Source organism: Pseudomonas sp. ANT_H4, assembly GCF_008369295.1.
Classification (GTDB): Bacteria; Pseudomonadota; Gammaproteobacteria; order Pseudomonadales; family Pseudomonadaceae; genus Aquipseudomonas.
In genome coordinates this window covers 55,992-111,883 of sequence record NZ_VOBG01000013.1, presented here as the reverse complement: position 1 = coordinate 111,883, position 55,892 = coordinate 55,992, and the positions used below count along the sequence as shown (strand labels likewise).

Annotated in this window: 55 protein-coding genes and 3 pseudogenes (2 of these 58 cut by a window edge); 35 read left to right on the top strand and 23 right to left on the bottom strand. The window is 57.2% G+C overall.

All coding sequences use genetic code 11. The features are described 5' to 3' along the window. Positions 1-617, bottom strand: partial view of a glycine--tRNA ligase subunit alpha gene (glyQ, locus tag FQ182_RS17905; protein WP_133100625.1) — the 5' portion only. Its footprint begins 337 nt before the window's first position; the window shows 617 of its 954 coding nt (coding positions 1-617); it begins with the start codon at positions 615-617; its stop codon lies beyond the left edge, outside the window. A gap of 81 nt (positions 618-698) precedes the next feature. Here glyQ and FQ182_RS17900 point away from each other — a divergent pair, with 81 nt between their 5' ends. Together FQ182_RS17900 and FQ182_RS17895 are read left to right on the top strand one after the other, a co-directional pair. Further along, entirely contained in the window at positions 699-1,256 is a 558-nt protein-coding gene (locus FQ182_RS17900) for a DNA-3-methyladenine glycosylase I (RefSeq protein WP_149412840.1), read from the top strand. 40 nt (positions 1,257-1,296) lie between these two features. Continuing rightward, entirely contained in the window at positions 1,297-2,184 is an 888-nt protein-coding gene (locus tag FQ182_RS17895; protein ID WP_149412816.1) for a lysophospholipid acyltransferase, read from the top strand. Between the two features lie 73 nt (positions 2,185-2,257). Here the strand turns inward: FQ182_RS17895 and FQ182_RS17890 are convergent, their stop codons facing one another. From FQ182_RS17890 to def, 5 genes are read right to left on the bottom strand one after another with little or no spacing between them, the layout of a single operon-like run. Then, the gene (locus FQ182_RS17890; RefSeq protein ID WP_149412815.1) at positions 2,258-2,569 is read right to left on the bottom strand and encodes a hypothetical protein; all 312 of its coding nucleotides are present in this window, start codon (positions 2,567-2,569) and stop codon (positions 2,258-2,260) included. Between the two features lie 18 nt (positions 2,570-2,587). Then, positions 2,588-3,961 (bottom strand): Trk system potassium transporter TrkA, encoded by a 1,374-nt coding sequence (trkA, locus tag FQ182_RS17885; protein WP_149412814.1) that lies wholly within the window; start codon positions 3,959-3,961, stop codon positions 2,588-2,590. Next, positions 3,958-5,295 (bottom strand): 16S rRNA (cytosine(967)-C(5))-methyltransferase RsmB, encoded by a 1,338-nt coding sequence (gene rsmB / locus FQ182_RS17880; protein WP_149412813.1) that lies wholly within the window; start codon positions 5,293-5,295, stop codon positions 3,958-3,960. The genes trkA and rsmB overlap by 4 nt, the downstream gene beginning before the upstream one ends. Next, the gene (fmt, locus tag FQ182_RS17875; RefSeq protein WP_149412812.1) at positions 5,292-6,251 is read right to left on the bottom strand and encodes a methionyl-tRNA formyltransferase; all 960 of its coding nucleotides are present in this window, start codon (positions 6,249-6,251) and stop codon (positions 5,292-5,294) included. Before fmt ends, rsmB begins: the two co-directional genes overlap by 4 nt. Before the next feature lie 57 nt (positions 6,252-6,308). Beyond that, on the bottom strand, positions 6,309-6,815 hold the full coding sequence (def, locus tag FQ182_RS17870) for a peptide deformylase (protein ID WP_149412811.1): 507 nt from the start codon (positions 6,813-6,815) through the stop codon (positions 6,309-6,311). Positions 6,816-6,949: 134 nt separating this feature from the next. Here def and FQ182_RS17865 point away from each other — a divergent pair, with 134 nt between their 5' ends. The 5 genes and pseudogenes from FQ182_RS17865 (at position 6,950) to FQ182_RS17845 (ending at position 12,819) form a co-directional block, all read left to right on the top strand. After that, positions 6,950-7,750 carry a peptidoglycan-binding protein gene (locus tag FQ182_RS17865; RefSeq protein WP_149412810.1) on the top strand — a complete coding sequence of 267 codons (801 nt, stop codon included), beginning with the start codon at positions 6,950-6,952 and terminating at the stop codon, positions 7,748-7,750. A 64-nt stretch (positions 7,751-7,814) separates the two neighbouring features. Beyond that, positions 7,815-8,501: pseudogene (locus FQ182_RS17860) on the top strand (DNA-processing protein DprA); the annotation flags it as partial. Between the two features lie 44 nt (positions 8,502-8,545). Continuing rightward, a complete protein-coding gene (locus FQ182_RS17855) occupies positions 8,546-10,216 on the top strand; it encodes a recombinase family protein (RefSeq protein WP_149412809.1) in 1,671 nt (556 codons plus the stop codon). A 330-nt stretch (positions 10,217-10,546) separates the two neighbouring features. Next, the gene (locus FQ182_RS17850; protein WP_149412808.1) at positions 10,547-11,293 is read left to right on the top strand and encodes a hypothetical protein; all 747 of its coding nucleotides are present in this window, start codon (positions 10,547-10,549) and stop codon (positions 11,291-11,293) included. Further along, positions 11,293-12,819: a relaxase/mobilization nuclease domain-containing protein gene (locus tag FQ182_RS17845; protein WP_149412807.1), complete on the top strand. Its 1,527-nt coding sequence runs from the start codon at positions 11,293-11,295 to the stop codon at positions 12,817-12,819. Before FQ182_RS17850 ends, FQ182_RS17845 begins: the two co-directional genes overlap by 1 nt. A gap of 3 nt (positions 12,820-12,822) precedes the next feature. On the opposite strand, the gene FQ182_RS17840 is transcribed toward FQ182_RS17845, so the two are convergent. Further along, positions 12,823-14,523 (bottom strand): replication endonuclease, encoded by a 1,701-nt coding sequence (locus FQ182_RS17840; RefSeq protein ID WP_178114478.1) that lies wholly within the window; start codon positions 14,521-14,523, stop codon positions 12,823-12,825. A 746-nt stretch (positions 14,524-15,269) separates the two neighbouring features. Between FQ182_RS17840 and FQ182_RS17835 the strand changes: the two are divergent. Beyond that, positions 15,270-15,683, top strand: a pseudogene (locus tag FQ182_RS17835) (DNA-processing protein DprA); the annotation flags it as partial. A gap of 54 nt (positions 15,684-15,737) precedes the next feature. Beyond that, the gene (locus FQ182_RS17830; RefSeq protein WP_133100615.1) at positions 15,738-16,295 is read left to right on the top strand and encodes an L-threonylcarbamoyladenylate synthase; all 558 of its coding nucleotides are present in this window, start codon (positions 15,738-15,740) and stop codon (positions 16,293-16,295) included. A 113-nt stretch (positions 16,296-16,408) separates the two neighbouring features. Here the strand turns inward: FQ182_RS17830 and FQ182_RS17825 are convergent, their stop codons facing one another. Further along, the gene (locus FQ182_RS17825) at positions 16,409-17,386 is read right to left on the bottom strand and encodes an NADPH:quinone reductase (RefSeq protein ID WP_149412805.1); all 978 of its coding nucleotides are present in this window, start codon (positions 17,384-17,386) and stop codon (positions 16,409-16,411) included. A gap of 157 nt (positions 17,387-17,543) precedes the next feature. Here FQ182_RS17825 and hemF point away from each other — a divergent pair, with 157 nt between their 5' ends. Together hemF and aroE are read left to right on the top strand one after the other, a co-directional pair. Beyond that, positions 17,544-18,476 carry an oxygen-dependent coproporphyrinogen oxidase gene (hemF, locus tag FQ182_RS17820; RefSeq protein WP_149412804.1) on the top strand — a complete coding sequence of 311 codons (933 nt, stop codon included), beginning with the start codon at positions 17,544-17,546 and terminating at the stop codon, positions 18,474-18,476. Next, positions 18,476-19,300 carry a shikimate dehydrogenase gene (gene aroE, locus FQ182_RS17815; RefSeq protein WP_149412803.1) on the top strand — a complete coding sequence of 275 codons (825 nt, stop codon included), beginning with the start codon at positions 18,476-18,478 and terminating at the stop codon, positions 19,298-19,300. Before hemF ends, aroE begins: the two co-directional genes overlap by 1 nt. Positions 19,301-19,337: 37 nt before the next feature. Here aroE and FQ182_RS17810 read toward each other — a convergent pair whose 3' ends face one another. The 3 genes from FQ182_RS17810 to betC all read right to left on the bottom strand — a co-directional run bounded on the left by FQ182_RS17810 (position 19,338) and on the right by betC (position 23,492). Next, complete coding sequence (locus FQ182_RS17810) at positions 19,338-20,906, bottom strand: SulP family inorganic anion transporter (protein WP_149412802.1); 1,569 nt, start codon at positions 20,904-20,906, stop codon at positions 19,338-19,340. Between the two features lie 120 nt (positions 20,907-21,026). After that, on the bottom strand, positions 21,027-21,962 hold the full coding sequence (gene choX, locus FQ182_RS17805; RefSeq protein ID WP_149412801.1) for a choline ABC transporter substrate-binding protein: 936 nt from the start codon (positions 21,960-21,962) through the stop codon (positions 21,027-21,029). Positions 21,963-21,977: 15 nt separating this feature from the next. Then, a complete protein-coding gene (gene betC / locus FQ182_RS17800) occupies positions 21,978-23,492 on the bottom strand; it encodes a choline-sulfatase (RefSeq protein WP_149412800.1) in 1,515 nt (504 codons plus the stop codon). 103 nt (positions 23,493-23,595) lie between these two features. Here betC and FQ182_RS17795 point away from each other — a divergent pair, with 103 nt between their 5' ends. From FQ182_RS17795 to FQ182_RS17770, 6 genes and pseudogenes are all read left to right on the top strand, one after another. Then, a complete protein-coding gene (locus FQ182_RS17795; RefSeq protein ID WP_149412799.1) occupies positions 23,596-24,546 on the top strand; it encodes a LysR family transcriptional regulator in 951 nt (316 codons plus the stop codon). Between the two features lie 31 nt (positions 24,547-24,577). After that, the gene (locus tag FQ182_RS17790; protein WP_149412798.1) at positions 24,578-24,904 is read left to right on the top strand and encodes a DOPA 4,5-dioxygenase family protein; all 327 of its coding nucleotides are present in this window, start codon (positions 24,578-24,580) and stop codon (positions 24,902-24,904) included. A 177-nt stretch (positions 24,905-25,081) separates the two neighbouring features. Next, entirely contained in the window at positions 25,082-26,059 is a 978-nt protein-coding gene (locus tag FQ182_RS17785) for a 2-dehydro-3-deoxygalactonokinase (RefSeq protein ID WP_149412797.1), read from the top strand. A gap of 1 nt (position 26,060) precedes the next feature. After that, positions 26,061-26,681, top strand: coding sequence for a 2-dehydro-3-deoxy-6-phosphogalactonate aldolase (locus tag FQ182_RS17780; RefSeq protein WP_133100605.1), 621 nt, complete (start codon positions 26,061-26,063; stop codon positions 26,679-26,681). 46 nt (positions 26,682-26,727) lie between these two features. Next, on the top strand, positions 26,728-27,876 hold the full coding sequence (gene dgoD, locus FQ182_RS17775) for a galactonate dehydratase (protein WP_149412796.1): 1,149 nt from the start codon (positions 26,728-26,730) through the stop codon (positions 27,874-27,876). Positions 27,877-28,001: 125 nt separating this feature from the next. Then, positions 28,002-29,311 (top strand): annotated as a pseudogene (locus FQ182_RS17770) (MFS transporter). A 60-nt stretch (positions 29,312-29,371) separates the two neighbouring features. On the opposite strand, the gene FQ182_RS17765 reads toward FQ182_RS17770, so the two are convergent. From FQ182_RS17765 to trpB, 3 genes are all read right to left on the bottom strand, one after another. Then, complete coding sequence (locus FQ182_RS17765) at positions 29,372-29,815, bottom strand: anti-virulence regulator CigR family protein (protein ID WP_149412795.1); 444 nt, start codon at positions 29,813-29,815, stop codon at positions 29,372-29,374. A gap of 135 nt (positions 29,816-29,950) precedes the next feature. Further along, positions 29,951-30,760, bottom strand: coding sequence for a tryptophan synthase subunit alpha (trpA, locus tag FQ182_RS17760; RefSeq protein WP_149412794.1), 810 nt, complete (start codon positions 30,758-30,760; stop codon positions 29,951-29,953). Beyond that, positions 30,760-32,001 carry a tryptophan synthase subunit beta gene (gene trpB / locus FQ182_RS17755; RefSeq protein ID WP_133100601.1) on the bottom strand — a complete coding sequence of 414 codons (1,242 nt, stop codon included), beginning with the start codon at positions 31,999-32,001 and terminating at the stop codon, positions 30,760-30,762. The genes trpA and trpB overlap by 1 nt, the downstream gene beginning before the upstream one ends. A 114-nt stretch (positions 32,002-32,115) precedes the next feature. Between trpB and FQ182_RS17750 the strand changes: the two genes are divergently transcribed. Next, positions 32,116-33,012 (top strand): LysR family transcriptional regulator, encoded by an 897-nt coding sequence (locus FQ182_RS17750; protein ID WP_149412793.1) that lies wholly within the window; start codon positions 32,116-32,118, stop codon positions 33,010-33,012. Here the strand turns inward: FQ182_RS17750 and FQ182_RS17745 are convergent. Next, positions 33,009-33,335 (bottom strand): YqjD family protein, encoded by a 327-nt coding sequence (locus FQ182_RS17745; protein WP_149412792.1) that lies wholly within the window; start codon positions 33,333-33,335, stop codon positions 33,009-33,011. The two genes, FQ182_RS17750 and FQ182_RS17745, sit on opposite strands and share 4 nt — an antisense overlap. 156 nt (positions 33,336-33,491) lie before the next feature. Between FQ182_RS17745 and FQ182_RS17740 the strand changes: the two genes are divergently transcribed. Further along, entirely contained in the window at positions 33,492-33,707 is a 216-nt protein-coding gene (locus FQ182_RS17740; RefSeq protein ID WP_149412791.1) for a dodecin, read from the top strand. Positions 33,708-33,825: 118 nt separating this feature from the next. Next, positions 33,826-34,050, top strand: a complete 225-nt coding sequence (locus FQ182_RS17735) for a DUF1161 domain-containing protein (RefSeq protein WP_133100597.1) — start codon at positions 33,826-33,828, stop codon at positions 34,048-34,050. A gap of 62 nt (positions 34,051-34,112) precedes the next feature. Here FQ182_RS17735 and FQ182_RS17730 read toward each other — a convergent pair whose 3' ends face one another. Further along, on the bottom strand, positions 34,113-35,114 hold the full coding sequence (locus tag FQ182_RS17730; RefSeq protein WP_133100596.1) for an LLM class flavin-dependent oxidoreductase: 1,002 nt from the start codon (positions 35,112-35,114) through the stop codon (positions 34,113-34,115). Positions 35,115-35,335: 221 nt separating this feature from the next. Here FQ182_RS17730 and FQ182_RS17725 point away from each other — a divergent pair, with 221 nt between their 5' ends. Continuing rightward, entirely contained in the window at positions 35,336-35,767 is a 432-nt protein-coding gene (locus FQ182_RS17725) for an OsmC family protein (protein WP_149412790.1), read from the top strand. A 141-nt stretch (positions 35,768-35,908) separates the two neighbouring features. Beyond that, a complete protein-coding gene (locus tag FQ182_RS17720; RefSeq protein WP_149412789.1) occupies positions 35,909-36,148 on the top strand; it encodes a DUF1161 domain-containing protein in 240 nt (79 codons plus the stop codon). Here the strand turns inward: FQ182_RS17720 and FQ182_RS17715 are convergent, their stop codons facing one another. Together FQ182_RS17715 and FQ182_RS17710 are read right to left on the bottom strand one after the other, a co-directional pair. After that, positions 36,149-36,577, bottom strand: a complete 429-nt coding sequence (locus FQ182_RS17715) for a hypothetical protein (RefSeq protein WP_149412788.1) — start codon at positions 36,575-36,577, stop codon at positions 36,149-36,151. A 42-nt stretch (positions 36,578-36,619) separates the two neighbouring features. Next, positions 36,620-37,033: a hypothetical protein gene (locus tag FQ182_RS17710; protein ID WP_149412787.1), complete on the bottom strand. Its 414-nt coding sequence runs from the start codon at positions 37,031-37,033 to the stop codon at positions 36,620-36,622. A 59-nt stretch (positions 37,034-37,092) separates the two neighbouring features. On the opposite strand from FQ182_RS17710, the gene FQ182_RS17705 reads away from it, so the two are divergent. Further along, complete coding sequence (locus FQ182_RS17705; RefSeq protein WP_149412786.1) at positions 37,093-38,172, top strand: aminopeptidase; 1,080 nt, start codon at positions 37,093-37,095, stop codon at positions 38,170-38,172. A gap of 118 nt (positions 38,173-38,290) precedes the next feature. Here the strand turns inward: FQ182_RS17705 and FQ182_RS17700 are convergent, their stop codons facing one another. Together FQ182_RS17700 and FQ182_RS17695 are read right to left on the bottom strand one after the other, a co-directional pair. Then, positions 38,291-38,944 carry an HAD family hydrolase gene (locus FQ182_RS17700; RefSeq protein WP_149412785.1) on the bottom strand — a complete coding sequence of 218 codons (654 nt, stop codon included), beginning with the start codon at positions 38,942-38,944 and terminating at the stop codon, positions 38,291-38,293. Between the two features lie 8 nt (positions 38,945-38,952). Beyond that, positions 38,953-39,498 (bottom strand): gamma carbonic anhydrase family protein, encoded by a 546-nt coding sequence (locus tag FQ182_RS17695; protein ID WP_149412784.1) that lies wholly within the window; start codon positions 39,496-39,498, stop codon positions 38,953-38,955. A 102-nt stretch (positions 39,499-39,600) separates the two neighbouring features. Between FQ182_RS17695 and prlC the strand changes: the two genes are divergently transcribed. Beyond that, positions 39,601-41,652 (top strand): oligopeptidase A, encoded by a 2,052-nt coding sequence (prlC, locus tag FQ182_RS17690; RefSeq protein WP_149412783.1) that lies wholly within the window; start codon positions 39,601-39,603, stop codon positions 41,650-41,652. After that, positions 41,649-41,921 carry a YheV family putative zinc ribbon protein gene (locus tag FQ182_RS17685; protein WP_133100587.1) on the top strand — a complete coding sequence of 91 codons (273 nt, stop codon included), beginning with the start codon at positions 41,649-41,651 and terminating at the stop codon, positions 41,919-41,921. Before prlC ends, FQ182_RS17685 begins: the two co-directional genes overlap by 4 nt. A gap of 44 nt (positions 41,922-41,965) precedes the next feature. Here FQ182_RS17685 and FQ182_RS17680 read toward each other — a convergent pair whose 3' ends face one another. Continuing rightward, positions 41,966-42,622, bottom strand: a complete 657-nt coding sequence (locus FQ182_RS17680; protein ID WP_149412782.1) for a dual specificity protein phosphatase family protein — start codon at positions 42,620-42,622, stop codon at positions 41,966-41,968. Positions 42,623-42,896: 274 nt separating this feature from the next. Here FQ182_RS17680 and FQ182_RS17675 point away from each other — a divergent pair, with 274 nt between their 5' ends. The 6 genes from FQ182_RS17675 (at position 42,897) to FQ182_RS17650 (ending at position 50,474) form a co-directional block, all read left to right on the top strand. Continuing rightward, complete coding sequence (locus tag FQ182_RS17675; RefSeq protein ID WP_149412781.1) at positions 42,897-43,649, top strand: gluconate 2-dehydrogenase subunit 3 family protein; 753 nt, start codon at positions 42,897-42,899, stop codon at positions 43,647-43,649. Positions 43,650-43,651: 2 nt separating this feature from the next. After that, positions 43,652-45,436, top strand: a complete 1,785-nt coding sequence (locus tag FQ182_RS17670) for a GMC family oxidoreductase (protein WP_149412780.1) — start codon at positions 43,652-43,654, stop codon at positions 45,434-45,436. Positions 45,437-45,448: 12 nt separating this feature from the next. Continuing rightward, the gene (locus FQ182_RS17665; RefSeq protein ID WP_149412779.1) at positions 45,449-46,747 is read left to right on the top strand and encodes a cytochrome c; all 1,299 of its coding nucleotides are present in this window, start codon (positions 45,449-45,451) and stop codon (positions 46,745-46,747) included. 80 nt (positions 46,748-46,827) lie between these two features. Next, on the top strand, positions 46,828-47,886 hold the full coding sequence (locus tag FQ182_RS17660; protein ID WP_149412778.1) for a PA0069 family radical SAM protein: 1,059 nt from the start codon (positions 46,828-46,830) through the stop codon (positions 47,884-47,886). 228 nt (positions 47,887-48,114) lie between these two features. Then, positions 48,115-48,846, top strand: a complete 732-nt coding sequence (locus FQ182_RS17655) for a carbonic anhydrase (protein WP_149412777.1) — start codon at positions 48,115-48,117, stop codon at positions 48,844-48,846. Between the two features lie 86 nt (positions 48,847-48,932). After that, on the top strand, positions 48,933-50,474 hold the full coding sequence (locus FQ182_RS17650) for a SulP family inorganic anion transporter (protein WP_149412776.1): 1,542 nt from the start codon (positions 48,933-48,935) through the stop codon (positions 50,472-50,474). 54 nt (positions 50,475-50,528) lie between these two features. On the opposite strand, the gene FQ182_RS17645 is transcribed toward FQ182_RS17650, so the two are convergent. Continuing rightward, positions 50,529-51,176 carry a hypothetical protein gene (locus tag FQ182_RS17645; protein ID WP_149412775.1) on the bottom strand — a complete coding sequence of 216 codons (648 nt, stop codon included), beginning with the start codon at positions 51,174-51,176 and terminating at the stop codon, positions 50,529-50,531. A gap of 367 nt (positions 51,177-51,543) precedes the next feature. Here FQ182_RS17645 and coxB point away from each other — a divergent pair, with 367 nt between their 5' ends. The 4 genes from coxB to FQ182_RS17625 all read left to right on the top strand — a co-directional run bounded on the left by coxB (position 51,544) and on the right by FQ182_RS17625 (position 55,832). Further along, positions 51,544-52,671, top strand: a complete 1,128-nt coding sequence (coxB, locus tag FQ182_RS17640) for a cytochrome c oxidase subunit II (protein ID WP_149412774.1) — start codon at positions 51,544-51,546, stop codon at positions 52,669-52,671. 70 nt (positions 52,672-52,741) lie between these two features. Continuing rightward, complete coding sequence (ctaD, locus tag FQ182_RS17635; RefSeq protein ID WP_149412773.1) at positions 52,742-54,331, top strand: cytochrome c oxidase subunit I; 1,590 nt, start codon at positions 52,742-52,744, stop codon at positions 54,329-54,331. Positions 54,332-54,358: 27 nt separating this feature from the next. Beyond that, positions 54,359-54,910 (top strand): cytochrome c oxidase assembly protein, encoded by a 552-nt coding sequence (locus FQ182_RS17630; protein WP_133100579.1) that lies wholly within the window; start codon positions 54,359-54,361, stop codon positions 54,908-54,910. A gap of 34 nt (positions 54,911-54,944) precedes the next feature. Further along, positions 54,945-55,832 carry a cytochrome c oxidase subunit 3 gene (locus tag FQ182_RS17625; protein ID WP_149412772.1) on the top strand — a complete coding sequence of 296 codons (888 nt, stop codon included), beginning with the start codon at positions 54,945-54,947 and terminating at the stop codon, positions 55,830-55,832. Positions 55,833-55,838: 6 nt separating this feature from the next. On the opposite strand, the gene FQ182_RS17620 is transcribed toward FQ182_RS17625, so the two are convergent. Beyond that, on the bottom strand, positions 55,839-55,892 hold the 3' end of the coding sequence (locus FQ182_RS17620) for a twin transmembrane helix small protein (protein WP_149412771.1). It continues 150 nt past the right edge of the window; 54 of the gene's 204 nt are visible here — the last part of the coding sequence; its start codon lies off the right edge, out of view; the stop codon is at positions 55,839-55,841.

Sequence of the window (55,892 nt, the reverse complement as noted above, 5' to 3'; positions counted from 1 at the left end):
ACTTCGTTCTGGTGGAACACATCGCCATAAGTGACCTTGCCGAACGGACCGTCAGCCCAGACCAGGTCGTAGACCGAATCCACGCCCTGCAGGTACATGGCCAGGCGCTCAAGACCGTAAGTGATCTCGCCGGTCACCGGGTAGCACTCGATGCCGCCCGCTTGCTGGAAGTAGGTGAACTGGGTGACTTCCATGCCGTTGAGCCAGACTTCCCAGCCCAAACCCCAGGCGCCCAGGGTCGGCGATTCCCAGTTGTCTTCGACGAAACGAATGTCGTGGACCAGCGGGTCCAGGCCGACATGTTTCAATGAGCCCAGGTACAACTCCTGGAAATTGTCCGGGTTAGGCTTCAAGACCACCTGGAACTGATAGTAGTGCTGCAGGCGGTTTGGGTTTTCGCCGTAGCGGCCGTCAGTCGGGCGACGACTGGGCTGCACATAAGCGGCGTTCCAGGTTTCCGGGCCGATGGCCCGCAGGAAGGTAGCGGTGTGGAAAGTGCCGGCGCCTACTTCCATATCATAGGGCTGAAGTACCACACAGCCTTGCTCGGCCCAGTATTGCTGGAGGGCGAGGATCAAGTCTTGGAAGGTACGCACGGCTGGCGTAGGCTGGCTCACGAAATTCACCTGTTACTTGGGCTGCGATTTAAAGAGCGGGAGTATACCCGATTCGGCCGCGCCACCATCCCCTGGAGCCTTATGCCACGCTGCTTTTGGTGTTCTGAAGATCCGCTGTACATGGCTTATCACGATCAGGAGTGGGGAACGCCGCTACGCGATGCGCAGGGTTTGTTCGAGTTGCTTTTACTCGAAGGGTTCCAGGCGGGCCTGTCCTGGATCACCGTTTTACGCAAACGCGAGCACTATCGAAAGGTGTTGTTCGCTTTTGATGTACAGCGGGTGGCGCAGATAAGCGATGAAGAAATCGAGGCATTGATGCTTGATCCGGGAATTATCCGCAATCGTCTGAAACTCAATGCCGCCCGGCGCAATGCCGTTGCCTGGCTGGCTTTGGAGGACCCGGTAGGGTTTCTCTGGTCGTTTGTCGGCGGCGTGCCGAGCATCAATCATTTCAAGGATCGCTGCGAAGTGCCGGCCGTCACGCCCATCGCAGAAGCCATGAGTAAAAGCTTGAAAAAAGCCGGCTTCACGTTCGTCGGGCCGACCATCTGTTACGCGTTCATGCAGGCCTCGGGTATGGTCATGGACCACACCCTAGACTGTGATCGTTACGCTACCCTCGCCAACGGCGGTTAGAATGGTCGCTTTGCGCACCGCACAACATCAGGAGTGACCTGTGGAAAAGATTAAAGGCGCCTTGCTGGTAGGCGCTCTGAGGCTGTTTGCCCTGCTGCCCTGGCGCGCCGTGCAAGCCGTGGGGACGGCCATTGGCTGGATCATGTGGAAAACCCCCAATCGCTCCCGTGACACGGTGCGGATCAACCTGTCCAAATGCTTCCCGGATATGGACCCGGCCGAGCGCGAGCGTCTGGTGGGGCAAAGCCTGATGGACATCGGCAAGTCCCTGACCGAAAGCGCCTGTGCCTGGATCTGGCCGGCCCAGCGCTCCATCGACCTGGTGCGCGAAGTCGAAGGCCTGGAAGTGCTGCACGAAGCGTTGGCTTCCGGCAAAGGCGTGGTGGGCATCACCAGCCACCTGGGCAACTGGGAAGTGTTGAACCACTTCTATTGCAACCAGTGCAAACCGATCATTTTCTACCGTCCGCCCAAGCTCAAGGCGGTGGATGACTTGCTACGCAAACAGCGGGTGCAGTTGGGCAACCGGGTGGCGGCGTCCACCAAGGAAGGCATCCTCAGTGTCATCAAGGAAGTGCGCAAAGGTGGCCAGGTGGGTATTCCTGCTGATCCGGAGCCGGCAGAGTCTGCCGGGATCTTCGTGCCGTTCTTCGCCACTCAGGCGCTGACCAGCAAGTTTGTGCCGAACATGCTGGCGGGCGGTAAAGCCGTTGGCGTGTTCCTGCATGCGCTACGGCTGCCGGACGGTTCGGGGTACAAAGTGATTCTCGAAGCGGCGCCGGACGACATGTACAGCACCGACACCGCAACTTCCTGCGCAGCGATGAGCAAGGTGGTGGAGCGGTATGTGAGGGCGTATCCGAGCCAGTACATGTGGAGCATGAAACGCTTCAAGAAACGCCCGCCGGGTGAGGCGCGGTGGTACTAAGCCCGGCGCAAGCCTCTAGAGGCTGTGAGGCTCATTGTGGCGGGCGGGCAAGCCCGCTTGCCACATGAGTAATTCAAGTCTGGCGATCGAGTTTCTTCAGAAACACTGTCATCTCTTTCTCTGCCTGCTTGTCGCCATGGGCCTGCGCGGCTGCAATCCCCTGCTCCCAGGCCAGTCGCGCCGCTGCGCGATCATCCAGCCCCAACTGCGCTTTACCCAACAACTTCCACGCCGCCGAATACTTCGGATCAAACGCCACGCACTGCTGTAAATGCTCGGCCGCCTTGGCATTGTCTTTCAGGTCCAGATAACCCTTGCCCAACCCAAAGCGCAGCAGCGAGTTATCCACACCCTTGGCGAGCATTTTTTCCAGGGATTCGAGCATATCGGTCACTCCGGTTGATCAGAAAAAGCTCAGTCCCACGTGGAACAGCTTCTCCACATCGCGGATATGTTTTTTATCCACAAGGAACAGAATCACGTGGTCGCCGGTAGCGATCACCGTGTCGTCGTGAGCGATGATCACCTCTTCATCACGGATGATCGCGCCGATGGTGGTCCCAGGCGGCAAGCCAATGTCGCGGATTGCCTTACCGATCACCTTGCTCGACTTCGAGTCGCCGTGGGCAATCGCCTCGATGGCTTCCGCTGCGCCCCGGCGCAACGAGTGAACGCTGACGATATCGCCGCGCCGCACGTGGGCCAACAAAGTGCCGATGGTCGCCAGTTGCGGGCTGATGGCGATGTCGATATCGCCGCCCTGGATCAGATCGACATAGGCCGGGTTGTTGATGATGGTCATCACCTTCTTCGCCCCCAGCCGTTTAGCCAGCAAGGACGACATGATGTTGGCTTCGTCATCGTTGGTCAGGGCCAGGAAAAGATCGGCGTCGGCGATGTTTTCTTCCAGCAGCAGGTCGCGGTCCGATGCACTGCCTTGCAGTACGACGGTGCTGTCGAGGGTGTCGGACAAGTACCGGCAGCGCGCCGGGTTCATCTCGATGATCTTCACCTGGTAGCGGCTTTCGATGGCCTCGGCCAAACGTTCGCCGATCTGCCCGCCACCGGCGATGACGATGCGTTTGTAGCTCTCATCGAGCCGGCGCATTTCGCTCATTACCGCGCGAATATTTGCCTTGGCGGCGATGAAGAACACTTCGTCGTCGGCCTCGATCACCGTGTCACCCTGGGGCAGGATCGGCCGGTCGCGACGAAAAATCGCCGCCACCCGGGTCTCGACATTTGGCATGTGCTCGCGCAGCTGGCGCAGTTGCTGACCCACCAGGGGCCCGCCGTAGTAGGCCTTGACCGCCACCAACTGCGCCTTGCCTTCGGCAAAGTCGATCACTTGCAGGGCTCCGGGGTGTTCGATCAGGCGCTTGATGTAATGGGTGACCACCTGTTCCGGGCTGATCAGTACGTCTACCGGAATCGCGTCGTTGTCGAACAGGCCGGCGCGGGTCAGGTAGGCCGCTTCCCGCACCCGGGCGATTTTGGTCGGGGTGTGGAACAGGGTGTGGGCGACCTGGCAGGCGACCATATTGGTTTCGTCGCTGTTGGTCACGGCCACCAGCATGTCGGCGTCGTCGGCGCCGGCCTGGCGTAGCACCGTCGGGAACGAGGCGCGGCCCTGCACGGTGCGGATATCGAGGCGGTCGCCCAGATCACGCAGGCGCTCGCCGTCGGTATCGACCACGGTAATGTCGTTGGCTTCACTGGCCAAATGCTCGGCCAGCGTGCCGCCGACCTGCCCTGCGCCGAGGATGATGATTTTCATCCGGTCACTCCTTTAAAACTATTTCGGCCGCGAGCGGCGGCAATCTTGATCAGTTTGGCGTAGTAGAAGCCGTCGTGACCGCCCTCTTGGGCCAGCAGCTGGCGGCCATGAGGCTGCTTGATCCCCGCCTGGATGTCGAGGTCCAACTCCCGCGCGCCGCTGGTGCGAGCGAGGAAGGCTTCGATCACTTCGGTGTTCTCGGTGGGCAGGGTGGAGCAGGTGGCGTAGAGCAAGATGCCGCCAACTTCCAGGGTCGGCCACAGGGCATCGAGCAACTCACCTTGCAATACGGCCAGGGCGGCGATGTCGTCGGGCTGGCGGGTCAGCTTGATATCCGGGTGGCGGCGAATCACCCCGGTGGCCGAACACGGTGCATCCAGCAGGATGCGCTGGAACGGCTTGCCGTCCCACCAAGCGGCTGTGTCGCGGCCGTCGGCGGCGATCAGTTCGGCGCTCAGGCCTAGGCGCGCAAGGTTTTCCCGCACCCGTACCAGGCGCTTGGCTTCCAGGTCCACCGCCACTACGCCGGCCAGGCCAGGCTCGACTTCCATGATGTGGCAAGTCTTGCCGCCCGGTGCGCAGCAGGCGTCCAGAACCCGTTGACCAGGCGCCAGGTCCAGGAGGCCTGCGGCCAGTTGTGCGGCTTCGTCCTGCACGCTGATCCAGCCCTCGGCGAAGCCTGGCAGATTGCGCACATCGCCAGGTTCAGTAAGGACGATACCGTCCTGGCTGTAGACGCAGGCGGTGGCGGCAATGCCTGCCTCGCTCAGTAATACAAGGTAAGCGTCACGGCTTTTATGGCGCCGATTGACCCGCAAAATCATCGGAGGATGAGCATTGTTGGCGGCGCAGATGGCCTCCCATTGCTCAGGCCAGAAGGCTTTCAGGGATTTTTGCAGCCAGCGCGGGTGGGCGGTGCGCACCACCGGGTCATGTTCCAGCTCGGCCAGCAGCGCTTCGCTTTCCCGTTGGGCGCGGCGCAGCACGGCGTTGAGCAGGGCCTTGGCCCAGGTTTTTTTCAGTTTGTCGGCGCAACCGACGGTTTCACCGATGGCCGCGTGGGGTGGCACGCGGGTGTAAAGCAGTTGATAAAGGCCAACCAGCAGCAGCGCCTCGACATCGGCATCCGCAGCCTTGAACGGTTTTTGCAGCAACTTGGCCGCTAACGCCGACAATCGCGGCTGCCAGCGAGCGGTACCGAAGGCCAGGTCCTGGGTGAAGCCGCGATCACGGTCTTCGACTTTATCCAGCTGGATCGGCAACGAACTGTTGAGGGAAGCCTTGCCGTTGAGCACGGCGGCCAGGGCCTTGGCGGCGGCCAGACGCGGGTTCATTGGGCGTCCACCGCAAGGCCCAGGACGATGCCGGCTGCAAATTTCTCACGACGGCTGTTGAACAAATCGCTGAAGTTCAGCGCCTTGCCACCGGGCAATTGCAGGCGGGTCAGACACAGCGCCTGCTCGCCGCAGGCCACCAGCAGGCCGTCCTTGCTGGAGCCAATGATTTCGCCCGGCGTGCCCTTGCCTTCGGCCAGGGTAGAGGCGAGGACTTTCAAGGCTTCGCCATTGAGGGTGCTGTGGCAAACCGGCCATGGGTTGAAGGCGCGAACCAGGCGCTCCAACTCCACTGCCGGGAGGCTCCAGTCGATGCGGGCTTCGTCCTTGTTCAGTTTGTGGGCGTAGGTGGCGAGGCTGTCGTCCTGCACTTGGCCCTCCAACGTGCCCGCTGCCAAACCGGCGATGGCCTGGACGACGGCCGCAGGGCCCATCTCGGCCAGGCGGTCGTGGAGGCTGCCACCGGTGTCTTCATTGCTGATCGGCGTGGTGACTTTCAGCAGCATCGGCCCAGTGTCCAGGCCCGCTTCCATGCGCATCACGGTCACGCCGCTCTCGGCATCACCGGCTTGCACCGCGCGCTGGATGGGCGCTGCTCCACGCCAGCGCGGCAGCAGCGAAGCATGGCTGTTGATGCAACCCAAGCGAGGGATATCCAGCACCACTTGCGGCAGGATCAAACCGTAGGCCACCACCACCAGCAAATCCGGTTTCAGTGCAGCCAGTTCGGCCTGGGCGTCGGCGTTACGCAGGGTTGGCGGTTGCAGCACGACGATGTTGTTCTCAAGTGCCAGTTGCTTGACCGGGCTGGGCATCAGTTTTTGCCCGCGACCGGCCGGGCGATCCGGTTGGGTGTACACCGCCACGATCTCATAGGGGCTGGCGAGCAGGGCCTTAAGGTGTTCGGCGGCGAATTCGGGGGTGCCGGCAAAAACGATGCGCAGTGGCTCGGTCATGGGAAACATCTCACAAAAGAAAAAGGCTTGCCGCAGCAAGCCTTTGAAAGAGGGGAATCAAGCTTGCTGGCGATGCTTCTTTTCCAGCTTCTTCTTGATCCGGTCGCGTTTAAGCGTGGACAGGTAATCGACGAACAGTTTGCCGTTGAGGTGATCGCACTCATGCTGGATACACACCGCCAGCAGGCCTTCGGCAATCAGCTCGAACGGCTTGCCGTTAGGGTCCAGGGCCTTGATCTTGACGCGCTGCGGACGATCGACGTTCTCGTAGAAGTCCGGCACCGACAGGCAGCCTTCCTGGTACTGGCCCATTTCGTCGGTCAAGGTTTCGAACTCTGGGTTGATAAACACCATCGGTTCGCTGCGATCTTCGGACAGGTCCATAACCACGACGCGCAGGTGCACGTTGACCTGGGTCGCGGCGAGGCCGATGCCCGGAGCTTCATACATTGTTTCAAACATGTCATCGACCAACTGACGAACTTCGTCGTCCACTACGGCCACCGGTTTGGCGATAGTGCGCAGGCGCGAGTCCGGGAATTCGAGGATGTTCAAAATAGCCATAAGCGTAATTGCTGCACATGTGAGGTAAAGGCAAGTCGGCACCGGGATGGACCCAGGTTGCCGGTGTAAACGCTGCAAAGCCGCGAAGGCCCTAGCGTTTCACGCGAACGTACATAATAAAGGAGATTCACCCCATGAGGAAATCGCTACTCGTCTTGCTGGTGTGGGCACAGGCCGTCACGGCCAATATACAGGCCCCGTCCATCGGCAATTACCCACAACACCCGCAACCGCTGGGCAGCGAGACGCTGAAAGCTATCCAGCGTTTTTTACTGCATGACCGCATCCTCGATACGTCGCAGGAGCTGGACAGCGCGCCTTACATTGTCGGGGCGCAGGCCGGGCGTGTGCTGGGCGCCAACGGCGAACGCATTTATGCCCGGGGCGCCCTGGACCCTGCGCAGCCCAGCTATGGCATCTTCCGCCAGGGCAAGGTCTTTACCGACCCCGACAGCCAGGAGCTGCTGGGGATCAACGCTGACGATATCGGCACTGCCCGCGTGGTGATGGTGGGTGATGTCACCACCCTGGCTGTGCAACGGGTCACCCAGGAGGTACGACCGGGGGATCGTCTGCTCAGCACTCAACTACCCGAAGGTATGCCTGATTTGCTGGCTTACGCGCCTACTCACGCCATTGCAGGACAAATTATCGATGTTCCCCGTGGCGTCACGCAGATTGGGGTGTTTGATACGGTCATTCTGAACAAGGGGCGTCGCGACGGTCTGGCGCAAGGTCATTTGCTGGCCGTGACGAAAACCGGAGAAACCGTCCGTGACAGGGTTACAGGCACACCGGTGAAGATTCCCGACGAGCGCGTCGGGACTCTTCTGGTGTTTCGCACCTATGAAAAGCTCAGTTACGGCTTGGTCCTCAGCGCGTCGCGCTCACTGGCTGTGATGGACCGATTTCAGAGTCCTGGCGCGGTGCAATAATTAGTCTGCTAAATAAGTTACCAACAGAGTTATCCACAGCTTGTTCATGATCAAGGATGATCAAATGTTACCGACGAATAACCGCGAAATTTCACCGGCAGAACTGGAAGCTCGACTACGCTTGCACAGGCTGCCGGAACTGGGCCCCAGGGGTTTTCGAAAACTCATCGAGGCGTTTGGTTCGGCATCAAAAGCCATCAGTGCACCGGCCAGTGCCTGGCGCTCCCTGGGCCTCAAGGCGGCTAGCGCCGATGCTCGGCGCAGCGAGGAAGTGCGTGACGGCGCCAGCGCGGCATTGACCTGGCTAGAGCGTCCGGCCCAGCATTTGCTGATGTGGGACCACCCCGACTACCCGGCGCTGCTCGCAGAATTGGATGACGCGCCACCGCTATTATTCGTCGCTGGCGACCCGGGCATTCTGGAAAAGCCACAGCTGGCGATGGTCGGCAGCCGCCGTGCCTCCAGGCCAGGAATGGACACCGCCGCCGCGTTTTCCCGCAGCCTAGCGAGTGCCGGTTTTGTCATTACCAGTGGCCTTGCCCTGGGCATCGACGGCGCCGCTCACCAGGCGGCTTTGGATGTTGGGGGGCATACAATCGGCGTGCTGGGCACCGGGCTGGAAAATTTTTATCCACAGCGCCACCGACGCTTGGCCGAGGCGATGATTGCCCAAGGCAGTGCCGTGGTTTCCGAATTCCCGTTGGACGCTCCGCCCCAGGCCGGTAACTTTCCACGGCGCAACCGGATTATCATCTAGTGATATAATTTTCCGAGTGAATCTTGGGTGGTTAAAAAATGACCAAAGCATACGCATATATACGCTTTTCCCGCGCAATTCAGGCAACGGGCGACAGCGAAAATCGCCAGTTGACCGCCTTAGAACTCTTTGAGACGACCACGGGGACGAAGATCGTGGAGGTCGTATACGACAAGGGAAAATCGGCGTTCAGGGGCGACAACGCCCGGTCTGGCAATTTCAAAGAGATGTTAGACAGGATGGGCAGCGGTGCCATTCGTGCGGGTGATTATCTGGTCGTTGAGAGTATTGACCGAATAACACGCCAACGGGTGCTTGATGGTGTAGAGCTTCTTCAAGGGATTTTGAAAAAAGGCATCAACATCTATACGACCGTGGACAAAAAGACATATTCGTATAATGACCCAAGCCGGGATTTTGAAAACCTCCTGATGATTAGCCTCATTGCGAAGAGGGCTAACGAAGAGTCTGAAACAAAATCTGGTCGTTTGTTATCTGCTTGGAAAGCACGTAAAGCAAAAGCAGAGAATGGTGAAGTCATCATCAAAAAGGGCAAATCTATCCCCTACGGCTTGCGAGTCGAAAATAATAAATTCGTGATTCAAAAAGAAGAGCAAGAAGAAATTCAAAGGCTTTTTGAACTACTGCTCCAATTCGGCATTAATACAGCAATCACAAAGATTAACGAAACCTCGCTTAAAAAATGGAATAACGGAACACTTAACAAAATTATCAGAAATAAAACTGTAATTGGTTGTATGGCTACTCATCGCATTGAATACACCGCAGATGGCAAAGCAAAAAAAATATTGACTGGCTTTATCGAGAATTATTACCCGAACTTGATTGAGCCAGGGCTTTTCTATAAAGCCGTGGATGTGATGACAAATCGCAAGCAAAAAAATTGGAGTGGTAGAAGAACAGAACAGGATTTTAACATTTTCAAGCATTGTATTTTTTGCGCCGAATGCGGTGGTAAACTTTACTACGACCACCGTGGAAGCCGTTATAAAGGAAAGATTTATCCTTTCTTTAAATGTGATAATGCCAGAGTTCAAAAGCATATTTGCACCGCTGACAATATCAGGTTTGAATATGTGCTTGGCTCTCTATTAGAAAGCATAAAAATGATTAATCGAGTAGCCACGGAATTTAAGCGAGACTTTAAAGGGATTTCCACCCAAGCGAGATTTATCAATCCAAAAATCAACAGCCTGTTAAAACCTGATACCGAAAACAATAATTTGGTTCTTGAAGAGAAGCAAAAGCAGCTGATTTCAAGGCGGACTAAACTCGACAATATGAATGTCCAAATGGTTGAGGCTGATTACAATGTGCCTACCAAGTTCATTCAGGAAATATCTAACACCGAAAAAGAAATCGAAGCCCTCAATAAAGAAATATTATTAATCCATAATGCAGCCAGTGATAAAGACACTATAAACATAGAAAGTGCTAAAACAGTGATTGATTTGTTTATGACTGATGAAGGTCGAGCAAAGCTAAACTATTTTTTCAAGACAAACGATATTATATTTCTTGTTAGACATTCAAAATCTACAAGGCAAACTGGCTTTTCTATGCGCCGAAAAAACGATGATGTTGATGAAAGGATTTGTAATAACGTGACAAAATTCCCGCTGAAAAATATTCTTGAAGAGTATGAAATTGGCGACTTGCAAACTATGTTTGACCTAACCGTTCACTAAAAACCCAGTCCAATAAAATCCTGAATTATAAATTCTGGATTTTATTGGACTTCCCTTTTAAATAATTTCCACCCGAAAAATTCAATCCTAAAATCAGACAACAGCGAAATCAAAAGAAGCAAGCAGAATAAAAAACCATCACGACTATCGTCGTTCGGTTATTTTATGCTCGCCCACTCCATTACCCACAAGGGGTAATTACGGGGACACGATACTCCCACAAGGGTCGTATCTAAAAGCACAGCAAAGCACACGGCTGATAAATCAGCGCAAAGGGCATCATTAGAAAAACAAAATGCTAAAATATGCTCATAACAAACAAAAACCCTAATGAGCAAATACAAAGCAAGTACCCGTTTAACTGAAATTAACGCCGAACAAATCGAACAGCTTCGAAGAGAATATAACCAATTATCCGTTTCGAAATTTTCACTTTCAGAAGCATTTAAACAATACGCCCTGCAAAATCGTAGCTATGTCGTGATAGCCAAAAATGGAAATTTTGAAGAGTTTTCAAAGTACAATCAGATACTGGCAAATCTCTGCACTAATCTATCTCAATTCAAAAGTGCTGACCCTGAAATCAACAGGCGCATAAACAACACCCTTCGAAATTTAATAAAGATGAAGCTCGATGTTAGTCGTTTGCGATTCAAGACGCTTGAAATAAAAACATCCACAAAACCAGATTTTGCAGCGATTATAAATTCTTCGCTATTTGACGATAGTCATTCAGAAAGAAAGAAGCAATACACGATTAGCTTCACCGAAAAAGAATGTAGCGAGTATAAAGAGAAATTCCCAAAGCAAGACTTTTATAATTTGCTACGCAATTTCTTCGATGAGTTTTCTGTTTACGAGAAAGAGTTTACTAATCCATCTATAAATCTCGCATTAGATAATAATCTTGTTAAATGCGGAGAAGCTGCAAATGCTTATGTGGTAGAGAAAAAGCATAGCGAGGCGATAATAAAAAACATTCTCGATTATCTTCAATGGGCTCTTTCAGAAAAAATTCACCCCAATATAATCAAAGGGAGCGCTGACCTAATAGCATTTATAGATGGGGCTAAATAATGTTAATTAAAGAAGTGCCCCGCATTCAGCCCAACACCAAAAACCTGGCCAATTATGTATTAACGAAAGCCACTCGCATCAGTGGCAATATTCCCGTAAATATGGGTGATATTAATGAATCAGCAAAGTCTATCGAGTTAGATTTTAATAGTAGATTAACGGCAAAACAGAAAAGCAATGAAATGCACTACATCGTTTCGTTTGAAGAACAACATCAAGATATTTCAGATGATAAGTTAATAATGATTGGCAATGAGTTGGTAAAGCGCCACTTTGGTGATAATCGTAATTTTTTGCTTGCCGTTCATAGAGACACTAACAACCCACATCTTCACCTTGTGATGGAAAATAGAGATTTCGACCATAAGGTTTTTTTCAAGAAAGATAATTATCGAGCATTGGAAAATCTTGCCCAAAGGATCGAAAAAAAATACTCACTCAAAAACGAGAAAATCTCTGAAAGCAGAAATGACCCAAACCCTGTTAGGCTTAATTATGCTTCTAAACAGTACGAAAGTCGTACTGGTCAAGAATCTGATGAAAAAAAATGTAAGAACGAGTTGAAAGGCATTATTTCCAACGCCAAGACGCCGGAGGCGTTGTTTAAGGCGATGATTGATGAAGGGTTTACTATTCGTGCAAACAAGAGCAAAACCGACCCTAGCAAGCTATCGGGCTATTACATCACAAAAGGTTCAACATCTATAAAGCCAAGTTCAATCGGCTTTCAAATGAGCAAGCTGATTGAAAAATACAAGTTTGATGAGAATGGCATTGCAGAGTTAATCTTACGTTTTGAGTCTCCGTTACCTCCCGACGAATCAGGCGAAATTTCTTCGAGTCCAGGTACAGACCCAAAACCACAACCTAACCGCCGTGAAAGCCTTTATACAAAATTTCAAACCGTGGATGGTGTGAACTACACAAGCAAAAATGAGAAGTACAAAGCCAGTTTTACAGTCAACGACAATAGTGTTTCTTTCACAAATCCAAATGAAATGAGCATCAAAGCAGGAATGCAGGCATTGATCGCAAAAGGTACTAAAGGACCGTTTTACCTCACCGGGTCGGAAGATTTTAAACGTAAAACTTGGCTTGTCTCCGCAATGATGGGTTTAGAAGTGTCCAATTATCAACCAACTCAATCGGATTTATCTGCGCTTTTCGAGCGTGTAAAAGCCAATCAAGATAAATACCCAAAGACAAAAATCAAGCTTCTTGAACGTCATATTAACGAACTGAAAAAAGAAAATTTTGAGATCGATGATTTATTTAAAACGTCTGTTTCATTCTCTGATTTATTCCCAAACCATTCAGCATCAGAAAATATTGAAGCACCTGAAACTGAAAAGCCTGAAAAGCCTGAAAAAGAAAAGCCCGCAACGTCTACTGGTACGAAAACAAAATCAAAGGCAGAAAAAATATTCGACAATCAAGAGATTGATAGAAAACTGTTAGAAAAATTAACCCGCCAAGGGGAAATGGGGCTTGACCCACTGCAACCATTAAAAGTACATAAGCCCTAAATTTTAGGGTTTGTCTTTATAGATTATTGAACAATCTATCTTCGTCGCTAATTCTATATTAGACCCTATAACTCTCAACCCAACATTAAAGGTCATCATTTCTTCAAAATCGTATAGACGCTCAACAATTTTAAGCTCTGTTATCCATTCCAGACGTTCTTTTGCGACCTTACAAAAATCTAAAAATTTTAACTCTTTTCTCAGGGATGCTAATTTTCTAAAAACGGGGTGTTTAAGTTCAAGCTTTATTTGCCACTCTTCCATTTTTACGAAGCGATTAAATTTTCGCCAGACTGATATTGCTCGCTCAACTCCGAAAAACCCATAGCGTCTTATGCCCCAAATCATACAGCCTGCCTTTACTTTTAACGACTCACTATCGGGGTTCTGTATTGCTTTTATTAGATATTTCATTACATAAGTAGATGCAGATGCTTTTTTCTTACCGTGTTTTTTAGCTTGTTCAGCAGATATTATTTCAATGGTCGTTGATTTTTCTGAATGCTTGAAAATTCTATTAATATGAAGTATTAAATCATCGGATTTTGTGGGACAAACAAATAATAATGCGTGCAAATGCGGACACTGGTCTTTATGCAATTCTTTCGTCCAAAGCCCAAAATCATTAAGCTCGTAACGATTGCGAGCTTTGCTCAACTCATCTAATTTCTTGCTCAAATAATCAGATGCTTGGCGAGGAGTTGAACCATCCCACGTATTTTTTCCGAATTTAGGGTTTGCGTGAAATGAGGCCGGGCAAGTCGCAGTTAAAAATAAACATACATATTTTCTTTGTTCTGCAACAAGCTCCATATTTTTTACACACGAGTATAGTTCTGAAACACGTCGTTCAGGAGTCATTGCAACATCAGCTAACGGCTTTTGAGTCGAAACGTCATCGCCATATTGGATGTATGAATTAAGTAGATAATCTTTCTGACATTCATCTACAAAATTACGATAGTCCAGTGCGACTTTACTGCAATAACTATTATTAGAGCCAATCGCTTTTTCAGAAAGCTGTATCAGTTCATTTTCCCTAACTCTGATTTTTCTTATTATTCTTTTGTGTTTCTGAAAGCCGTTGAACCGTCTTTTTTCGTCGTTGCTGCACAAGTTCAAATCAAACTCATAAATCAAATTTTCATCTTCATAATATTTATCGAGCTTGTCTAATATCGTCCCGCTTGCTTTCAAGTCTCTAATTTTAACGCCTTGTATTAGCTCAATGTTTAACATCTCTTGGCGAGTGATTTTACACATTGAAAGCTCGATTACTTTTTTTGTTAGTTTCGTGCTTTTAGTTATATGCAAAAATAGTTTATTAATCACAATCGCAAGACAAACTGCGTCCCTATCCCATTGACGAAAAGACGATAAGGACTCTGTATATCGTAACTTGTTTTTTTGAGTTGCTGTACACAACGCTTTCGTCCTTACAAGCACTTCCATCTCGTAGAAAGACGTACATACTTCTTGAAGATTAGATACAAGTTTGCTGCTGGCGTTAACCGGCTTTAAGCTTGAATTAAGTTCTTGCAGGGTTTTTTCGTGGTCGAAGCCGGATTTTTTGAAATTTGATATTTCATTAATTAGTTTTTTAGCTTCGAAATGAGAGTGTAACTTATTGAGAAAAGTTTCTTTATTTCGTTCTTTTGATATTGCGCGTTGGAAATAAAATGGTATGCTGTTATTGTAAATCATTGTTAAGTTGTTTGTTTGGTAGCTACATCTTAACATTTGTAAGAAAAACACAAGAGCTTCGGCTCTTTTTTTCTGACCTAAATTAAAACAATCGTTTTAATTAATAGAGTCGAAAACTAAACAGTTGTTTGAACTAAATGATAAAACCCTTTTATTATATGGCTTTTATCTATTTTGTGAGAGTTGTTTTAGAATTATCCAAGAAGGTCAAAAGCAAAAGCAAAAGCAAAAGCTATTAAAAGCGATTTGGCTATTCTCTCTTACTGATTCACCCATCTCTATGACCGTCGTAGCCGCCCCTTCGGGCGACGGTCAAGGGGCAACCCCTGCCCAGACAGCGCCCGCGCCTATGCGGCGTTTCGGGCGCACGGAGTTGGTGCCTACCATGCGATATGCTTCGGTCATATATTACAGAAGCAAATAAAAATAAAAGTGAGAGAGAATTCTTATTAAATTGAAAAGTTCTTAAATGTTTTAGCTGTTTTCGTTTGCGGCAGGTACTGCCGTAATTTACTTTTATGTTTTGTGAAATCCCCCCCATACCCCCCGGTTGGGGGCAGAAAATCAAAAGCTATTAAAAGCGATTTGGCTATTCTCGCTTATTGATTCACTCATATGATTGACCCATAGGGTCAAGGTGGATTACTCACGCCCGGATACTGCGCCCGCGCCTATGCGGCGTTTCCGGGCGAGCCCTCGCTAATCAAAATCTGCCCGTGAACTTCCTCGGAAAAACCATTTACCTAATCATCAGTGGCCTGTCCCTTGGTGTGCTGGTGGTGGAGGCCGGAATGGCCAGCGGTTCGCTGATCACCGCACGGCTGGCGGCGGAGCAAGGGCGCGAGGTGTATGCGATTCCTGGTTCTATCCATCATCCGGGGGCCAAGGGCTGCCATCAGTTGATTCGTGATGGTGCAACACTGGTGGAAGCCGTCGAACATATCCTTGAAGGCCTGCGCGGCTGGCAAGCATTGTCGCGCCCGGCGCCGATCCCGGTTGTTCACCCGCTGGTGGCGCTGCTGCACGCCGCGCCCCATACCAGCGAAGCCTTGGCGATTGCCAGCGGCCTGGCCCTGTCCCGGGTGCTGGCAACCCTTACGGAACTGGAGCTGGAAGGCCGGGTGACCTGCGAAAGCGGTCGCTGGCTTGCGCGCAGTTAGGTTTTGTAACGAAGATCGGTAAACTGCGCAGAGCTTTAGTCCGGAGAGTGAGCAATGGTCAACAGGTGGCGTGTGCAAGAAGCCGCACGAGAAATTCGCGCAGGCGCGGTGATTGCCTATCCAACCGAGGCGGTGTGGGGCCTGGGCTGCGACCCATGGAACGAGGAGGCCGTGGATCGTTTGCTGGCGATCAAGGGCCGGTCCGTGGATAAGGGCCTGATCCTGGTTGCCGACAATATCCGGCAGTTCGATTTTCTCTTCGAGGACTTCCCGGACCTGTGGATAGACCGCATGGCCAGCACCTGGCCGGGGCCCAATACCTGGTTGGTGCCTCATCAGGACTTGTTGCCCGAGTGGATTACCGGTGTGCATGACACGGTGGCGTTGCGGGTTAGCGACCATCCGCTGGTGCGGGATTTGTGTTCGCTGGTGGGGCCGTTGATCTCCACCTCGGCCAACCCTCAGGGCCGCCCGGCGGCGCGCACGCGGATTCGCGTGGAGCAGTATTTCCGTGGGCAGGTGGATTTGGTGTTGGGCGGTAACTTGGGTGGGCGCAAGAACCCGAGCCTGATTCGCGATCTGGCGAGTGGTGAGGTGGTGCGGCCTTCGTAAGACCGAGTCACGGCCATAGCGGGCAAGCCCGGCGCCCACATTGGAATGCATTCCCCTGTGGGCGCCGGGCTTGCCCGCTATGAGGCCCTCATAGGCCCCAGAGACCTAAATCCTTACGGCAACAAAATCGTCGACCCCGTAGTACGCCGCGCCGACAACTCCGTCTGCGCCTTCGCCGCTTCGGCCAGCGAATAGCGCTGGTTGATATCAATGCGCACCTTGCCGCTCTTGATCATCGAAAACAGATCATCGGCCATGGCCTGCAAATCCTTGGGATTGCTGGCGTAGGTTGCCAGGGTCGGCCGGGTTACGTACAGCGAGCCCTTGGCTGCGAGAATCCCCAGGTTGACCCCGTCTACCGCGCCCGATGCATTGCCGAAACTCACCACCAAACCCCGTGGCGCCACACTGTCCAGGGACGTCAACCAGGTGTCTTTGCCGACACCGTCGTACACCACCGGGCATTTCTTGCCGTCGGTTAATTCCAGCACGCGCTGTGCGACGTTTTCCTTGCTGTAGTCAATGGTTTCCCAGGCGCCGAGGGATTTGGCCAGGGCGGCTTTTTCCGGCGAACTGACGGTTCCGATCAGCTTCACGCCCAGGGCTTTGGCCCATTGGCAGGCCAGGGAGCCGACGCCGCCAGCAGCGGCGTGGAACAGAATGGTTTCGCCACCTTTCAAGTCATAGGTCTGGCGCAGCAGGTACTGCACGGTCAGGCCCTTGAGCATGGCGCCGGCGGCCTGTTCGAAGCTGATGTCGTCCGGTAGATGAATAAGGTTGGCGGCAGGCAGCACGTGCAATTCGCTATAGGCGCCCAACGGACCACTGCCATAGGCCACGCGATCGCCGACCTTGAACTGAGTGACTTCGCTGCCGACCGCATCGACCACCCCGGCGCCTTCTGCGCCCAGGCCCGATGGCAAGGCTGGTGGCGCATAGAGGCCGCTGCGCAAATACGTGTCGATAAAATTCAGGCCAATGGCCTTGTTGCTCACACGAACTTGCTGCGGGCCGGGTTCTGCCGGGGTGTAGTCGACATACTCAAGTACTTCGGGGCCGCCATGGGCACGGAACTGGATACGTTTGGCCATCTGCACTGTCCTCTAGTCGGTTTCGCGAAGGCCTATCGGACTCCTAAGCTTGGACTTCGTCAACTGTGGCTGTTCCCGGTGGGGTGGTATCCTGTGTGCCCATTTGCCGCCGACGCCCCACGGCTTCGAGTAGCTTTGCCCGATTCAAGGTGATGCCATGACTACCCGCACCGAGGCTGTTAAAGCCTACCTGCTCGACCTGCAAGACCGCATTTGCAGCGCGCTGGAAACCTTCGAGGCCGATACTCGCTTTATCGAAGACACCTGGACCCGGCCTGCCGGCGGCGGCGGTCGCACGCGAGTGATCGAGAACGGTTCGCTGATCGAAAAAGGCGGCGTAAACTTTTCCCACGTATTCGGCGCCAACCTCCCACCGTCCGCCAGCGCCCATCGCCCGGAACTGGCCGGTCGTGGATTTGAAGCCCTGGGCGTGTCCCTGGTGATCCATCCTCACAACCCTCATGTGCCGACGTCCCACGCCAATGTGCGGTTTTTCATCGCCGAAAAAGAAGGTGAAGAAGCCGTCTGGTGGTTCGGTGGCGGCTTCGACCTGACGCCTTACTACGGCAACGAAGAAGATTGCATCCACTGGCACCGGGTTGCTGAACAGGCCTGTGCGCCATTCGGGCCGGACGTGTATTCGCGCTACAAGGCCTGGTGCGACAGCTATTTCCACATCAAGCACCGCAACGAACCCCGAGGCATCGGTGGTTTGTTCTTCGATGATTTGAACGAGTGGGACTTCGACACCAGCTTCGCCTTCATGCGCGCCATCGGCGATGCCTACATCGACGCTTACCTGCCCATCGTCCAGCGTCGCCAAGCCCTGGCCTATACCGAGCAGCAGCGTGAATTCCAGGAGTTTCGCCGCGGGCGCTACGTTGAATTCAACCTGGTGTATGACCGTGGCACCCTGTTTGGCCTGCAATCGGGCGGGCGTACCGAGTCGATCCTGATGTCCCTGCCGCCGCAAGTGCGCTGGAGCTATGACTGGAAAGCCGCGCCGGGCAGCATCGAGGCGCGCTTGACCGATTACTTCCTGCAAGACCGCGATTGGCTGGGCATTGCCGCGCCCAAGGTAGCGATCTGATGGATCGCTACGTTGTGTTTGGTAACCCCATCGGCCACAGCAAGTCGCCGCTGATCCATCGCCTGTTTGCCCAACAGACCGGCGAGCAACTGGACTACACCACCTTGCTGGCGCCGCTGGACGACTTTACCGGCAGCGCCAAGGCATTTTTTCTTGAGGGCCGTGGCGCCAACGTCACGGTGCCGTTCAAGGAACAAGCCTATCGCCTGGCCAACACCCTGACCGAACGTGCCCAGCGTGCCGGAGCGGTGAATACCCTGAGCAAGTTGGCCGATGGCAGCCTGCTGGGAGACAACACCGATGGCGCCGGGCTAGTGCGAGACCTGACAGTCAATGCCGGGTTCAGCCTGCAAGGCAAACGCATCCTGCTGCTTGGCGCGGGCGGAGCGGTGCGCGGAGCGCTGGAGCCATTGCTGGCACAGCAGCCGGCGTCGCTGATCATCGCCAACCGCACCGTGGAAAAGGCCGAATTGCTGGCTGAACTGTTCGACGACCTTGGTCCGGTTTCCGCGAGTGGCTTTGACTGGTTGCGCGAGTCCGTGGACCTGATCATCAACGCCACGTCCGCCAGCCTGTCAGGGGATGTGCCGCCGATTGCCAGCAGCTTGATCGACCCCGGCAAGACTTTTTGCTACGACATGATGTACGCCAAGGAACCTACCGCGTTCTGCCGCTGGGCCAGTGAAAACGGCGCAGCGGTAGCGATGGATGGTTTAGGCATGCTGGTGGAACAGGCGGCGGAAGCCTTCTTGCTGTGGCGCGGCGTGCGGCCGGATTCGGCACCGGTGCTGGCTGAGTTGCGCCGGCAGTTGGCCCTTTTGTAGGAACTAGGCGTCCCCTCGCTCCTACAGTGGGCGGTATTCAATCTTCAAAGTTGATGGGGCACTTATCCGCCCCTTCCAGCTTTTTCAATTCTTCAACCACCTGCGGCCTGGCCCGGCGCAACGTCAGGCTACGCCCCAAATCCCTCAATCTCCGTGCTTCCTGGTGCAGCATTTCCACCCCGGAATAGTCGATAAAGTTGATCTGCTGCGCCTCGATCACCACCCGTTCGCCGTGCAAGCGTTGCAGTCGAACCTGCAGGTAATGGCTAGCGCCAAAAAAGATCGACCCGCCGACCCGCAGTACATCGTCGTCACCGTCACGCCACTGTTGTACCCGTGGCTGCGAAGTCCGCTTGAGGTAGAAAAATAGCGACGCCAGCACCCCGGCGTAGATCGCCGTTTGCAACTCCAGCAACAGCGTGGCAACGCACGTCAGGCTCATCACCAAAAACTCGGCACGACTGACCCGGAACAACGCACGAATGCCCCGATGATCCACCAGCCCCCAGGAAATCAGCAGGATGCTGGCAGCCATGCTCGGGATCGGGATATGCGCGATCAGCGCCGCGCCGAACACGGCGAACAGCGCCACCCACAGCGCCGAAAATACTCCCGCCAGCGGTGAGCGTGCGCCCGCCTCGTAACTAAGCCCCGACCGGGTGAAGGAACCGGCCGACAAATAGCCTGAGAAAAATCCTCCCGCGATGTTCGACAGTCCCTGGGCGCGTACTTCCTGATTGGCATCGAGCAATTGCTGCGAACGGGCCGACAACGAGCGGGCAATCGACAGGCTCGTCACCAGCCCCAGCATGCCCACCGCCACGGCACTGGGCAGCAGGCGCAGGATCGTGTCCAGATCCAGTGGCAACGGGCTAAACGGCGGCAGTTGGCCAATAAACGAACTGACCCTCGCGACATGACCGAACAGCGCCGGCCACAGCCACGCCACCAGAGTGCCCAGTGCCAAGGTGATCAACAGCGTCGGCCAACGCGGCAGCAGGTATTTGAGCAGTACGCCCACCACCAGGGTGCCCAACCCCAAGAGCAGCGATGAATGATCCCAATCCCCGGCGTGGTTGATCAGCGACAGCAGGCTGTTCATCGCAGTGGCTTGGCTCGGCAGGTCCAGGCCCAGCAGGTTGGGCAACTGGCCGAGGGCGATCACCACTGCGGCGCCCAGGGTGAAACCGAGCACCACCGAATGGGAAACGAAATTGACCAGGGCGCCAAAGCGCAACATACCGAGCAACCACTGGAACACGCCAGCCAGAAACGTCAGCAGCAGAATCAGGGTGATGTAGTCCTGGGAACCGGGCACGGCCAGCGGGCTGACACTGGCATACAGCACGATGGAAATCGCTGCTGTCGGGCCGCAGATCAAATGCCAGGATGAGCCCCAGAGGCAGGCGATCAGCACCGGAATAATCGCGGCGTAAAGCCCGTATTCCGGTGGGAGGCCGGCGATCAGCGCATAGGCAATGGATTGCGGCAATGCCAGGACAGCGCCACTCAAGCCGACGATAGCGTCCCGCCCGACGCTGGCGCGGGTTTGGCGGGGGAGCCAGCTCAGGAAGGGAAAGAGTTTATGGCGGTTGGGCCAAGGCATGGCGGGCTCGGGTTAAAAGGTTTGGGTCAGGGTATCAGTTGGCTATGCGTAGCAGCCGTCGAGCCCAGGCGAAGCTGCGTTTGCGGTGTATCTGACACACCGTAGACGCAGCCTGGGTCGTTAGAGCTTGGCTTTAATGGCGGCCAGCGCGTCCTGGCCATCCAAGGTCTTGACCCCTTCCAGCCACTTATCCAAAACCGCCGGATTGGCCTTGATCCACGCCTTCGCCGCATCAGCATTACTGACTTTATTGTTCACCACCTCAGCCATGATGCTGTTCTCCATCTCCTGGGTAAAACTCAGGTTGGTCAACAGCTTGCCGACGTTGGGGCAGGCCTGCGCATACCCCTTGCGGGTCAGCGTATAGACGCTGCCCGTATCGCCAAAGTACTTTTCGCCGCCCTTGAGGTAATGCATTTTCAACTGCACATTCATCGGGTGCGGGGTCCAGCCGAGGAAGGTAACGAAGCGCTGTTTTTTTACCGCCCGAGATACTTCGGCAAGCATCGCCTGTTCGCTGGATTCGATCAGTTTCCACTGGCCGAGGTTGAAGTCATCCTTCTTGATGATCTCTTGCAGCGAGATGTTCGCTGGCGCACCCGAACCGATGCCGTAGATTTTCTTGTCGAACTTTTCTGCAAATTTATTCAAATCGGCAAAATCATGCACCCCGGCGTCCCACACATAATCCGGCACGGCGAGGGTGAACTCGGTGCCGTCGAGGTTCTTCGCCAGTTGCACCACATCGCCATTGGCGACGAACTTGTCATAGAAACCCTGCTGTGCCGGCATCCAGTTACCCAGGAACACATCCACCTGGCCGTCCTTGAGCCCGCCAAAGGTGATCGGCACCGCCAGGGTATCGACCTTGGCCTTGTAGCCCATGCCGGTCAGCAAAAAACCGGTAATGGCATTGGTGGCCGCGATATCGCTCCAGCCCGGATCGGCCATCTTCACTGTTTCGCAACTTTGCTCGGCATACGCGCTGGCACTGCTCAACGCCAGTAGCCCGACGCCCAATGCTTTTGATAACAGGAGTGTGGATAACTTTTGCATGGCTTCCCCTAGGTTTTATTGGTTTTGGCAGGGTTGTGGATAACGTGCCTTGCGCTCCAGATCGTCCAGGTCGATGTGGTTGCGCATGTATTGCTGACTGGCATCCACCAGTGGCTGGTGATCCCAGCTCTTCAGCTTGCCCTGGGCCAGCGCCTCGCTCACCAGGCGGCGACGGCGTTGACTGGCGAGCACCTGTTGGTGGATCGCCGGGATGTCCCATTTGGCCCGTGCTTCGGCCAGGAATGCGTCGAACAGCGGCCGATGCACTGGTGAGTGGCTGAGTTCTTCCTGTTCGCGCGGGTCGTTGTGCACATCGAACAATAGGCAGGGATCGTCTTCGCTGTAGATGAACTTGTAGGCACCACGGCGGATCATCATCAATGGGCTGATGGTGCCTTCGGCCATATATTCGCCGAACACTTCGTCATGCCCGCCCTGCCCTAGCAAGTGCGAGACCAGTGAGCGACCGTCCAGTGGCAGACGAGCGTCAAGCTCGCCGCCAGCCAGTTCCACCAGGGTCGGCAACAGGTCGGCGGTCGATACCGCCGCACTCACACGGCCGGCCTTGAATTGCCCCGGCGCACTGACCAGCAGTGGCACCCGGGCGGCCATTTCAAACCAGTGCATTTTGTACCAGAGCCCACGCTCGCCGAGCATGTCGCCGTGGTCGCCGGAGAAGATGATGATGGTGTCGTCGGCAAGGCCGGTGTCTTCCAAAGTTTGCAGCAGCTTGCCGACGTTGCTGTCGATGTAGCTGCAGGCGCCGAAGTAAGCTCGGCGCGCATCGCGGATCTTGTCCACCGGCAGTGGTTTGTCCCACAGGTCGTAAACCTTGAGCAGACGCTGGGAGTGAGGGTCGAGATCGCTCTGGGGTGGCGTTGTGGGCAACGCAATGTCGTTGTCGTCGTACAGGTCCCAGAACGGCTTGGGAATGGTGTACGGGTCGTGCGGGTGCGTCATGGAAACAGTGAGGCAGAACGGCTGGTCGCCATCCTCGCGGATATGGTCGAACAGATACTGCTGGGCCTTGAACACCACCTCTTCATCGAAATCCAGCTGATTGGTGCGCACGCAAGGCCCGGCTTGCAGTACCGAGGCCATATTGTGGTACCAGGTCGGCCGCACGTCCGGCTCATCCCAGTTCACCGCCCAGCCATAGTCGGCCGGGTAGATGTCGCTGGTCAGGCGTTCTTCATAGCCGTGCAGTTGGTCGGGGCCGCAAAAATGCATCTTGCCAGACAGGGCAGTGCGGTAGCCGAGGCGGCGCAGGTAGTGGGCATAAGTCGGCACGTCAGCAGGGAAATCTGCCGCGTTGTCGTAGGCGCCGATCTTGCTCGGCAGTTGGCCGCTGACCAGGGTAAAACGCGACGGCGCGCAGAGCGGGCTATTGCAGTAAGCAGCGTCAAACACCACGCCCTGTGCGGCGAGGCGGCTCAGATTCGGCAATTTGATAGGCGAAGAACCGTAGAACGGAAGCATCGGCGCGGCCATTTGATCAGCCATGATGAAAAGAATGTTCTTGCGCTTCATGGTTTCGCGGAATTCCATAGTCGATGTTTATGCGAATGAGCATGCAGGCCATGGAAAACGTGGTAAAGCCCATGTAAAGCAATGTCTAGGATAAGCACAGCTTATGTATGAATCCCTTGGTAGCCTGTCGCTGGACCTGCTGCGTGCCTTTGAAGCGGCGGCGCGCCAACGCAGCTTTACGGCGGCGGCGATGGAGCTGGGTACCACACAGCCGGCCATCAGCCAGCAGATCAAGCGCCTGGAAGAACAGCTGGCGATTCGCTTGTTTGATCGCATCTACCGGGGTATCGAACTCACCGATGCTGGCGCTCTGCTGTTTGAGCAAGTGCAGGCGGGCTTGCAGAACATCAACCAGGGCCTGAGTGCCATCGCCCAGCAGGACCAGCACGAAGTGCTGCAAGTGGCGACGGACTTTGCCTTCGCTGCCTACTGGCTGATGCCGCGCCTGCACCGTTTCCATGAAGCCAACCCGCAAGTGGATGTCAGCCTGGTCACCAGCGAACGCAATCACGCCACCTTGCGCAGCGATATCGATGTGGCCGTGCTGTTTGGCGACGGTCGCTTCAAGCAAGGCGATAGCCTGTGGCTGTTCAATGAAGAAGTGTTTGCGGTGTGCAGCCCGCAGCTGCTCAAGGACCGCGCCTTACCGCTGCCCGCCCAAAGCCTGCTGGAATTCCCATTGCTGCACCTGCGTCAGGAAAACAACAGCCAGTGGTTTGACTGGAGCGGCGTGTTCCGCGAGCTGGGCATCACCACCGCGCCGACACCGGGGCAATTGCGTTTCGATAATTACACCCTGCTGATTCAGGCGGCAATTGCCGGCCAGGGCGTGGCCATCGGTTGGCGACACCTAGTGGATAACTTGTTGGAGCAGAAGTGGTTGTGTCGGCCGATTGGCAACACGGTGATTTCGCGTTTTGGTTATTACGTGGTGCTTCCCCAGCGCAAACGCCGTGGCCAGTTGATCGAGCGTTTCGTCGACTGGCTAATGGCGGAGCAGGCCAGCAGCGCGCAATCGCTGGCCGGTCTGGCCCTGCCGTCCATTGCGGTCTAGGATCTGCCAATTATTGAGTTCGGAATTCGTCATGCAACGTATCAAGGGCTACCACGCCCACATCTATTTCGACGCCAGCACCCTCTCACAGGCGCGCAAGCTCTGTGAGGAAGCGGCGCAATTGTTCCCGCTGCGCATGGGCCGCGTGCATGAGCGCCCGGTGGGCCCGCACCCGGACTGGAGCTGCCAGCTGGCATTTGATCCGGAATACATTGGCGTAGTCCTGCCGTGGCTGGCGCTTAATCGCAAAGGCTTGGTGGTGTTCTTGCACCCCGAGACCGGCGATGACTTGAAAGACCATACCGAGTACGCGATCTGGATGGGCGCGATGCGTACTTTGGATCTGTCGATTTTTTAACCACCGTCTTGTCACGTGAATCCCCTTTTTGCTCGCGGTAAAAGCGCAAAGAGTTGTAGGGCTCCGCTTGTAGATGCCCTATATATGGGACTGTTATTTATATATTGAGATTTTACTGCCCCTAGGTTTATATTCGCTCATCTGCTTTTTCAGCACCCACACACTTCAGGTGAAGCGATGCCGGCGCAATTGATCGCGCTCGATTGGGGAACAAGCTCCCTTCGTGCTTACAAACTCGGCCCAGGGGGCCTGGTCCTCGAACGACGCGCCCTGGCGTCGGGGATCATGCATTTGCCCAGCGAGCCTCGGGTCATCGCCGGCATTCGCTGTACCGATGGTTTCGAGCTGGCATTTGATGCGGCCTGCGGCGACTGGCTCGATGCTCAGCCCGGTCTTCCCGTCATCGCCTGCGGCATGGTTGGCAGCGCCCAGGGCTGGAGCGAAGCGGCCTACCGCGACACACCCGCCGATGTCGCCACCCTTGGCCAGGCACTGCAGGTGGTGCGTAGCCTGCGGGGTGTCGATGTGCATATCGTGCCTGGTGTGATTCAGCGTTCGAGTTTGCCCAATGTAATGCGCGGCGAAGAAACCCAGGTGCTCGGCGTGCTGCAAAGCCTGTCCGCCGGCCTCGACAGCCAACTGTTGATCGGCCTGCCCGGCAGTCATTCCAAATGGGTCGAGGTGGCGGGTGGCTGTATTACCCACTTTGACACTTTCATGACTGGCGAACTGTTCGCCGTGCTCAGCGAGCACAGCATCCTGGGCCGCACCCAACAACCTTCAAAACACTTTCAGGCGGCCGCCTTTGATCGAGGCGTGCAGGTAGCGTTGTCGGCCGCCGGCCAGATGGGCTTGCTGTCGACCTTGTTCAGCGCCCGTACCCTAGGGTTGACCGGTGAACTGGCGCCGGACGAGCAACCGGACTATCTGTCCGGGCTGCTGATCGGCCACGAATTGTCCGGGCTACGCGCTCGGTGGCCGGACATCGTTCTGGTGGGCAACTCTCAACTGTGCGCCCGCTATCAGCGTGCCCTCGAACTCTGCGGCTTCCCCCGCGTGACGCTGGCACAGGAGGCCACCGAGCGTGGCCTTTGGCAGTTGGCAGTCGCCGCAGGGCTGCTGCCTGCATCCGTTCAACCTGTACTGGAGGCCTGACATGCTCAAGCAAGCACTGACACACAACGGTTTGATCGCGATCCTGCGGGGCCTGCGCCCGGATGAAGCAGCAGCTATCGGCCAGGTGCTGTACCAGGCCGGGTTTCGGGTCATTGAAGTGCCGCTTAATTCGCCAGATCCCTACACCAGCATCCGCACCCTGCGCGACACCCTGCCGGCCGATTGCCTGATCGGTGCCGGCACGGTGCTGACCCCTGAGCAGGTGGAGCAGGTCAAGGCCGCTGGCGGCCAGGTGATCGTCATGCCCCACAGCGATGCGAAGGTACTGCGCGCAGCGAAAGCCGCGGGCCTTTATCTGTCGCCCGGCGTCGCCACGCCGACCGAGGCCTTTGCGGCGTTGGCCGAAGGCGCGGATGTGTTGAAGCTGTTTCCTGCCGAGCAAATGGGCCCGGCGGTGATCAAGGCCTGGCTTGCAGTATTGCCGGCGGGCACGGTGTTGTTGCCCGTGGGTGGGATCACGCCGGACAACATGCAGGTGTTTGTCGAGGCCGGGGTCAAAGGCTTTGGCCTGGGCTCGGGGTTGTTCAAACCGGGTATGACCGTCGATCAGGTAGCGAGCCGCGCCCAGGCTTATGTCGCCGCCTGGAACGCCTTGAACTGAATGTGTTTGGCGCCCCGGCGCTGCATCTGACAAGAGAGATAAAAAGATGAAAATCACCAAACTGACCACCTTCATCGTGCCGCCGCGCTGGTGCTTCCTCAAGGTTGAAACCGACCAGGGCGTGACCGGTTGGGGCGAGCCCGTGGTTGAAGGCCGCGCCCATACCGTAGCGGCCGCCGTCGAAGAACTTTCCGACTATTTGATCGGCAAAGACCCACGCAACATCGAAGACATCTGGACCGTGCTCTATCGCGGTGGTTTCTACCGTGGTGGCGCGATCCACATGAGCGCTTTGGCCGGCATCGACCAAGCGTTGTGGGACATCAAGGGCAAGGCGTTGGGCGTGTCGGTCAGCGACCTGCTGGGCGGCCAGGTGCGTGACAAGATCCGCGTGTATTCGTGGATCGGCGGCGACCGTCCGGCGGACACCGCGCGTGCTGCAAAAGAAGCCGTTGCCCGTGGTTTCACCGCAGTGAAAATGAACGGCACCGAAGAGCTGCAGTTTCTCGACAGTTTCGAAAAAGTCGACCTGGCCCTGGCCAATGTCGCTGCCGTGCGCGATGCGGTGGGGCCGAACGTCGGCATCGGTGTCGACTTCCATGGTCGAGTGCACAAGCCCATGGCCAAGGTGCTGATGAAGGAGCTGGACCCCTACAAACTGATGTTTATCGAAGAGCCGGTGCTCAGCGAAAACTACGAAGCGCTCAAAGAGTTGGCGCCGCTGACCAGTACCCCGATTGCCTTGGGCGAGCGACTGTTCTCGCGCTGGGATTTCAAGCGGGTGCTCAGTGAAGGCTACGTCGACATCATCCAGCCGGATGCTTCCCACGCTGGCGGCATCACCGAAACCCGCAAGATCGCCAACATGGCCGAAGCCTACGATGTGGCCCTGGCACTGCACTGCCCGCTGGGTCCGATTGCCCTGGCGGCGTGCCTGCAATTGGATGCGGTTTGCTACAACGCGTTTATCCAGGAGCAAAGCCTGGGCATCCACTACAACGAGAGCAACGACCTGCTCGATTACGTTCGCGACCCAGGCGTCTTCGACTACGACCAGGGCTTTGTGAAAATCCCTAATGGGCCAGGCCTGGGCATTGAGATCAACGAGGAATATGTGATCGAGCGTGCGGCCATTGGTCACCGCTGGCGCAACCCGATCTGGCGTCATGCCGATGGCAGTTTTGCGGAGTGGTAAGCACACCATTCAGTTGCTGAAAAAGTGCGGTCAATGTGGGAGCAGGCAAGCCAGCTCCCACATTCAATCCGGTTTATTCAGTAAGTCCGGCATCAGCCCTCAATAACCATAAGAAGAGGCACCCCATGCAACCTGAATCCTTCACCGGGAAGGCTTCTTTAGTCACGCCTACCCGCAAGCGCTATTTCATCATGGTCCTGCTGTTTATCACCGTGGTGATCAACTACCTGGACCGTAGCAACCTGTCGATTGCCGCCCCGGCCCTGACCTCTGAACTGGGTATCGACCCGGTGCATGTCGGGTTGATCTTCTCGGCATTTGGCTGGACCTACGCTGCCATGCAAATTCCCGGTGGCTGGCTGGTGGACCGAGTGCCGCCACGCATTCTGTACACCGTCGCTTTGCTGCTGTGGTCCATTGCTACCGTGATGCTCGGTTTTGCCGCCAGCTTCATCGCCCTGTTTGTGCTGCGCATGGCCGTCGGCGCCCTGGAAGCGCCGGCCTACCCTATCAACAGCCGCGTGGTCACCACCTGGTTTCCCGAGCGCGAACGGGCCACCGCTATCGGCTTCTACACCTCCGGACAGTTTGTCGGCCTGGCGTTCCTGACGCCGGTGCTGGCGTGGTTGCAGCATCACTATGGCTGGCACATGGTGTTTATCAGCACCGGTGTCGTTGGCATTCTGTGGGCGGTGATCTGGTACGCGGTATACCGCGAGCCTAGGGATTTCAAAGGGGTCAACGCTGCCGAGATCGAGCTGATCCGCGAGGGCGGCGGGCTGGTGGATATCCAGGAGCAAACCGCCAAGCGCAAGGCGCCTTTCAGTTGGGTCGACCTGGGTATCGTGCTGAGTAAGCGCAAGCTTTGGGGGATTTACCTGGGGCAGTTCTGCCTGAACTCGACCCTGTGGTTCTTCCTGACTTGGTTCCCGACCTATCTGGTGAAGTATCGCGGCATGGACTTCATCAAGTCTGGCTTGCTGGCGTCGCTGCCGTTCCTGGCGGCATTTGTCGGCGTGCTGTGCTCCGGGCTGTTTTCCGACTGGCTGATTCGCCGTGGCGCATCGGTGGGTTTTGCCCGCAAGTTGCCGATCATTGGTGGGTTGTTGATTTCCACGGCGATCATCGGCGCCAACTTTGTTGATTCGACGGCATGGGTTATCGCCTTCCTGGCCGTGGCGTTCTTCGGTAATGGCCTGGCTTCGATCACTTGGTCGCTGGTGTCGACCCTGGCGCCGGCACGGTTGCTGGGGCTGACGGGGGTGTGTTCAACTTCATCGGTAACCTGTCGGCGATCACCACGCCTATCGTCATCGGCTTTTTGGCAAGCGGCGATTCGTTTGCTCCGGCGATTACCTACATCGCGGTGTTGGCGTTGCTTGGGGCGTTGTCCTACATCCTGCTGGTGGGCAAGGTCGAGCGCATTGAGCTGTAGATAGCTGGTGAGTATCTGTGGCGAGGGAGCTTGCTCCCTCACCACCAGAGCACTTAGGCGTCAGTTCAGCACGCCGTCCAGAATCTGATAGACGATCCCGGTACTGATGGCGATCAACACCACATCCGGGCCCGAGCGCCGCCATTCATAGCCCTGGTAATACGGCAGGTGCGCTAGGGCGCGATTGTCCAGGCGCTCGCCGTAGTAGCCATGGGGCAGCGGCTGGCCTCTGACCAAGTGGATACCCCGTGGCGGTGGCGCGCCGCGCGAGAATTGTCCGTGGTTGTCGCGGATAATTTCCCGCACTGGACCAAAGTCCTGGGGCGGCCCGCCACGGCGATTTCCCTGGGGGCCGCGATGGTCATCGCCACGTTGCTCATTTTGGCCTTGGGGGCCGCCACGATCAGGTCCGCCACGCTGGTCGGGTGGCGCGGCCTGCACCAGGGCGCTGGCGCTGAGTGTCAGCACGCCTAACGCGATAATCATACGTTTGGACATTTTCATGGGTATTCCTCATTGCGCAAACAACAAAAAGGGATTTCGAACGAGGTTCGAAATCCCTTGGTCTTGCTGTTTAGGCCGTAATTGTGCGGCTTGATTCCTGTGTATCAGGAACTTTACCTACAGCTTACGAGACGCTTACTTGCGCGCGTTACGTACACCTTCTGACAGCGCCGCGCACAGGGTCAACACGCCATCAATCGCTTGTTGGTCGTTGCTGGCGTTGGCGATGTGATCGATCAGCGCCGAACCCACTACCACTCCGTCCGCCAGGCGGGCGATGGCGGCGGCTTGATCCGGGGTGCGGATGCCAAAACCGATACTGATGGGCAGGTCGGTATGGCGACGCAGACGAGTGACCGCTTCTTCGACGTGCTCCAGGGTGGCGGCACCGGCACCGGTTACCCCGGCGACCGACACGTAGTACACAAACCCCGAGCTTCCGTTAAGTACCGTTGGCAGGCGCACATCGTCGGTGGTCGGCGTGGTCAGGCGGATAAAGTCGATACCGGCGGCCTGGGCGGGGTCGCACAGCTCGCTGTTATGTTCCGGTGGCAGGTCGACCACGATCAGCCCGTCGACACCGGCTTCCTTGGCGTCGCTAATAAAGCGTGGTACGCCGTACATGTGGATCGGGTTGAAGTAGCCCATCAATACCAACGGCGTATCGCTGTTGCCCTGGCGGAACTCGCGGACCATCTGCAGGGTTTTTGTCAGGTTCTGCTTGGCCGTCAGCGCACGGATGTTGGCCAGTTGAATGGCTGGGCCGTCGGCCATCGGGTCGGTGAAGGGCATGCCCAGTTCGATCACGTCGGCGCCGGCACCCGGCAAGCCCTTGAGGATTGCCAGAGAGGTGTCATAACCCGGGTCGCCGGCGGTGACGAAGGTCACCAGGGCGGCGCGGTTTTGTTCCTTGAGTTGGGCAAAGCGCGTTTGCAGGCGGCTCATCAGTGTTTCTCCTGCTGGGAGTGCTCTTGTTGAGAATGTTCCATGTGGTGCATCACGGTTTGCATGTCTTTGTCGCCACGGCCGGACAGGTTGACCACCATCAGGTGATCCTTGGGCAGGGTCGGTGCGCGCTTGAACACTTCGGCCAGGGCGTGGGCACTTTCCAGTGCAGGAATAATCCCTTCCAGGCGGCAGCATTTGTGAAAGGCGTCGAGGGCTTCGTTGTCGGTGACCGAGGTGTACTGGACACGGCCGATGTCATGCAGCCAGGCGTGTTCAGGACCAATACCTGGGTAATCAAGACCGGCGGAAATCGAGTGGGCGTCGATGATCTGGCCGTCGTCGTCCTGTAGCAGGAAGGTGCGGTTGCCGTGTAGTACGCCCGGTACGCCGCCGTTGAGGCTGGCCGCGTGCTTGCCGGTTTCGATGCCGTAACCGGCAGCTTCGACGCCGATGATTTCGACGCTGGTGTCATCGAGGAACGGGTGGAACAGGCCCATGGCGTTTGAGCCACCGCCGATGCACGCTACCAGGCTGTCGGGCAGACGGCCTTCCTGGGCTTGCAGCTGAGTACGGGTTTCCTTGCCGATCACGGACTGGAAATCGCGGACCATTGCCGGGTATGGATGTGGGCCAGCCACGGTGCCGATCAGGTAGAAGGTGCTGTCGACGTTGGTTACCCAGTCACGCAGGGCTTCGTTCATCGCGTCTTTGAGGGTGCCGGTGCCGGCGACTACCGGGATCACTTCGGCGCCCAACAACTTCATGCGAAACACGTTGGCCTGCTGGCGCTCGATGTCGGTGGTGCCCATGTAGATCACGCATTGCAGGCCAAACCGTGCGGCGACGGTGGCAGTGGCCACACCGTGCATGCCGGCGCCAGTCTCGGCGATGATGCGTTTTTTACCCATGCGCCGCGCCAGCAAGATCTGGCCTATGCAGTTGTTGATCTTGTGGGCACCGGTGTGGTTCAGCTCTTCGCGCTTGAGGTAAATCTTGGCGCCGCCGCAGAATTCGGTCAGGCGTTCGGCGAAGTACAGCGGGCTTGGGCGTCCGACGTAGTCGCGCTGGAAGTAGGCCAGTTCTTCGTTGAAGGCCGGGTCGATCTTCGCTGCTTCGTATTCGCGGGCCAGGTCGAGGATCAACGGCATCAAGGTTTCCGCCACGTAGCGGCCGCCGAACGAGCCAAACAGGCCATTGGCGTCAGGGCCGTTGCGTAGATCGGTCTGGGACTGAGTCATGGGGCGCTCCAGGAAGAATTCGTGTGAGAGGCAATGACGGTCACTCTACCCCTGACGCTAGGCTGTGAAAACCGATAAGATCGCCACAATATGTCAGGAAAACTCACAGATATCATGAGCCGAGACCTTCCCCCGCTGAACGCCTTGCGCGCGTTCGAAGCCACCGCCCGGCTCAAGAGCGTCAGCCAGGCCGCCGAGCAATTGCACGTCACCCATGGCGCGGTCAGCCGACAGTTGAAGGTGTTGGAAGAACACTTGGGCGTGAGTCTTTTCATCAAGGAGGGGCGCGGGCTCAAACTCACAGATGCCGGCATCAGGCTGCGGGACGCCAGCTTTGAGGCGTTCGAGCGGTTAAGAGATACCTGCGCAGAACTCACACAAAGCAGCGCCGATGCACCGTTTGTCCTCGGTTGTTCAGGCAGTTTGCTGGCGCGTTGGTTTATTCCACGTCTGGGCCGTTTGAACGCTGAGTTGCCGGACTTGCGACTGCACCTGTCGGCGGGCGAAGGCGATCTAGACCCACGGCGCCCCGGGTTGGACGCCCTGCTGGTGTTTGCCGAGCCACCGTGGCCGGCGGATATGCAGGTCTATGAATTGACCAGCGAACGCATCGGCCCGGTCATGAGCCCGCGTTTTACTCACTACGAGCGTTTGCGTCAGGCGCCTGCCGAGGCATTGCGCAACGAAAATTTATTGCACACCACTTCCCGTCCTCAAGCCTGGCCCAGTTGGGCGCAACGTCACGGGATTGAGCCTGGCGCATTGAAGTACGGGCAAGGTTTCGAGCATTTGTATTATTTGCTGGAAGCGGCCGTGGCAGGTCTTGGGGTGGCGATTGCGCCTGAACCGCTGGTTGCAGAGGATCTGCGGGCGGGGCGCCTGGTTGCGCCGTGGGGTTTCAGTGAAACCCCGGCGCAACTGGCGTTGTGGCTACCCAAGCGCGCCGCCGATGGGCGCGCCCGGCAACTGGCGCAGTGGCTCAAGGCTGAGCTGGCGCGCCAGGACGTTTAGTCGCCGCGTTTGCACAGCAAGTAAGCTGCCAGCAGACCCAGCGCGCCAACGGCGACGCCAGCGGTAGTCCATGGGTGCTCTTGTGCGTAGTCCCGCGTTGCAACACCGGTTTCACGGGTTTTGACTTTGACTTCTTCGTAGGCATCGCTGATCAGGTGGCGAGAATGTCTCAGGGCGTTCTCGGCATTGCTTTTCAGGGCCTTCAGGGTTTTTAGCGACTCGTCCGATGCATCGTCCTTGAGGCTTTCAAGGGATTTGAGCAGGCTCGAAATCTCGGCTTCCATGCTTTCCAATGACGCTTTGCGTAAAGAGGTGTTGGCCATGTGGGCTCTCCTAGAGTGATTGAGTTGCGTGTGTTGATTCCGACTGCGGGGGCTTCAGAAAGTGCAGTAAATATGAACTTTCGAGTGGGGATAGTCGCCAGAAGCAGTACGAGAATTCACTGCTAGGCTTCATTTACGCCCATTAGGAGAAGCACCATGACTGATCATCACACTTACAAGAAAGTCGAATTGGTGGGCTCGTCGCCAACCAGCATCGAGGACGCCATCAACAATGCCCTGGCCGAGGCCAGCAAGAGCATCAAGCATCTGGAGTGGTTTGAAGTAACCGAAACCCGCGGCCACATCAAGGATGGCAAGGCTGCGCACTTTCAGGTCACGCTCAAGGTGGGTTTTCGTATTGCCAGCAGTTGATCGAGCCAGTTGAACTTGCGCGCTGGCCGATTGCCATAAACTTCGTTACAGCTTTTTAGATGCGCCGGCTCGACGAGGGCCGGCGTACTTTTTTCGAACAGCGCAAGGAATGTGACGGATGAAGAACTTTTTGTTGGCGGTAGGTTTGTTGAGCATTGCAGGTACGGCTCTGGCGGCGGGCAAACCTTGTGAAGAGCTGAAAAACGAAATTGACGCGAAGATCCAAGGTAATGGCGCTTCGGGGTATACCCTTGAAGTGGTGGACAAAGGTGCAGCGGCTAATGGCGAGGTCGTCGGCAGCTGTGAAGGTGGCACCAAGGAAATCGTTTACAACCGCGGGTGATTCCGTGTGCTTGCAGACATAAAAACCGACGCAAGTGCGTCGGTTTTTTTACGCCTGGGGGTTTAGCCCTTCATGACCTGCGCCAGCAGTTCGTAGGAATGAATCCGGTCGGCGTGCTCGTATAGGTCGCAGGTAAAGATCAGCTCATCAGCGCCGGTCTGCTCCACCAGCACTTGCAGCTTGGCGCGGATCTTTTCCGGGCTGCCGACCATGGCCAGGCCGAGGAAACTGCCGACGGCGTCTTTTTCATGGGGCAGCCACAGGCCGTCCATGGTTTTAACCGGGGGGCGCTGCACCAGGCTTTGCCCACGCATCAGCGCGAGGATTCGCTGGTACACCGAGGTTGCCAGGTAGTCGGCTTGTTCATCGGTATCAGCGGCCACCAGCGGAATGCCGAGCATCACGTAGGGCTTGTCCAGCACCGCCGAAGGCTTGAAGTGATTGCGGTAGACGCGAATCGCCTCATGCATCAGGCGCGGTGCGAAATGTGAGGCAAAGGCGTAAGGCAAGCCGCGTTCGCCCGCCAGCTGTGCGCTGAACAAGCTGGAACCCAGCAACCAAACAGGCACGTTGGTACCGGTGCCGGGTACGGCGATCACCCGTTGGTCGGGCGTGCGTGGGCCTAGATACGCCATCAGCTCGGCGACATCGTTGGGGAAGTCGTCGGCACTGCCAGAGCGTTCGCGGCGCAGGGCGCGGGCGGTCATCTGGTCGGAACCGGGGGCGCGGCCCAGGCCCAGGTCGATCCGGCCGGGGTACAGGCTTTCCAGGGTGCCGAACTGCTCGGCGATCACCAATGGCGCGTGATTGGGTAGCATCACGCCGCCAGAGCCGACGCGAATGGTCGAAGTGCCACCGGCCAGGTAGCCCAGCAACACCGAGGTCGCCGAGCTGGCGATGCCATCCATATTGTGGTGTTCGGCCACCCAGAAGCGGTGATAGCCGAGTTTTTCCACGTGCTGGGCCAGGTCCAGTGAATTGCGCAATGATTGCGCCGGGCTGCCGTTGGCGCGCACGGGTACCAGGTCGAGGGTCGAAAACTTCACGTCAGACAGGGAGGTCATAAGTCTGCTTCTCCAGTTGGGGGGCGCAGGCTTTTTTAGACGAGCCAAAACCTGCCGCTTCAGATGCGTGTTCTATGCAATGAGGGCATATACCCGAGATTCAATAGCTGACGTGAATTTGCCCACCCGATAAATGGCTTTGTCCGACAGGGTGAACTTTGCCAGAGCTTCTATCCTCAGAACCCTAAGCAACCGAAAACCACAGGCACGAGGAGACTGCTATGAGCATCAAAAAGAAAGCATCGGCGCATTGGGAAGGTGATCTGAAAACCGGCATTGGCTCCATCTCCACCGAAACCGGCGTCTTGCGCGAAGCACCCTACGGCTTCAAGGCCCGTTTTGAAGGTGGCAAAGGCACCAACCCTGAAGAACTGATCGGCGCGGCCCATGCCGGTTGTTTCTCCATGGCTTTTTCCATGATTCTCGGCGACGCCGGGCTCACGGCCGACAGCATCGACACCCAGGCCGAAGTGACCCTGGACCAGGTAGACGGTGGGTTTGCGATCACGGCGGTGCACCTGATCCTCAAGGCGAAAATTCCGGGCGCCAGCCAGGCGCAGTTCGATGAGCTGAGTAAAAAGGCCAAGGAAGGGTGCCCGGTGTCCAAGGTGCTGAATGCCACGATCACCTTGGATGGCACCCTCGTAAGCTGATCAACTCCCCCGACCCTGGGAGTGACCTCCCAGGGTCTTTTGTCTGCGTTAAATCAGCACTCGCGCTTCATAACTGTGGTCGAATACTCGACTGCAGCCTTGGCGCACACCCGTGCGCAATGCATTTAGGGAACTTCACTCATGAAACGTTTTGCCCTGGCGATTATGTGCGGTGTGCTGGCCACTTCGGCGCTGGCAGCCCCGAAAGACTGTGAAGAGCTCAGGAAAGAGATTGAAGTCAAGATCCAGGCCAATGCGGTGCCGTCCTACACCCTGGAAATCGTGACCAAGGAAGAAGCCGACAAGCACGACATCGCCATGGTCGTCGGCAGCTGTGAGAACGGTACCAAGGCCATCATCTACCAAAAAAACAACGACTGATCAGGGAATGCAGTTGATGCTGCGTTCTTCGGCCAGCAATTGCCGTGCGGCGTTGTACAGCCGAATATTGGGGGTGAAGGCCAACGAGCGCCCTTCCAGGCGATAGCGTTGGCCCGCCTCGAAATGGTCGTACTGCAAGGTGATGAAGCAGGTTCGGTCTTGAGGTTGGCTCAGTCCTCCACCCAGGCCGCCGCCGGAATACACCTCGAAATCAAAGCGCACCATTAACTCGTGGCTGCCGGGTGGTACCTGGAAGTAGCGCCCGTCGTTCAGGGACTTACCGTCCAAGCGTTGGGCCATTACCAGTTTGGCTCCCGGAGTCGGGGTAGCGAAGTCGACCCAGGCTTGCTGCGGGTCGACAGGAGGGATGGGGGTCGAGGCGCAGGCGCTGAGTAAAATCGCGGCTATGGGTAACAAAAGCTGACGCATGGCGGGCACTCGACTGTAGAAAGGAGTCCAGCATACCGCTGATCAACTTCGCTGGCAGCCAGCGGGCTGTGCCTGGGCAATGACTCTGTGATTACGGTCATACAGTTTGGCCCAGGGCCTAAAACCGGTGCTCCCAGCCTGTATCTGGTAACGCTCTGCAGCGCTGAAATCCTTGAATGTCAGGTTGAGTTGGCAATCTCGCCATAACGGCTGGGCGTCCGGGCCGATATTAGTGGTGTCTACGGCGAACTGATAGCGAACAGTCAGTTGGTGGCGACCAGGCGGCACTTCAAAAAAGCGTTTATCTACCGCCGCCTTGTCGTCGACTTCCAGCGCATGCAGCGCCGTGTTGTGACCGCTATCGAGGTCAATCCAGGCCTGGGCCGGGTCGGGGTCGGGCAATCCGGCGCAGCCTGTCAGGATCAGCAGGCCCCCCGTAAGCATGAACATGCGCATGGCGAAACTCCGTACAAGCGAGATAGTCTGGCGGGCAGACTCTGCGAGGAAGGGCGGTAATGGTTGGACGTTGGTGTTCACGTCATGGGGTACTTGATCGTCATTTCCGGCTTTTGTTTCCGGGGCTGATATTTTTGTTGCTCAACGGTTGTTCAAGCGTCGGCTATTACACCCAATTGGCCAGCGGCCAATGGCAACTGCTTCGGGCCCGTGAAGCGGTGACTGAGGTGATCGCCGACCCTTCCCGGCCCCAGGTGTTGCGCGAACACCTGGTCCAGTCGCAAAAAGCCCGCACCTTTGCCAGCCAGCAGCTGCACCTGCCGGACAACCAAAGCTATCGCCTGTACGCCGATATCGGTCGGCCTTACGTGGTCTGGAATGTCTTCGCCACGTCGCAATTTTCCCTGTTACCGCAGAACCATTGCTTCCCGATTGCCGGCTGCGTGGCCTATCGCGGCTACTACAGCCAGGGCGCTGCGCGGGGTGAAGCGGCGTTGTTGCAGCAGCAAGGCATGGACGTGTCGATTGGCGGCGTCGAGGCCTATTCCACCTTGGGCTGGTTCAATGACCCGATCATGAGTTCGATGATGGGCTGGGGCGATGAGCGCCTGGCCACGCTGATTTTTCATGAATTGGCCCATCAGCGGTTCTATGTGAAGGACGACACTGAATTCAATGAGTCATTTGCCACCTTTGTCGAGCAGGAGGGCACTCGCCAATGGCGTGCGGCCCGTGGTTTACCGCCGACTAGCAGCGCTGCGCTGAAGCAGCGTGATCAGTTTATCCAACTGATTCTCGACACTCGCAAGCGCCTGGAACGTGTATATGCGCAGCCGTTGGCGGCGGACACGATGCGTCAGGCCAAAGCTGCCGAATTTGATCGGTTGCGCAGCGATTACCGGCAGGTGCGCGACAGCCAATGGCAGGGCGACAAGCGCTATGACGCCTGGATCAATGCGCCGATGAATAACGCCCGGTTATTGCCGTTTGGCCTGTATGACCAATGGGTGCCGGCGTTTGCAGCGTTGTTCCGGCAGACGGGTGGGGATTGGCTGAAGTTCTACGGGGCGGTGGAGAAGTTGGGTGGGTTGCCGATGGATGAGCGCAAGGCGGCGCTGAAGGCACTGGAAGCTCCGTAGCAGTTGTCGAACCCCTGCGAGGCTAGGTCGGCCGCACCGCCGCTATCGAGCCTGGCGCCAGGACCGAGGCGCTCCCGCCACAGCCTCGCAGGGGCTCGACAGATGCTACGAGATTATTTCAAGGCCGAGGCAAAAACGCCTGGTGCAACTGCGCCAAGGTTTCAAAATGCCAGGCCGGCGCCTCGGCACTCAGCTCCTCATGACTGCCAAACCCATAACCCACCGCTGCCGCATCCAGCCCGTTACTGCGGGCGCCGATCAGGTCGTGCTTGCGGTCGCCGATCATCAGGGTGCTGGCCGGGTTCAGTCCTTCTTCGGCCATCAGGTGGGCGATCAGCTCGACCTTGTTGGTGCGCGAGCCGTCCAGCTCGCTGCCGTAGATCACCTTGAAGTGTTTGGCGAAGTCAAAGTGCCGGGCGATCTCACGGGCAAACACCCAGGGCTTGGAGGTGGCGACATATAGCTGCCGGCCTTGGCCATTAAGGGCCTCAAGCAGCGGCATGACCCCGTCGAACACGCGGTTCTCATACAGCCCGGTGACCTTGAATCGCTCGCGGTAAAAATTCACGGCCTCCCACGCCTTGGCTTCATCGAAGCTGTAGAACTGCATGAAGGCCTGGAGCAGCGGTGGGCCGATAAAATGTTCCAGCTTGGTCAGGTCAGGCTCATCGATCCCCAGTTTGGCGAGGGCGTATTGGATCGAGCGGGTGATCCCTTCCCGAGGGTCGGTGAGGGTGCCGTCCAGGTCGAATAAAACAGTTTTGTAGTGCATGGGTGTTCTTAACATTTGTCGAAACCTTCGGCCAGGTGCAGGTCCTTGAGCTTCACATAGTTCGCGGCGCTGTAGGTGAAAAACGCCCGCTCCTTGTCAGTCAGCGGACGGATTTGCTTTACCGGGCTGCCGACATACAAAAAGCCGCTCTCAAGCTTTTTCCCTGGCGGCACCAGGCTGCCGGCACCGATGATTACCTCGTCTTCCACCACCGCCCCGTCCATCACGATGCTACCCATGCCGATCAGAATCCGGCTGCCCACCGTGCAGCCATGGAGCATGACCTTGTGGGCAATGGTCACATCGTCGCCGATAAGCAGTGGGAAACCGTCAGGATTGAAGGGCCCGGCATGGGTAATGTGCAGCACGCAGCCGTCTTGCACGCTGGTGCGCGCCCCGATGCGGATGCGGTGCATGTCGCCGCGAATGACCGTTAGCGGCCAGACCGAGCTGTCGGCGCCAATTTCGACATCGCCGATTACCACCGCCGATGCATCGACAAAAGCCCCGGAGGCCAAGGCCGGCGTGTGATTCTGGTAGGTGCGAAGGGTCACGATAGGCTCTCTCTCTTCTGCTGATAGCTGCGGTGGGCGTTGATTGTAATTAAGATGGCCCCATCTTTGTTCTTACATGTTTCTTCAGCCAAGGTGCCAAACGTGAGCGCGAACAACCCTCTTCTGCAGTCCTACGACCTGCCTCCGTTCTCGGCGATCCGTGCCGAGCACGTGCAACCGGCCATCGAACAGATCCTGGCCGACAACCGTGTCGCCATCGAAGGCATCCTGCAAAGCCAGAGCAAAAATCCGACCTGGGCCGGCCTGATCCTGGCCATGGACGAACTCAATGACCGCCTGGGCGCCGCCTGGAGCCCGGTCAGCCACCTCAATGCCGTGTGCAACAGCGCCGAGTTGCGGGAAGCCTACGAGGCTTGCCTGCCGGCGTTGAGCGCTTACTCCACCGAGATGGGCCAGAACCGTGAGTTGTTCCAGGCTTTCGAAGCCTTGGCCAACAGCCCGCAAGCGGCTGGTTTCGATGTGGCGCAAAAAACCATTCTTGAGCACTCGCTGCGCGACTTCCGCCTGTCGGGTATCGACTTGCCGCCAGAGCAGCAAAAACGCTACGCCCAAGTGCAGAGCAAGCTGTCGGAGCTGGGCAGCCGCTTCTCCAACCAGTTGTTGGACGCTACCCAGGCCTGGACCAAACACGTCACCGATGAAGCCACCCTCGCCGGCCTGACCGATTCTGCCAAGGCGCAGATGGCTGCCGCCGCTCAGGCCAAGGGCCAGGACGGCTGGCTGATCACCCTGGAATTCCCCAGCTACTACGCGGTGATGACCTACGCCCACGACCGCGCCCTGCGCGAGGAAATCTACGCCGCCTACTGCACCCGTGCATCGGACCAAGGCCCGAATGCCGGTCAGAACGATAACGGCCCGGTGATGGAACAAATCCTCGACCTGCGTCAGGAGCTTGCTCAACTGCTGGGTTTCGCCTCGTTCTCCGAACTCAGCCTGGCCACCAAAATGGCCGAGTCCAGCGACCAGGTGCTGAGCTTCCTGCGAGACCTGGCCAAGCGCAGCAAGCCGTTTGCTACCCAGGACCTGCAACAGCTCAAGGCCTACGCCGCCGAACAAGGCTGCCCGGACCTGCAAAGCTGGGACAGCGGTTTCTACGGTGAAAAGCTGCGTGAACAGCGTTACAGCGTGGCCCAGGAAGCCCTGCGCGCCTACTTCCCTATCGACAAGGTACTTGGTGGCCTGTTCGCCATTGTCCAGCGTCTGTATGGCATTGAGATCGCCGAGCAGAAAGGCTTCGACACCTGGCACCCGGATGTTCGCCTGTTCGAAATCAAGGAAAACGGTCAGCACGTCGGCCGCTTCTTCTTCGACCTGTATGCCCGCGCCAATAAGCGTGGTGGTGCCTGGATGGACGGCGCCCGTGATCGGCGCCGCACTATTGATGGCGTGCTGCAGAGCCCGGTGGCCAACCTGGTGTGCAATTTCACCCCGGCCGACAGCGGCAAGCCTGCGCTGCTGACCCATGATGAAGTGACGACGCTGTTCCACGAGTTCGGCCACGGCCTGCATCACCTGCTGACCCGCGTCGAACATGCTGGCGTGTCCGGTATTAACGGTGTGGCCTGGGATGCGGTAGAGCTGCCGAGCCAGTTCATGGAGAACTGGTGCTGGGAACCAGAAGGTTTGGCGCTGATTTCCGGTCACTACGAAACCGGTGAGCCGCTGCCTCAGGACCTGCTGGAAAAAATGCTTGCGGCGAAAAATTTCCAGTCCGGCCTGATGATGGTGCGCCAACTGGAGTTCTCCCTGTTCGACTTCGAACTGCACGCCACCCACGGTGATGGCCGCAGCGTGTTGCAAGTGCTCGAAGGCGTGCGCGACGAAGTCTCGGTGATGCGCCCGCCTGCCTACAACCGCTTCCCTAACAGCTTTGCCCACATCTTTGCCGGCGGTTACGCGGCGGGTTATTACAGCTACAAGTGGGCAGAAGTACTGTCCGCCGATGCCTTCTCCAAGTTTGAAGAAGACGGCGTGCTCAATGCCGAGACTGGCCGGGCATTTCGCGAAGCGATCCTGGCTCGTGGCGGTTCACAGGCGCCGATGGTGCTGTTCGTCGACTTTCGCGGACGTGCGCCCTCGATTGACGCACTCTTGCGCCACAGCGGCCTGAGTGAGGACGCGGCAGCATGAGTGACGGACCTGTGAAAACCAAAAAACGCTTTATCGCCGGGGCGGTCTGCCCGGCGTGCAGCGAGCCAGACAAGTTGATGATGTGGAGCGAAGACGACGTACCGCACCGCGAGTGCGTGGCCTGCGGTTACTCCGACACGCTCAATGAACAAGGCCTGTCGGTGCCCAAGGAATTGGGTACGCGGGTGAACACGTCGGCGTTGAAAGTGCCGGATGCCAAGGTGCAAGCGGTGCAGTTTTTCCCCAATCCGAAACTGAAAAAACACTGACTCCATGTAGAAGCGAGCTTGCGCCGCCCGGAGCAAGCTCGCACCTACAAGGTGTTTGGTTCCTTGCTCCCCGTATTAATCCAACTCTTCATCGAGCACAGTGCAAACGCGCTGGTGCTGCAATCACCATTGGCCAGCGCTGTACGCAGTTTGTCGACATTGGCCTGCATCATGTAGCGAACGCCGTCCTTAAAGCCGTTGCTGGTGCCAAAACCGCCCAAGGTCATTTCGTTCAGCGCGTCTTCCTTGCTCCATCCCTGGACTACCACCCGATACATCGCGGCCATCAACCCGGTGCGGTCGGAGCCGTGTTTGCAGTGCATCAACACCGCGCCGTCAGCTTGTGCGTCCTGAATGGCCCGCAGGGCTGCCAGTACGTCGCTGTCGTCGACATGGTTGGTGCGATAGGCCAGTTGCACTTGTTTGATGCCCGGCGATTTCAGCCAGTTGGCATCAGATTCGGGCAGAAAATTGATCACTGTACCGATCTTGAGTTTTTCCAAGACAGGAACCGCGCTGCTGTCAGGTAACGCGCTGCGATAGAGCGTAGGTGACATTTGATACAGGTTATATTGGTTTCCCACCGGCTGTGCCCATTCCGGTGAGCGAATGGGTGCGGCGTCGTCAGCCTGGGCGTGGCTGATGGTGAACAGCGCCATGCACGCGATGTATAAGGCCGGCAGTAATTGATTCTTGAGCATGCGCGATGTAACCGAATAGGGAGATGGCTGATGGGCTCAGATTCGCCTAGGGGCGGTCAATGCGGCGTGAGGTGCTCGTCAAAGAATCGTGAACTGCTGCTGTCTTTTAATGCTGAATCGATTCTCTCAATGCTTAGGCTGCTATCATTTGTAACTATTGATTGCCGCTGTGTTCTATCCCCTTGGGTCCTTTGGATCCCCATTTTCTGCCAAAACGATAAGTCGCTCCTTAGAAGCGGCTGACAAACCTGTGACCACATGATGAGGTGCCACCATGTCTGATCAAGATCGAGACAACCCCCGGCGTGAGTTTTTGCGCAAATCCTTGACCTTGATCCCGGTGGTCACTGTTGCCAGCACGGGCCTGGGCGGTTCGGTGCTGATGGCTACGTCCGAGCCTGCTCAAGCCAGTCCGGCCAAGGCCTCTGTCAGTAGCAAGGCTTACGAGCCGAGCTATTTCACTGCCGAAGAATGGGCCTTTATCAATGCCGCTGTCGCTCGCTTGATCCCGGCTGATGCACAAGGCCCTGGTGCGCTGGAAGCCGGTGCGCCGGAATACATCGACCGCCAGATGAACACCCCATACGCCAGCGGCGCCCTGTGGTTTATGCAAGGTCCGTTCAACGCCGACGCACCGCCGGAGATGGGTTGGCAGAGCAAATTGGTGCCCAAGGAAATCTATCGCCTAGGTATTGCTGCCACGGATGCGTGGTCGAAAGCGTTCAACGGTAAAGCTTTTGCTGCGCAAGACAGCGCTACCCAGGACGATATGCTCAAGCGCCTGGAAGCCGGCGGCGGTGAAACCGCTGTGCATTTTGACGCCGTGCCGTCGAAGATTTTCTTCAACTTGTTGCTGCAAAACACCAAGGAAGGGTTCTTCTGCGACCCGATCCACGGTGGCAACAAAGGCATGGTCGGCTGGACCATGATCGGCTTCCCCGGCGCCCGCGCCGATTTCATGGATTGGGTTGAACGCAACGAGCAATACCCCTTCCCGGCTGTTTCCATCCGTGGCGAGAGGGCATAAGCGTGGCGACCATCATGAAGAAAGTGGATGCGGTCATCGTCGGCTTCGGCTGGACCGGCGCGATCATGGCCAAGGAACTGACTGAAGCGGGCTTGCACGTTGTTGCGCTTGAGCGTGGGCCGATGCAGGACACCTACCCGGACGGCAACTACCCGCAAGTTATTGACGAACTGACCTACAGCGTTCGCAAAAAACTCTTCCAGGATATCTCCAAGGAGACGGTGACTATTCGTCATAGCGTGAATGACGTTGCCTTGCCTAATCGTCAGTTGGGCGCCTTCCTGCCGGGTAATGGTGTCGGCGGTGCGGGGTTGCACTGGTCGGGCGTGCACTTTCGTGTCGACCCCATCGAGTTGCGCATGCGCAGCCACTACGAAGAGCGCTACGGGAAAAGCTTCATTCCCAAGGACATGACCATCCAGGATTTCGGCGTCAGCTATGAAGAGCTGGAACCGTTCTTTGACTACGCCGAGAAAGTCTTTGGCACCTCTGGCCAGGCCTGGACGGTGCAAGGTCAGTTGGTGGGCGAAGGCCGTGGCGGCAACCCCTATGCGCCAGACCGTTCGAACCATTTCCCCCTGGAGTCGCAGAAAAATACCTACTCCGCGCAGCTGTTCCAGCAAGCGGCCAATGCCGTGGGCTACAAACCCTACAACCTGCCATCAGCCAATACCTCGGGGCCCTACACCAACCCCTATGGCGCGCAGATGGGCCCGTGCAACTTCTGCGGCTTCTGCAGTGGCTACGTTTGCTACATGTACTCCAAGGCCTCACCGAACGTGAACATCCTGCCGGCCCTCAAGCAGGTGCCGAACTTTGAATTGCGGCCCAACTCCCACGTGTTGAAGGTCAATCTCGACAGCACCAAGAGCAAAGCCACCGGTGTGACCTACATCGACGCCCAAGGCCGGGAAATCGAGCAACCAGCGGACTTGGTGATCCTCGGCGCGTTCCAGTTCCACAACGTGCGCTTGATGCTGCTCTCGGGTATCGGCAAGCCCTACGACCCGATTTCCGGGGAAGGCGTGGTGGGCAAGAACTTCGCCTACCAGAACATGGCCACCATCAAGGCCTTCTTCGATAAAGACGTGCACACCAACAACTTTATCGGCGCCGGCGGCAACGGCGTGGCGGTGGATGATTTCAACGCCGACAACTTCGACCACGGGCCTCACGGCTTTGTCGGTGGTTCGCCGATGTGGGTCAACCAGGCCGGGAGCCGACCGATTGCCGGCACCTCCAACCCACCCGGCACCCCGGCTTGGGGCAGTGCCTGGAAACGTGCTACTGCCGATTACTACACCCACCAGGTGTCGATGGACGCCCACGGCGCCCATCAATCCTACCGAGGCAACTACCTCGATCTGGACCCGGTTTACCGCGATGCCTACGGCCTGCCTCTGCTGCGTATGACCTTCGACTGGCAGGAAAACGACATCAAGATGAACCGCTTCATGGTCGAGAAAATGGGCAAGATCGCCGAGGCGATGAACCCCAAGGCCATCGCGTTGCTGGGTAAAAAGGTGGGTGATCACTTCAACACTGCGTCCTACCAGACCACCCACCTCAACGGTGGCGCAATCATGGGCACCGACCCGAAAACCAGTGCCTTGAACCGTTACCTGCAGTGTTGGGATGTGCACAACGTGTTCGTCCCTGGCGCGTCTGCGTTCCCACAAGGCTTGGGTTACAACCCTACGGGCCTGGTAGCGGCGCTGACCTACTGGTCGGCACGGGCGATTCGCGAGCAGTACTTGAAAAACCCCGGCCCGCTGGTTCAGGCATAAGGAGCGATGACCATGAAAGCATTCGTTATCGCCTCCCTGGCCTTGTTCAGCAGTTGCTCGGTAAGCGCCGCCCAGGATGATTTGATCAAACAGGGCGAATACCTGGCCCGCGCCGGTGACTGCGTGGCCTGCCATACCGCCCAGGGTGGAAAACCCTTCGCCGGTGGCCTGCCGATGGAAACCCCCATTGGCATCATCTATTCCACCAACATCACCCCGGACAAGGCTGGCCTGGGCGACTACAGCTTTGAAGACTTCGACAAGGCCGTGCGCCATGGCATCGCCAAAAGCGGTAGTACTCTTTACCCGGCGATGCCTTACCCATCTTATTCACGGGTCAGCGAAACCGACATGCAGGCGTTGTATGCCTACTTCATGACGGGTGTTGAACCGGTCGCCCAAGTGAACAAGGACAGCGACATTCCTTGGCCGCTCAGCATGCGTTGGCCGCTGGCAGCCTGGCGCTGGATGTTTGCGCCCGATGCTTCGGATTACCAGGCGCAGGCCGGGGCAGATCCAGTGATCAGCCGAGGCGCCTATCTGGTGGAAGGCCTCGGCCATTGCGGCGCGTGCCATACGCCACGCGCCCTGACCATGCAGGAAAAAGCCCTGAGTGCTTCTGAAGGGGCTGAGTTTTTGTCCGGCAGTGCACCGCTGGAAGGCTGGATTGCCAAGAGCCTGCGGGGCGATCACAAGGACGGTCTGGGCAGTTGGAGCGAGGATCAACTGGTGCAGTTTCTCAAGACCGGTCGCAGTGACCGCAGTGCAGTATTTGGCGGCATGAGCGATGTTGTCGTCCATAGCATGCAATACATGTCAGAAGACGACCTGACCGCGATCGCCCGTTACCTCAAGAGCCTGCCGGCTGTTGATCCAAAAGATCAACCTCATCAGTACGACAAACAGGTCGCCGAGGCTTTGTTGAAAGGTGACGACAGCCAGCGCGGAGCGTCGGTCTACATCGACAACTGCGCGGCGTGCCACCGTACCGACGGTCATGGCTATACGCGGGTATTCCCGGCGCTGGCGGGCAACCCGGTCGTGCAGACGGCGGATGCCACCTCGTTGATCAACATCGTATTGAATGGCGGCACCTTGCCGGCCACTCATGCGGCGCCGTCGACCTTCACCATGCCGGCTTTTGCCTGGCGCTTGTCGGATGAGGAAGTGGCGGATGTGGTTAGTTTCATTCGCGGTAGCTGGGGGAATAAAGGTGCACCGGTGAAGGCCGGCGAAGTGGCGGACCTGCGCAAGAGCGACATGCAGAGCACCTCGGGTGACGACCTTGGCCAGGTGACGCAAAAACACTGATTGGGGCTTGCCGCTCAACGGCACTGGTCAGATACCTTGCGCCTCTGTACTGTATAAAAAAACAGTATATAGGCGCTTTCATGTTCACTCCTCTGCCGCCACGCGGGCGGGGCACCGCCACCAACCTGCACAATCGTTTCGCGCCCACCGTCAGCGTGGCCGAGGATGACGGCTGGTACCAGGAAGTGCCACCGACCCAAGGCACCGAAGTCCGTATCGAGATGGCGAAAACCATCATCACCCGTAACAACTCCCCGGACTTGCCGTTCGACCGCTCCATCAACCCCTACCGAGGCTGCGAGCATGGTTGTATCTACTGCTATGCGCGGCCCAGCCACGCCTATTGGGACATGTCCCCTGGGCTGGACTTTGAAACCAAATTGATTGCCAAGACCAACGCCGCCGACGTGCTGGAGCAGCAACTGTCGAAACCGGGCTATACCTGCGCGCCGATCAACCTGGGGGCCAATACCGACCCGTACCAGCCTATCGAACGCGAGTACAAGATCACCCGGCAAACGCTGCAAGTGCTGCTGCGCTATCGTCATCCGGTGACGATCATCACCAAGGGCTCGCTGATTCTGCGGGACCTCGACCTGCTCACCGAGCTGGCGCAACAACGGTTGGTGGCAGTGATGATCAGCCTCACCAGTCTGGACGACGAACTCAAGCGCATCCTGGAGCCGCGCACGGCGGCGCCCAAGGCGCGGTTGCGGGCCATTCGGGTGATGCGTGAGGCAGGGATTCCGGTGGGGGTACTGTGTTCGCCGATGATCCCGATGATCAACGACAGCGAGCTGGAAAGCCTGCTGGCCGAAGCCCATGCGGCTGGCGCACAGAGCGCGGCCTACATGATGTTGCGCCTGCCCCTGGAGGTGGCGCCGTTGTTTGAGGAATGGCTGGCGGCCCATTATCCGCAGCGGGCAGCCCATGTGATGAGTCTGGTGCGTCAGGTACGGGGTGGTGAGGTCTACGACAGTCGCTTCGGTGTGCGCATGCGCGGTGAAGGGCCGTTTGCGGATCTGTTGGCGCAGCGGTTTGCCAAGGCGATCAAACGACTTGGACTCAATCGTCGGGAAGGGTTTAATCTGGACTGCACAGCGTTTTGTCCGCCCGGCAGGCAAATGACATTGTTGTAGACTCATGCAGGTACGCGGACTATTTACGGTTGAGTAGTCGCGCTTTGACATCACGGAGAACCGCGAGATAGAGCGGTTGATTCAGTTTGAGTTAAGTTTCGGTAGTTAACGTGTTCATCGAGTGACTAACGAGTCGGCGCCTCTGGTTTTGCAGTTTTCCAACTATTGCACTGGTTGCGCGCCGAACAGAACTGGAAAGCTCCCCTGCTCCAACCAAGAGGATGAATCATGAGTGACAAGGATAAACAGCCGTTGGCTGCGTCGGCTTCAGCCCCTCACGAGGCGGAATCCGCCGATGCAGCGCTGCAACATATTGTTGAAGGTTTTTTGCATTTTCATCACGAGATCTTTCCGCAGCAGGAAGAACTCTTCAAGAAGCTCGCCACGGCCCAGAGCCCTAGGGCGATGTTTATTGCCTGCGCCGATTCGCGCATCGTTCCGGAACTGATCACCCAAAGCGCCCCTGGCGATTTGTTTGTGACCCGTAACGTCGGCAACGTCGTGCCGCCTTATGGGCAGATGAACGGCGGTGTTTCCACCGCCATCGAATACGCGGTACTGGCTTTGGGCGTGCAGCACATTATCATTTGTGGCCATTCCGATTGCGGCGCCATGCGTGCGGTGCTCAACCCGCTGAGCCTGGAAAAGATGCCCACGGTCGCAGCCTGGCTGCGTCATGCCGAGGTTGCCAAGACCATGGTCCAGGACAACTGTCATTGCACCAGCGAAGTCGAAAGCATGCATGTGCTGACTGAAGAAAACGTGATTGCCCAGTTGCAGCATTTGCGCACTCACCCGTCCGTGGCCTCACGCATGGCCAATGGTCAGTTGTTTATCCATGGCTGGGTCTACAACATCGAAACCAGCGAAATCAAAGCCTACGATGCGGAAAAAGGGGCGTTCCTGCCGTTGAACGGTACCCAACCGATCCCTTCGGCGACGCCTAAAGCGCGCTTCTAAAACATTCCCAATGTCGGGTAACGCGATGGCTGCCGTTGAAGCAGCCAGGCCTTTCCATGCCCGGCGAATGCCTCGGGAGAGTCATCATGCGTGCTGCTCAATTAAAAGCTGTACTGCCACGGGAGCTGTTGGCCTCCGTGGTTGTGTTTCTGGTCGCCCTGCCCTTGTGCATGGGGATTGCTATTGCGTCGGGGATGCCACCGGCCAAAGGTCTGATCACCGGTATTATCGGTGGTCTGGTGGTAGGTTGGATGGCTGGCTCGCCACTGCAAGTCAGCGGCCCGGCGGCGGGCCTGGCGGTGCTGGTATTCGAAGTAGTGCGCCAGCATGGCATGGTCATGCTCGGGCCGATCCTGCTGTTGGCGGGCTTTCTGCAACTGGTGGCCGGGCGTTTGCGCCTGGGTTGCTGGTTCCGTGTTACCGCGCCAGCGGTGGTGTACGGGATGCTGGCGGGGATCGGGGTGTTGATTGTGCTGTCGCAGGTCCATGTGATGCTCGACGGCGTACCGAAACCCTCTGGGCTGGATAATCTCGCCGGCTTCCCGGCAGCGTTGATCCAGGCTATCCCGACGCTGGGCGGCGGGTTGGGCTGGCAGGCCGGTCTGCTCGGATTATCGACGATCCTGGTGATGTGGCTATGGGACAAGTTTCGTCCGCAAAAGCTGCGCTTCGTGCCAGGCGCCTTGCTCGGTGTGGGATTGGCGACGGTGACCAGCCTGGTGCTGGCATTACAGGTAAAGCGGGTGGAAGTGCCGGAAAACTTGGCGGACGCCATTGACTGGCTGCGCCCCAGCGACCTGCTGAACCTGGCCGATCCCAATCTGTTGATCGCAGCCTTCGCGGTGGCCTTTATCGCCAGTGCCGAAACCCTTCTGTCGGCTGCCGCTGTCGACCGTATGCACAATGGCCAGCGTTCCGACTTCGACAAGGAACTGTCGGCCCAAGGTGTGGGCAACATGCTCTGTGGCTTGGTCGGTGCGTTGCCGATGACCGGCGTGATTGTGCGCAGCTCGGCCAACGTCCAGGCCGGTGCCACTACGCGCTTGTCGGCGATGTTCCATGGCCTGTGGCTGCTGGCGTTCGTCTTGCTGCTGTCCAGTGTGCTGCAAAGCATTCCGGTGGCGAGCCTGGCGGGTGTGTTGGTGTACACCGGTATCAAGTTGGTGGACATCAAGGCTTTCCGTGGCCTGGCCCGTTACGGTCGGATGCCGATGTTCACTTATGCGGCCACTGCGCTGGTGATCGTTTTCACCGACTTGTTGACCGGCGTACTGGTGGGCTTCGGGCTGACCCTGGCCAAACTGGCGTGGAAGGCTTCACGGCTGAAAATCAGCCTGATCGATCTGCCCAAGGACGGCGAAATGGAGTTGCGACTGACCGGTGCGGCAACCTTTCTCAAGGTGCCAGCGTTGACCCGTGTGTTGTCGACGGTGCCGGCGGGAACCACCGTGCATGTACCGCTCAATAACTTGAGTTACGTGGACCACTCCTGCCTTGAGTTGCTGGAAGAATGGGGGCGGGCCAATGCGGCCAAGGGTTCGACGCTGGTGATCGAGGCGCGAGGGTTGAAGCGGCGGCTGGAAGGCCGGGTGCGGACGACTACCGGAATCGGTTCTGCCGCAGTCTAAAAGTGGCGAGGGGGACAAGCCCCCTCGCCACAGACGCTGGCGTTATCCAGGGATTCAGGCCGGCTGATCCAGATCTAACCCAACACCCAACTGCCGCGACAGGCACGGCCAGCGCTTCCAGGCTGCCTCAGTGTCCGGGCTCTTGAGCTTGTCGCGGTAGGCTTCGACAGACTCCAGGGCAAAGCTCTCTTCATTGAGCATCTCATCCACCGCGTGGTGCACTGCCTCGTCCAGTTGATTGGCGAAGGTCTCACCGATCAATTGATGAGCAATCACATTGGCCACCGTGGTATCCAACGGAATCAACGGCTGGCCGAAATGCTTGATGTACAGGTCATTGACCTCTTCCACCAGGCGATGGGCCAGGTAGGCCTCGTCCAGCAAACTATCCAGGCCTTCATGGCCGGCCAGGATCGCTGGCGGCTGGAGAAAGAAATGTTCGGCGATTTTCAGCACCGGTTTGATCTGGCTTTCGATACCGGCTTCACGGGCCACATCGTTGGCGGCATCCAGCAAATCCGGTACCTGATCGATGTAGGCGGCAACAAAGCGGGTCATCACGCCCTTGGCGTCGACGTCAGGCAGAGAAATCGCCGGGTGCAGGTGCGGTAACTGAACTTCCAATTGACGGGTCAACTGGCCAGTGCTGGATTCATGTTGATGGGCACGGGAAATCTGCTCGCGCAATGCGGCGGTGTTCATGAAAGCTCCAGGACAATAGGCGTAGGAAAAGGGAAAACACAAGGTAGCTCGTTTATACGAGCCCCTCAGACGCATTTGTCATAATTATTTCATGGTTATGCGCCGGCGTTATATCGAATTGCCATCGTTCGTCGGATAACCCACACCGTCAGCTATTTTGCCGGCCCCGTTCGTCCATTTCCGTTCATTTGCCCGATCGCATTGCGAGGTGGCGGTCGCTGTCTATACTCGATTTTGTACGCAATTAGCTGATGACGCCCGACTGCATGAGCAGGCAAGGCTTGGCGGTGTGTTTGCAATATGGAAGCCGCTCCCTTGGCCGCAGGTGCAAACCGGCGGGATAACAAGAACGATAAGGGGAACCCGCATGACGCGACATCCACACGTTTGGATGGGCCTACTCTTGTGGTCAGTATTCAGCCAGGCTCAAGCCGCCTGGACAGTGAATATGACACCAGGGGCCACAGAGGTAAGTAACGCGGTGTTCGATCTGCACATGACCATTTTCTGGATATGTGTGGTGATCGGCATTGTGGTGTTTGGCGCGATGTTCTGGTCGATGATCGTCCATCGTCGCTCAACCGGGCAGGTGGCGGCCAAGTTCCACGAGAGTACGACGGTGGAGATTCTCTGGACCGTGGTGCCCTTGCTGATTCTCGTGGCCATGGCCATTCCGGCGACCAAGACCCTGATCAACATCTACGACAGCAGTGAATCGGATATCGATATCCAGGTCACCGGCTACCAGTGGAAGTGGCATTACAAATACCTGGGTCAGGACGTCGAATTTTTCAGCAACCTGGCCACTCCCGCCGAGCAAATCCATAACCAGGCAGTCAAGGGCGAGCATTACCTGCTGGAAGTTGACCAGCCGCTGGTGATTCCCGTGGGCGCCAAAGTGCGCTTTCTGGTGACTGCCGCCGATGTAATCCATTCCTGGTGGGTGCCTGCCTTCGCGGTCAAGCGCGACGCCATCCCTGGTTTCGTCAACGAGACCTGGACCCGGGTCGAGAAGCCCGGCATTTATCGTGGCCAGTGCGCCGAGTTGTGTGGCAAGGACCATGGTTTCATGCCGATCGTGGTCGAGGTCAAGTCCAAGGCCGACTACGACACCTGGCTCGGCGAGCGCAAGGAAGAGGCTGCCAAGCTCAAGGAACTGACCTCCAAGGAGTGGACCCTCGAAGAGCTCGTGGCCCGTGGCGACAAGGTCTACCACACCACCTGCGTGGCGTGTCACCAGGCCGAAGGCCAGGGCTTGCCACCAATGTTCCCGGCCCTCAAGGGCTCGAAAATCGCCACAGGACCGAAGGAAGGTCACCTGAGCATCGTCTATCACGGCAAGCCAGGTACTGCGATGGCAGCCTTCGGCAAGCAGCTTTCGGAAGTCGATATCGCCGCCGTCGTGACCTACGAACGCAACGCCTGGGGCAACAACAAAGGCGACATGGTTACCCCCAAAGACGTGCTGGCCATCAAACAGGCGGAAAGCAAATGACTTCCTTCATTGCATCTTTCCTGAACCGGTCTGCTGACCGTCCCGCCCACTCGTTTGCAGGAGAAAGGCCATGAGCACTGTGATCGATGACCACGGCCATGCCGGTGACCACGCTCATGGGCCCGCCAAAGGCTTGATGCGTTGGGTGCTAACCACCAACCATAAAGACATCGGGACCATGTACCTGTGGTTCAGCTTCGCCATGTTCCTGCTGGGCGGCTCGTTCGCCATGGTGATCCGTGCTGAGCTATTCCAGCCGGGCTTGCAGATCGTCGAGCCGGCGTTTTTCAACCAGATGACCACCATGCACGGCCTGATCATGGTCTTCGGTGCGGTGATGCCGGCGTTCGTGGGCTTGGCCAACTGGATGATCCCGCTGATGATCGGCGCGCCAGACATGGCCCTGCCGCGTATGAATAACTTCAGTTTCTGGCTGTTACCTGCGGCGTTCCTGCTGCTGGTGTCCACGCTGTTCTCTCCGGGCGGTGGGCCGAACTTCGGCTGGACCTTCTACGCCCCACTCTCTACCACCTACGCGCCCGAAAGCGTGACCTTCTTCATCTTTGCCATCCACCTGATGGGCATCAGTTCGATCATGGGCGCGATCAACGTGGTCGCCACTATCCTCAACCTGCGCGCCCCCGGCATGACCCTGATGAAAATGCCGCTGTTCGTCTGGACCTGGCTGATCACAGCCTTCCTGCTGATCGCGGTGATGCCGGTATTGGCGGGTTGCGTGACCATGATGCTGATGGACATCCACTTCGGCACCAGCTTCTTCAGCGCTGCTGGTGGCGGTGACCCGGTTTTGTTCCAGCATGTGTTCTGGTTCTTCGGCCATCCCGAGGTGTACATCATGATTCTGCCGGCCTTCGGCGCCGTCAGCTCGATCATCCCAACCTTTTCGCGCAAGCCGCTGTTCGGCTACACCTCGATGGTCTACGCCACGGCCAGTATCGCCTTCCTGTCGTTTATCGTTTGGGCGCACCACATGTTCGTGGTGGGCATTCCGCTGGTGGGCGAGTTGTTCTTCATGTACGCGACACTGCTGATTGCGGTGCCCACAGGGGTCAAGGTGTTCAACTGGGTCAGCACCATGTGGCAAGGCTCGCTGACTTTCGAGACGCCGATGTTGTTTGCCGTAGCTTTCGTGATTCTGTTCACCATCGGCGGCTTCTCCGGGCTGATGCTGGCCATTGCCCCGGCGGACTTCCAGTACCACGACACTTACTTCGTGGTGGCGCACTTCCATTACGTATTGGTGCCAGGGGCTATCTTCGGGATCTTCGCCTCGGCCTACTACTGGCTGCCGAAATGGACCGGCCACATGTACGACGAAACCCTGGGCAAGCTGCACTTCTGGCTGTCGTTTGTGGGGATGAACATGGCGTTCTTTCCGATGCACTTCGTGGGGCTGGCTGGCATGCCGCGCCGGGTGCCGGACTACAACCTGCAGTTCGCCGATTTCAACATGGTCTCCTCCATCGGTGCCTTCACCTTTGGCGCGACGCAGATCTTCTTCCTGTTCATCGTCATCAAGTGCATTCGTGGCGGCCCGCCTGCGCCGGCCAAGCCGTGGGACGGTGCCGAAGGCCTGGAGTGGAGCATCCCTTCACCCGCGCCGTACCACACCTTCACCACGCCGCCGGAGGTCAAGTGAACACCGTGATGGGTGCAGGAGGTGGTCATGTCTGACTCCATACCCCTCAATCGGCTGGTCACGCGTCTGCTGATCCTGGTGCTGGCGATGTTCGCTTTTGGCTTTGCCCTAGTGCCGATCTACGACGTGATGTGCAAGGCGTTCGGCATCAACGGCAAGACCGCCGGGCAGTACGAGGGCTCGCAGGTTGTCGACCCGTCGCGCCAGGTGCGGGTGCAGTTTCTCTCCACCAATGCCATCGACATGGTCTGGGAGTTTCACTCCAGGGCCGACGAAATCGTGGTCAACCCCGGTGCGGTCAACGAGATGATTTTTGTCGCCTTTAACCCCAGCGATAAGCCGATGACTGCGCAGGCGATCCCGAGCATTTCCCCGGCCGAAGCGGCGATGTACTTCCACAAGACCGAGTGTTTTTGCTTCACCCAGCAAGTGCTGCAGCCAGGCGAGCGCATCGAGATGCCGGTGCGCTTCATTGTCGATCGCGACATGCCCAAGGATGTGAAGCATTTGACCCTGGCGTACACGCTGTTCGATATCACCGCGCGCCAACCGCCCGTGGCTGTCCATACCGGCGGCTAGGCGTGCCTGCGGGCTCGATTAGGAGAACGAATACATGCCAACTCATGATACGTACTACGTACCAGCGCAAAGCAAATGGCCAATAATTGCCACGATTGGCATGCTGGTCACAGTGTACGGCCTGGGCGTGTGGTTCAACGACCTCAAGGCGGCACGTCCGGAGTCCCATGGCCCGCTGATCTTTTTCGTCGGTGGCCTGTTACTGGCCTACATGATGTTTGGCTGGTTTGGTGCGGTGATTAAGGAAAGCCGTGCCGGGTTGTACAGCGCGCAGATGGACCGTTCCTTTCGCTGGGGCATGACCTGGTTCATTTTTTCCGAGGTGATGTTCTTTATCGCCTTCTTCGGTGCGCTGTTTTACGTGCGCCACATGTCTGGACCGTGGCTGGGCGGTGAGGGCTCCAAGGGTGTGGCGCACATGCTCTGGCCGAACTTCGAGTTCGCCTGGCCGCTGCTCAATAACCCCGACCCGAAACTCTTCCCGGCACCCGAAGGCACCATCAGCCCGTGGGGCCTACCGCTGGTCAATACCATCCTGCTGGTCAGCTCCAGCGTGACCATCACCATCGCCCACCATGCCCTGCGCAAGGGTCATCGTGGCGCGTTGAAAATCTGGTTGGCGATCACCGTTCTGCTGGGGATGGCATTCCTCGGGTTTCAGGCCGAGGAATACATCCACGCCTACAAGGAGTTGGGCCTGACGTTGGGTTCCGGCGTGTACGGTGCGACCTTCTTCATGCTGACGGGTTTTCACGGCGCCCACGTGACCATCGGCACCATCATTCTGTTTGTGATGCTGATGCGCGTTCTGCGGGGGCATTTCAATGCAGAGCACCAGTTCGGCTTCGAGGCGGCCAGCTGGTATTGGCACTTTGTCGACGTGGTGTGGATCGGGTTGTTTTTCTTCGTTTATGTGCTCTGAGGCGCCTTACCACGGCGCGTGGGACACCAACTGGCCGCTGTAGAAGCCCCAGGTGATCAG

Excerpts from the sequence above, each read along its gene's own strand:
- FQ182_RS17655 (WP_149412777.1), top strand. The coding sequence starts at position 48,115 with ATGAGTGACAAGGATAAACAGCCGTTGGCTGCGTCGGCTTCAGCCCCT.
- betC (WP_149412800.1), bottom strand. The coding sequence starts at position 23,492 with ATGAAGCGCAAGAACATTCTTTTCATCATGGCTGATCAAATGGCCGCG.
- FQ182_RS17765 (WP_149412795.1), bottom strand. The coding sequence starts at position 29,815 with ATGAAAATGTCCAAACGTATGATTATCGCGTTAGGCGTGCTGACACTC.
- FQ182_RS17790 (WP_149412798.1), top strand. The coding sequence starts at position 24,578 with ATGCAACGTATCAAGGGCTACCACGCCCACATCTATTTCGACGCCAGC.
- FQ182_RS17675 (WP_149412781.1), top strand. The coding sequence starts at position 42,897 with ATGTCTGATCAAGATCGAGACAACCCCCGGCGTGAGTTTTTGCGCAAA.
- FQ182_RS17890 (WP_149412815.1), bottom strand. The coding sequence starts at position 2,569 with ATGCTCGAATCCCTGGAAAAAATGCTCGCCAAGGGTGTGGATAACTCG.
- choX (WP_149412801.1), bottom strand. The coding sequence starts at position 21,962 with ATGCAAAAGTTATCCACACTCCTGTTATCAAAAGCATTGGGCGTCGGG.
- FQ182_RS17855 (WP_149412809.1), top strand. The coding sequence starts at position 8,546 with ATGACCAAAGCATACGCATATATACGCTTTTCCCGCGCAATTCAGGCA.
- FQ182_RS17830 (WP_133100615.1), top strand. The coding sequence starts at position 15,738 with ATGGTCAACAGGTGGCGTGTGCAAGAAGCCGCACGAGAAATTCGCGCA.
- FQ182_RS17645 (WP_149412775.1), bottom strand. The coding sequence starts at position 51,176 with ATGAACACCGCCGCATTGCGCGAGCAGATTTCCCGTGCCCATCAACAT.
- FQ182_RS17625 (WP_149412772.1), top strand. The coding sequence starts at position 54,945 with ATGCCAACTCATGATACGTACTACGTACCAGCGCAAAGCAAATGGCCA.
- FQ182_RS17665 (WP_149412779.1), top strand. The coding sequence starts at position 45,449 with ATGAAAGCATTCGTTATCGCCTCCCTGGCCTTGTTCAGCAGTTGCTCG.
- FQ182_RS17850 (WP_149412808.1), top strand. The coding sequence starts at position 10,547 with ATGAGCAAATACAAAGCAAGTACCCGTTTAACTGAAATTAACGCCGAA.
- FQ182_RS17680 (WP_149412782.1), bottom strand. The coding sequence starts at position 42,622 with ATGCTCAAGAATCAATTACTGCCGGCCTTATACATCGCGTGCATGGCG.
- trkA (WP_149412814.1), bottom strand. The coding sequence starts at position 3,961 with ATGAAAATCATCATCCTCGGCGCAGGGCAGGTCGGCGGCACGCTGGCC.
- FQ182_RS17740 (WP_149412791.1), top strand. The coding sequence starts at position 33,492 with ATGACTGATCATCACACTTACAAGAAAGTCGAATTGGTGGGCTCGTCG.
- FQ182_RS17725 (WP_149412790.1), top strand. The coding sequence starts at position 35,336 with ATGAGCATCAAAAAGAAAGCATCGGCGCATTGGGAAGGTGATCTGAAA.
- FQ182_RS17720 (WP_149412789.1), top strand. The coding sequence starts at position 35,909 with ATGAAACGTTTTGCCCTGGCGATTATGTGCGGTGTGCTGGCCACTTCG.
- coxB (WP_149412774.1), top strand. The coding sequence starts at position 51,544 with ATGACGCGACATCCACACGTTTGGATGGGCCTACTCTTGTGGTCAGTA.
- def (WP_149412811.1), bottom strand. The coding sequence starts at position 6,815 with ATGGCTATTTTGAACATCCTCGAATTCCCGGACTCGCGCCTGCGCACT.
- FQ182_RS17730 (WP_133100596.1), bottom strand. The coding sequence starts at position 35,114 with ATGACCTCCCTGTCTGACGTGAAGTTTTCGACCCTCGACCTGGTACCC.
- FQ182_RS17735 (WP_133100597.1), top strand. The coding sequence starts at position 33,826 with ATGAAGAACTTTTTGTTGGCGGTAGGTTTGTTGAGCATTGCAGGTACG.
- FQ182_RS17865 (WP_149412810.1), top strand. The coding sequence starts at position 6,950 with ATGAGGAAATCGCTACTCGTCTTGCTGGTGTGGGCACAGGCCGTCACG.
- FQ182_RS17795 (WP_149412799.1), top strand. The coding sequence starts at position 23,596 with ATGTATGAATCCCTTGGTAGCCTGTCGCTGGACCTGCTGCGTGCCTTT.
- FQ182_RS17705 (WP_149412786.1), top strand. The coding sequence starts at position 37,093 with ATGGTTGGACGTTGGTGTTCACGTCATGGGGTACTTGATCGTCATTTC.
- fmt (WP_149412812.1), bottom strand. The coding sequence starts at position 6,251 with ATGACCGAGCCACTGCGCATCGTTTTTGCCGGCACCCCCGAATTCGCC.
- FQ182_RS17650 (WP_149412776.1), top strand. The coding sequence starts at position 48,933 with ATGCGTGCTGCTCAATTAAAAGCTGTACTGCCACGGGAGCTGTTGGCC.
- FQ182_RS17630 (WP_133100579.1), top strand. The coding sequence starts at position 54,359 with ATGTCTGACTCCATACCCCTCAATCGGCTGGTCACGCGTCTGCTGATC.
- FQ182_RS17685 (WP_133100587.1), top strand. The coding sequence starts at position 41,649 with ATGAGTGACGGACCTGTGAAAACCAAAAAACGCTTTATCGCCGGGGCG.
- FQ182_RS17715 (WP_149412788.1), bottom strand. The coding sequence starts at position 36,577 with ATGCGTCAGCTTTTGTTACCCATAGCCGCGATTTTACTCAGCGCCTGC.
- dgoD (WP_149412796.1), top strand. The coding sequence starts at position 26,728 with ATGAAAATCACCAAACTGACCACCTTCATCGTGCCGCCGCGCTGGTGC.
- FQ182_RS17825 (WP_149412805.1), bottom strand. The coding sequence starts at position 17,386 with ATGGCCAAACGTATCCAGTTCCGTGCCCATGGCGGCCCCGAAGTACTT.
- FQ182_RS17900 (WP_149412840.1), top strand. The coding sequence starts at position 699 with ATGCCACGCTGCTTTTGGTGTTCTGAAGATCCGCTGTACATGGCTTAT.
- ctaD (WP_149412773.1), top strand. The coding sequence starts at position 52,742 with ATGAGCACTGTGATCGATGACCACGGCCATGCCGGTGACCACGCTCAT.
- FQ182_RS17845 (WP_149412807.1), top strand. The coding sequence starts at position 11,293 with ATGTTAATTAAAGAAGTGCCCCGCATTCAGCCCAACACCAAAAACCTG.
- FQ182_RS17840 (WP_178114478.1), bottom strand. The coding sequence starts at position 14,523 with ATGATTTACAATAACAGCATACCATTTTATTTCCAACGCGCAATATCA.
- FQ182_RS17700 (WP_149412785.1), bottom strand. The coding sequence starts at position 38,944 with ATGCACTACAAAACTGTTTTATTCGACCTGGACGGCACCCTCACCGAC.
- rsmB (WP_149412813.1), bottom strand. The coding sequence starts at position 5,295 with ATGAACCCGCGTCTGGCCGCCGCCAAGGCCCTGGCCGCCGTGCTCAAC.
- trpA (WP_149412794.1), bottom strand. The coding sequence starts at position 30,760 with ATGAGCCGCCTGCAAACGCGCTTTGCCCAACTCAAGGAACAAAACCGC.
- FQ182_RS17810 (WP_149412802.1), bottom strand. The coding sequence starts at position 20,906 with ATGCCTTGGCCCAACCGCCATAAACTCTTTCCCTTCCTGAGCTGGCTC.
- FQ182_RS17660 (WP_149412778.1), top strand. The coding sequence starts at position 46,828 with ATGTTCACTCCTCTGCCGCCACGCGGGCGGGGCACCGCCACCAACCTG.
- FQ182_RS17710 (WP_149412787.1), bottom strand. The coding sequence starts at position 37,033 with ATGCGCATGTTCATGCTTACGGGGGGCCTGCTGATCCTGACAGGCTGC.
- aroE (WP_149412803.1), top strand. The coding sequence starts at position 18,476 with ATGGATCGCTACGTTGTGTTTGGTAACCCCATCGGCCACAGCAAGTCG.
- FQ182_RS17780 (WP_133100605.1), top strand. The coding sequence starts at position 26,061 with ATGCTCAAGCAAGCACTGACACACAACGGTTTGATCGCGATCCTGCGG.
- FQ182_RS17750 (WP_149412793.1), top strand. The coding sequence starts at position 32,116 with ATGAGCCGAGACCTTCCCCCGCTGAACGCCTTGCGCGCGTTCGAAGCC.
- FQ182_RS17785 (WP_149412797.1), top strand. The coding sequence starts at position 25,082 with ATGCCGGCGCAATTGATCGCGCTCGATTGGGGAACAAGCTCCCTTCGT.
- hemF (WP_149412804.1), top strand. The coding sequence starts at position 17,544 with ATGACTACCCGCACCGAGGCTGTTAAAGCCTACCTGCTCGACCTGCAA.
- FQ182_RS17745 (WP_149412792.1), bottom strand. The coding sequence starts at position 33,335 with ATGGCCAACACCTCTTTACGCAAAGCGTCATTGGAAAGCATGGAAGCC.
- trpB (WP_133100601.1), bottom strand. The coding sequence starts at position 32,001 with ATGACTCAGTCCCAGACCGATCTACGCAACGGCCCTGACGCCAATGGC.